The organism is Mucilaginibacter sp., assembly GCF_965277465.1.
GTDB lineage: Bacteria > Bacteroidota > Bacteroidia > Sphingobacteriales > Sphingobacteriaceae > Mucilaginibacter.
The window spans coordinates 1-57,671 of sequence record NZ_CBDICW010000001.1; the positions used below are offsets into that span (position 1 = coordinate 1).

Genomic DNA, 57,671 nt, shown 5'->3' on the forward strand with positions numbered 1-57,671 from the left:
GTAGCTACTCTGCAATACAGCTGGCGCCATAACAGATTCACCAGAGGTTAGTCCAACCCGGTCCTCTCGTACTAAGGTCAGCCCCACTCAAACTTCCTGCGCCCACAACAGATAGGGACCGAACTGTCTCGCGACGTTCTGAACCCAGCTCGCGTGCCACTTTAATGAGCGAACAGCTCAACCCTTGGGACCTTCTCCAGCCCCAGGATGTGACGAGCCGACATCGAGGTGCCAAACCTCCCCGTCGATATGAGCTCTTGGGGGAGATCAGCCTGTTATCCCCAGCGTACCTTTTATCCTTTGAGCGATGGCCCTTCCATGCAGAACCACCGGATCACTATATCCGTCTTTCGACCCTGCTCGGCTTGTCTGCCTCACAGTCAAGCAAGCTTATGCTATTGCACTCCACGTACGGTTACCAAGCGTACTGAGCTTACCTTTGAAAGCCTCCGTTACCTTTTTGGAGGCGACCACCCCAGTCAAACTACCCGCCAAACAATGTCCCCCGTTGCCAGGGTTAGACACCAGATACAGAAAGGGTGGTATTTCAACGTTGACTAACTGACTCCTAGCGAAGCCAGATCACAGTCTCCCACCTATCCTACACATCCTGTAGCCGATTTCAATGTTAAGTTGTAGTGAAGGTGCATGGGGTCTTTCCGTCCCGTTGCGGGTAACCGGCGTCTTCACCGATACCACAATTTCACCGAGCTCATGGCTGAGACAGCGCCCAGATCGTTACACCATTCGTGCAGGTCGGAACTTACCCGACAAGGAATTTCGCTACCTTAGGACCGTTATAGTTACGGCCGCCGTTTACCGGGGCTTCGATTCAATGCTTCGAATTGCTCCTAACATCCCCTCTTAACCTTCCGGCACCGGGCAGGTGTCAGGCCATATACGTCATCTTTCGATTTTGCATAGCCATGTGTTTTTGTTAAACAGTCGCCTGGGCCTTTTCACTGCGGCTTCATTGCTGAAGCGCCCCTTCTCCCGAAGTTACAGGGCCATTTTGCCGAGTTCCTTAGCCATGATTCACTCGAGCACCTTAGGATTCTCTCCTCGACTACCTGTGTCGGTTTACGGTACGGGTTTTTATAACCTGAAGCTTAGCGGGTTTTCTTGGAAGTCTGATTACCTGAACTATCACATCCCCCGAAGGTTCTGTGTACTATCAGCTTTCAGCAGGAATGGCGTACTTTACTACCTTCCCTATACCTACGGCCTTTAACGAACTATTCCGTCAGTTCGCGTCAGTGTCACTACTCCGTCACCGCATCGCAGTTATAAAAAGTACTGGAATATTAACCAGTTGTCCATCGGCTACGCCCTTCGGCTTCACCTTAGGCCCCGACTAACCCTGATCCGATTAGCGTTGATCAGGAAACCTTAGTCTTTCGGTGGGCGGGTTTCTCTCCCGCCTTATCGTTACTTATGCCTACATTTGCTTTTCTATTTCCTCCACAGTCATTTACATTCCTGCTTCACCGGTCGATAGAATGCTCCCCTACCAGATGCATTGCTGCAAATCCATAGCTTCGGTATACCACTTGATGCCCGTTTATTATCCATGCCCGATCGCTCGACTAGTGAGCTGTTACGCACTCTTTAAATGAATGGCTGCTTCCAAGCCAACATCCTAGCTGTCTGTGCAATCGGACCTCGTTAGTTCAACTTAGTGGTAATTTGGGGACCTTAGCTGATGGTCTGGGTTCTTTCCCTCTCGGCCCTGGACCTTAGCACCCAGAGCCTCACTCCAGCGTATATTAATAAGCATTCGGAGTTTATCTGGATTTGGTAGGATTTGACTCCCCCGCACCCAATTAGTAGCTCTACCTCTTATTAACTCAACCGCCAGGCTGTTCCTAAAAACATTTCGGGGAGTACGAGCTATTTCCCAGTTTGATTAGCCTTTCACCCCTACCCACAAATCATCCGGAAACTTTTCAACGTTTATCGGTTCGGTCCTCCAGTACCTGTTACGGCACCTTCAACCTGTCCATGGGTAGATCACAAGGTTTCGCGTCTACCTCCCCTGACTATACGCCCTATTCAGACTCGCTTTCGCTTCGGATCCGTGTCTTAAACACTTAACCTTGCCAGGAAAGAGTAACTCGTAGGCTCATTATGCAAAAGGCACGCCGTCACAGAACTTGTCTGCTCCGACCGCTTGTAAGTACACGGTTTCAGGTTCTATTTCACTCCCCTGTTCGGGGTTCTTTTCACCTTTCCCTCACGGTACTGGTTCACTATCGGTCTCTCAGGAGTATTTAGCCTTACCGGATGGTGCCGGCAAATTCCCACAAGGCGTCTCCGACCTCGCGGTACTCAGGATACCACTATCCTATTATCAATTACCCGTACGCAGCTCTCATGCTCTATGGCCGGGTTTCCCACCCCGTTCCGGTTTTCTTTAATATTCATGTTGTGGTCCTATAACCCCCATTATGCCGTAACATAATGGGTTTGGGCTTCTTCCCTTTCGCTCGCCACTACTCAGGAAATCACTGTTGTTTTCTCTTCCTCTGCTTACTTAGATGTTTCAGTTCAGCAGGTTTGCGCATTTATGCAACTATTCTTCAAATAGTTAGGTTTCCCCATTCGGAAATCTCCGGATTAATTTATATTTGCTAATCCCCGGAGCTTATCGCAGCTTATCACGTCCTTCATCGCCTCTGAGAGCCAAGGCATCCCCCGTGTACCCTTTCTTACTTTCTTCTACTATATCGCCTTTTGCTCGATATGTATGCTTTTTGATTCTTGTTGCGTTCTCCAGCTTACATGCGCATCAGTCCAGTTCTCCAATCATCTTGCGACGATTGTCCCACTTTCCCTCTTTACCGTAATCCTTCAAAGCCTCAACAGTCCTCTATACTGTTGTCTTCTCTTTTTATTACTTCTTCCAATATGTCAAAGAACGTTACCCCGATAACATTACGTCATCTTGCTCTATATCCTATCCCTTTCAGGAAACGGAGGGTGTGTGGAGAATAACGGATTCGAACCGTTGACCCCCTGCGTGCAAGGCAGGTGCTCTAGCCAGCTGAGCTAATCCCCCTTAAGATGTTTACGTCTTCCGTATCCGGTCATCCGTCAATCGCTGACGCTTACCTTCACTTCCAACTTACCTTAGTAGTCCCGAGCAGATTTGAACTGCTGACCCCTACATTATCAGTGTAGTGCTCTAACCAGGCTGAGCTACAGGACTGTTGATTTTTAGGATTTCAGACCTGCGATTTTTGATTTTCCTGTTTCCGCTTAAATCGTCATTCGTAAATCGTAAACCGTAATCTCTTACAATCTCGCCTCCCAGATGTCAGTCACTATTGATGGCTTCATCTTTTGGGTTTTTCTTTTTGTTTTTAATATAAGAAATAATCATGCAGGTAACAGCTTTGCTGTTATGTGTTTGAGAGTTGTTGGATACTGCTCCAGAAAGGAGGTATTCCAGCCACACCTTCCGGTACGGCTACCTTGTTACGACTTAGCCCCAGTTACCGACTTTACCCTAGGACGCTCCTTGCGGTGACGCACTTCAGGCACTTCCAGCTTCCATGGCTTGACGGGCGGTGTGTACAAGGCCCGGGAACGTATTCACCGCAGCATTGCTGATCTGCGATTACTAGCGAATCCAACTTCACGGGGTCGAGTTGCAGACCCCGATCCGAACTGTGATCAGCTTTTTGAGATTGGCATCCTGTTGCCAGGTAGCGGCCCTCTGTACTGACCATTGTAGCACGTGTGTAGCCCCGGACGTAAGGGCCATGATGACTTGACGTCGTCCCCTCCTTCCTCTCTATTTGCATAGGCAGTCTGTTTAGAGTCCCCACCTTAACGTGCTGGCAACTAAACATAGGGGTTGCGCTCGTTGCGGGACTTAACCCAACACCTCACGGCACGAGCTGACGACAGCCATGCAGCACCTAGTTTCGTGTCCCGAAGGACTTGAGCGTCTCTGCTCAATTCACTAACTTTCAAGCCCGGGTAAGGTTCCTCGCGTATCATCGAATTAAACCACATGCTCCTCCGCTTGTGCGGGCCCCCGTCAATTCCTTTGAGTTTCACCCTTGCGGGCGTACTCCCCAGGTGGAATACTTAACGCTTTCGCTTTGACGCTGACTGTATATCGCCAACATCGAGTATTCATCGTTTAGGGCGTGGACTACCAGGGTATCTAATCCTGTTTGATCCCCACGCTTTCGTGCCTCAGCGTCAATCATACTTTAGTAAGCTGCCTTCGCAATTGGTGTTCTGTGACATATCTATGCATTTCACCGCTACTTGTCACATTCCGCCTACCTCAAGTACATTCAAGCCAGTCAGTATCAAAGGCACTGCGATAGTTGAGCTACCGTCTTTCACCCCTGACTTAACTGGCCGCCTACGCACCCTTTAAACCCAATAAATCCGGATAACGCTTGGATCCTCCGTATTACCGCGGCTGCTGGCACGGAGTTAGCCGATCCTTATTCTTACCGTACATTCAGCTTGATTCACGAATCAAGGTTTATTCCGGTACAAAAGCAGTTTACAACCCGTAGGGCCGTCTTCCTGCACGCGGCATGGCTGGTTCAGGCTTCCGCCCATTGACCAATATTCCTTACTGCTGCCTCCCGTAGGAGTCTGGTCCGTGTCTCAGTACCAGTGTGGGGGGTCATCCTCTCAGATCCCCTAAACATCGTAGCCTTGGTAAGCCATTACCTTACCAACTAGCTAATGTTCCGCATGCCCATCCTTATCCTATAAATATTTGATCACAAAACAATGCTATCCCGTGATATTATGCGGGCTTAATCTCTCTTTCGAGAGGCTATCCCCCTGATAAGGGTAGGTTACATACGTGTTACGCACCCGTGCGCCACTCTCATCGGAAGCAAGCTCCCGAATCCCGTCCGACTTGCATGTATTAGGCCTGCCGCTAGCGTTCATCCTGAGCCAGGATCAAACTCTCCATTGTAAAATGTCTAGTTTATTCTCTGACCCTATTATTAATTAATAGAATCTGTATTATATATCTTTATACAGTATCCTCTCTCTTTTGTTAACCGCATCCCTTTGTTTCTCTTTACTACTTTTACATCCGTCGGTCCGGCTTGCGCTTTTCCTTCTTTTGCCCTGGTAGCTCCGAATCCCTCAGGACCGTTACTCTACATGATTTTCTATTCCTTATAAGAACTTTTCGTCTCGCCATCTCGGGTCGACTTTTATATGCTTTCGTATCGTTGCCGGTACTTAACTTTTCATTTTGATGATCCGGAAATCGCTTCCTTCTCTTTTTGTTTTGCCCCGTTGTTTTGGGACTGCAAAGGTAGAAACCTTTTTGTATTTTGCAAACTTTATTTTTTAATTTTTATTTGCCTTTTTCTACCCACTTCTTGAACTCTGCTCTTCCCTTTTTACCGGGTCGCAAAGATGTGACTTTTTTTCCATTTCAGCAAATGTTTCTTAATCCATTTACCTAATCTCTTTTCATCACACAACCTTCAAATAACTACCCCTTCTTTTCCGAAGCGGGATGCAAATGTACAGCCTTTTTTTGTCTGTACAAAAAAAAATCACATTAATTAAAACAATTACCCTAACTGCCTGTAAGCTACCCGCTATTTTTACTCGTTTTGTTTAGCTGCTATACCTTTATAATGGCAATCATGTAATTTGTATCTTTGAAAGGTATATGAACGAACTCCATTTCCCCCCGAATTTTCTTGAATCCTTAGCCGGCGAACCCGGTTTTGAAGCCGAAAATTTTATAAATGCGCACCAAAACATCGCATCGCCCACATCGATCCGCTTAAATCCGTTTAAAACACCGGTATTAAAAACGGATGGGCAAGTGCCCTGGTGCGCACAGGGTTATTATCTGGACATACGCCCTTCCTTTACATTCGACCCGCTTTTTCATGCCGGGTGCTATTATGTACAGGAAGCATCGTCCATGTTTATTGATCATATCCTTAAAACCATCAGGCAAAATAAGGATGAACCTATAAAGGTACTGGACCTGTGCGCTGCACCGGGTGGTAAAAGCACGCTCATTAATTCGGCCATTGGCAACGATGACCTGCTGATATCGAACGAGATCATTAAAACCCGCGTACCCGTATTATGCGATAACCTTAACCGCTGGGGCAGCACCAATATAGTAGTTAGTAATAATGACCCGCGTGACTTTAGCCGGCTGGAAGGTTTTTTTGATACTATATTAGTAGATGCGCCTTGTTCTGGATCGGGAATGTTCAGGAAAGATGCGGCGGCTATGAATGAGTGGAGCGATAACAATGTGAACCTTTGCCACCAGAGGCAGGAACGGATACTGGCCGATATTTATCCGGCTCTAAAAGAAGATGGACACCTTATATATAGTACGTGTTCGTATTCGCACCAGGAAAACGAGGATATACTGGATTGGCTATGCCACGAATTTGATATGGAAAGCATAAGGATACCTATTGATAAGGACTGGGAAATTGTTGAAACACAATCGCCGGAGCAAAAGGCATGGGGATATCGTTTTTATCCAGGTATGGTTAAGGGCGAGGGTTTATTTGCAGCCTGCCTTAAAAAGAAGGACCAAACGCCGGAGCTTCCATCTTTCAGAACAAAAGGACACCAAAAATTAGCGCTGCAGGAAATAGAACTGATCAAACAGTATATTATTAATGCTGACGAACATTACTTTTTTAAGGTGAATGATGACTGGCTAGCTATAAACCGCGGGCATAAAGAAAGCATTGATACCTTGCAACGGCATTTGTATATCAAAAAATCGGGCGTACGTGTGGGTAAGCTGATGGGGAACGACCTGATACCCGACCATGAATTAGCATTGAGCAGCCTTATTAATAAGGAGATGTTTTTACAAACACCGCTTAACCGCGACCAGGCTATACAATACCTGCGCCGTGACAATATGGACCTTGCCGTAAATAATAAGGGATGGAGCCTGATGACCTTTGAGGGATTTGCACTGGGCTGGGCAAAGCTGCTGCCCAACAGGATTAATAACTATTTTCCTAAAGAGCTGCGGATACTGAGCACACCGCCCCCTTTACAGGCATAAAAATCGGGGATGGGTACAGGTTTATATTCTCTACTCATCCTATCAACTTAATAAACATCGTCAAAAAACCGAACTAAAAAAATTGCACATTTGCACCGCATATCTGCACACAAGCATGGACCAATACTTTATTATAGATTTCGACAGTACTTTTACACAGGTTGAGGCTTTGGATGAGCTTGCCCGTATATCGCTTAAAAACCATCCCGACCGCGAAGAGATATACAAACAGATTGAAGATTTAACCAATGCTTCGATGGAAGGCCGGTTATCCTTTACCCAAAGTTTAGAGAACCGCGTTAAATTGTTGCAGGCCAACCGCGATCATTTAAAACAGCTGATAACCCATTTAAAGAAAAAGGTATCTACCTCGTTTTCGCGCAATACCATATTTTTTAAGAACCATGCTGATGAGGTATTGATCGTATCGGGCGGTTTCAAGGAGTTTATCATCCCGGTGGTAACCGAGTATCACATAAAAAAGGAAAATATTTACGCCAATACTTTTGTGTTTGATGACGATGGCAACATAATAGGTTATGACCGTGAAAACCCGCTATCGCAGGAGGGCGGTAAGGTTAAGCTTTTAAAGGAGCTTAATTTACCGGGTGATATTTATGGTATAGGCGATGGCTATTCTGATTTCCAGTTAAAGGAATCGGGAATGATCAAAAAGTTTTTTGCCTTTACCGAGAATATTGAGCGAAAATCTGTTGCCGAAAAAGCGGACCATATTACGCCCAGCTTTGATGAGTTTTTATACCTAAACAAACTGCCGCGTGCTATATCATACCCTAAAAACCGCATTAAGTGTTTAGTAGTTGGTGATGTGGAGGATGAAGCCTTGGCGCAAATGCGCAAAGAGGGTTACAACATACGCCACCAGCCAGGTATTGAGGATAAATACCTGGAAGAAGCAGGGATACTTTTTTGTGATGAAATGCACCAGCCTACGCCCGAGCAATTGCAAAATGCAGGCAGGTTAAAGGTGATTGGTATTTTTGGTAAAATAAGCAACCGCAAACTGGCCGAAGCCGCCTGCGAAAACGGGATTATTATTTTTGATGACCCTAAGCATAACCCGCGCAATGATGATTTTATCCCGAAGAGGGTAATGGCATTTATGAATGAGGGAAAAACACATACCAGCTGTAATTTCCCCGATCTGCAACCGCCACGTGTGAGCAATGCGCACAGGTTAATTCACATCCACAAAAACGTGCCGGGTATATTGGCTAAAATTAACGATGTGTTTGCGCGCCATAACATTAATATAGTAGGTGAATTTTTGGTGACTAACGCACAGATAGGTTATGTTATAACCGATGTTAACACCGGCTATGGCACCGAAGTACTAAACGAACTGAAGGCTATTGAACATACTATAAAATTCAGGCTGCTATATTAAAGGAGCCGGAAAGATTCAACAACGAAAAAGGTCCGGGAGATTATTCCAGACCTTTTTGTGTAGTCAAGTTTTATAAAGTGTTCTCTAATCCGATTTTACCTGGCTTTGGCTTCTTTAAAAGGCACAACCAGTACCGGTATTTCTGAGTGACGCACCACATCTTCGGCAATGCTGCCCATAAATAACCTGTCGAAACCGCTACGGCTATGGGTACCTAAAACTATCAGATCGGCAGCAAACTCACTGCTGCAATTTATAATACCATCGGCGGTTGAGCCATATTCGGTAAAATGGGTTACCTGCAAACCTTCGCCATATTTTTTAATGGTAGCATCTACCATATTACCCGATATATCTTTTTGAATATCCAGTATCTCCATCTCTTCAAAAGCATTGCTTTGAAGCGCCGACCCCATTAAAGGATCAATGCCCGGTGTTGCTTGTGATATTACTACAGGCTCAACAATATTTACCAAACCAACCGCAGCATTAAATTTGCGAGCCAGTTCAAAACCATATTCGGCGGCATGTTCAGCATATTTGCTGTCATCAATACCTATTAGTATCCTGTTAATTTCCATAATTAAATGTGCTAATACTTAAAGATAACAAACAATACCTGATATGTTTTGCCTAACCCGTGTTTTGAGTGCAATTAAAAGGCTAAGTATGGCTATCCTTACACTTAATACTTTCTTTATTACCTTTGGCCATGCATTTCTCTCCCGAAATTGAAGAGCGCCTGGCGCAGTTACAGGAAAAATATGAAGCGATGGGCCAGGATATGGTATCCTACCTGGATGGTTTACTTTATGCTGATTTTTTAACCTATTGGGATTATATTCACCTGGATACGCTGTTAAGTTTGCAAAGCCCTAAAACGCCGTTCCCTGATGAAGAGATCTTTATTATTTATCATCAGATAACCGAGCTGTATTTTAAATTAGCACTGCACGAGTGTAAACAGATAGCCGCAGCACAGCCTTTAACTGTTGATTTTTTTACGGCGCGGTTAAAACGCATAAACCGTTATTTTGAAGCGCTTACCCAATCGTTTGAGATTATGGTTGACGGGATGGAGAAAGAGCAATTCCTGAAATTCAGGATGTCATTACTGCCAGCCAGCGGTTTTCAATCGGGCCAGTACCGGATGATAGAGATCTATGCCAGCGATTTTATAAACCTGGTTGCAAAAGATAAACGCGACGAGCTACGAAATGCTACCATAGAGGAGCAGTTTGAATACCTGTACTGGAAATTTGGCGCTACCGAATTATCAACCGGTAAAAAAACACTAACGCTTAAACAGTTCGAAAAAAAATACGCCAAAACCTTTATTGACCTTGGCAAGGCAACTACCAGCCATAACTTTAATGCACTATACCACCAGTTTAAAAATGATGGGGCGGCAACACCTGCGCTTGAAACAGAACTACGCCAGCTGGATATTAATGTAAATGTGAACTGGCCATTGTCGCATTATAAATCGGCAGTGCGATACCTTAACCGTGAACCTGAGGAAATTAAGGCCACCGGCGGTACCAACTGGCAGAAATACCTGCCTCCGAGATTTCAAAAACGCATCTTTTACCCGTCATTATGGAGTGCCGATGAGGTAGAGAACTGGGGGAAAGGCTGGGTTGATAGTGTACTTAAAGATAATTAACAGCCGCCCTCGCCTATTATTTTTTGTGTGAAGATGATTTTATCGCCTGCTTTAAGGGTGATTATTCCTTTCATTATAAAATACTCGCTGTCCAGTTGCTTTTCCAAGAGCTTCTTTACGGTCAGCATATATTTTCCGGAGGTATAAATTGTCTCATTTTTTGTGATTGATTTTTGCTGCGCCTTAAAACGTACCGGTTGGTTATTGATATAAATCAGGGCCGTAACATAATCCGTTCTGCAAATAAGCTGCTGCTTGCTCTTGTCGGCATTTGATAAATAATAATCATCGCCGCAACCTGTTAAATCATCAGGTACGTTTTTAAACACGTTGATCTTTACTGATGACTGTGGCTTTGCCTGTTTATTGCCAGATACGGGCAGCAGGAATAAAAGCAGGGCTAAAAGTATTTGCATAATTGATATTCATTGTTCTATCCAAATATCATTCAAAAATCCTAACTTGCCATTTTCTATATTAAATATTAAGGCCATGACTGAAACGCTGGACATTAAAATCACAAAAACCAATCATTCCCGTTTGCAAGAAACGGATTTTGACAATTTACCCTTCGGAAAAACATTTGCCGACCACATGCTAGTGGCAGATTATGAAGATGGCGAATGGAAGAACTTTCAAATTATTCCTTACGGCGAAATTGGGTTAAGTCCGGCAATTTCTGCGCTGCATTATGGCCAGTCGTTTTTTGAAGGAATAAAAGCTTATAAACATGCCGATGGTAATGTTTCTATCTTCCGCCCGGATAAAAATGCGGCACGTTTTAATAAATCGGCCGATCGTTTATGCATGCCCGAACTGCCTGAAGAGATTTTTGTTCAAAGTATTGCCGCATTGGTAGATATTGACCGCGACTGGATCCCATCAAAAGCTAACCATGCCTTATATATAAGGCCATTTATGTTTGCTACTGATCCTTATTTGGGGGTTACCCCATCTAAAACCTACAAATACATGGTTTTAACAGGCCCGGTTGGCCCTTATTTTTCAAAAGCGCTGCGTGTTAAAATTGAAACGCACTTTACCCGCGCTGCTGAAGGTGGTATGGGTTATGCAAAAGCTGCCGGAAATTACGGTGCCGGTATGTTACCCGCAAAAAGAGCCGCTGAAGAAGGTTTTGACCAATTGATATGGACCGATGGTAAAGACCATTTGTATGTTGAAGAAATGGGTGCTGCCAATGCCATGTTTATGCTTGATGGTAAACTGATAACTCCTTTAACCCGCGATACTATTTTGGATGGCGTTACCCGCAATACCGTTTTAACCCTTGCCCGCGAGTGGGGAATCCCGGTTGAGGAACGCAATGTTTCTGTTGCCGAAATTATTGAAGGTGCCAAAACAGGTAAACTTACGGATGCTTTTGGCGCCGGTACTGCTGCAACTATTGCGCCGGTAGGCTCTATCAGCTATAATGGTGAGGAGTACTTTTTAAGCGATCCAAAAACACGTGAGTTTTCGCAAAAGGTATTGAAAGAGCTGGATGCCATAAAATATGGTAATGCAGTTGATACCCACGGCTGGAACTATATGGTATAAAACACCAAAAAATCTGATAAAAAGAAAGAGCGCCTTTATATAAGGGCGCTCTTTCTTTTTATGGTGGATATCGGTTAATTAAAATTTACATTCGGCCGAAGGTGTCAGGCCCTCCTTATCTTTGGTAAATGTTGCTTTCCCATCCTTTATGGCTACTATCCATATAGAATCATAATCCTCATCGGGCCAAACCAGGCCGGTATCGGTAATACCTAAAGAACGTACAATGGGTGCAATACCGTTATGTTCCCAAACCACCAGTACGGTACCTTGTTTACTACGCAGTTCATCGGCCATTAGTAAGGAATCTTTTTCGGCGTGGCTGGTATTGATGCTCAGGTTGTACTTTGCTACCAGGGGCACAACAGTTTGGTACATCCGCGAATGCTTGGTAACATACCCCTGGCCCAAAGCCGGTACATAAGTATAAGCCGGAATGCCAAACCTGGCAACCAGCACAGCAGGCAATAACAACGAGCGGTTAATACCCTGGCAGCTCAAATTATCGCCTTTAGCCGGCTTTTCACCATGTCTTATAAAGACGATGCGCACATTAGTTGCTGTTGTAACCTGGCAATTACCATTAAAAGCCACTAAAAGTGTTAACAGGCAAAACAATACAATTTTATAGGGGGAGTTAATCATAATGAAACTTGTTTGTATAATAAAGAAAGGGATAGTTTACAAAACTATCCCTTCTGTTTAAAGTTTTAATTTATTAGTGCTGGTTGCCTTTTCCATTTATCTGGAAACAACCTAAATCAACTCCCGGAGGGGTTATTTCAGTTGCTCCGTATTTTGGATCAACAGGTACTACTACAAGCGGCTGTACACTGGTAGTACCCCGGCCCACTAAAGGGGAGTTTAATTGCAGGTGAAAATCAAAATTACCAATTGCATTAATATCACTCAGCTTATGGCCTACAACCGGCAATGGATAGTTTATAAACATTGGGTTAAGTTTTTGAACCACTGATGAACCATCATAAACATCGCCTAATTTATAGCCGGCAGGTAAATAAGTTGGTGCAGGTAAATCGGTTGATTGTGGTATAGTTATATATCCCTGCGGATAAAACTGGTTAGCTACAGAAAGTGAATCGGCGTATTGATAATTATTACCGTATGACATGTTTGCAATATCGGCAGTTGGGTTGCTTAATACCCTGTTACCAAATTTACAGTTAATGTTCACGTTGTTATAAAACATACCGCGGGCACCTTCTTCATAATTAATATTAGCACCACGGCCCGGCTGAATTTGGCGGTAACCACCATTAACAAAGGTATTGTTATACATAACAATGTTTGTTTGCGGTGCGCCAACCGGCTGTCCTTTATTTGATGCCTTTTGTCCGTTTGTGGCAGTACCTATATAAAAATTATAAGCCATTGTACCTACCGTACCACCTTTTACGTTAACGCAATCGCCACCGTTAGGGCCGGCTTTTTCAAACGTGTTGCGCATAATATCAATTTTACCGTCAGATATACGCATGGCATCATCGGTAGCACCGTATAGCCATGAATCTTCCATAATAAATACGCCCTGGTAATTCTGGAAAAGAACCGCAAATGAGGTTGCAGCCTTTTGGCTAACATTAGGACCAAATGTAGGCCCGTAAGCCGCACCAGCAAAATCAATATGCGTCCACTTTATGACCATTAATGCACAGTTAGTTCCGCCGATAATTCCTTTCCATTGCCCCGAATAAGCAGGATCAGAAATAGCTGGTGCGCCCGGCTGATCTGTTTTGGTAATACCTTTTACAGTAAAAAAGTTGGGAGCAGCCTTTGTACCCAGGCTAAGGAACGTACCTTCAACTTCAATACCGGCCTGGTTGGTGGCATAAACCGTTACACCGGGTTCTACTATCAGGGTATCGCCTTTATTAATGGTAACATCGCAACCTAAGGTATAGGTTTTACCACTAAGCATGGTGCCTTTAATTGAACCGCACAAAGGTGCAGCATCACTTATTGGATGTGCCGGTGGTGATACATAATTATAAATATTGTGTTGTTCGCCTTCCCATTTTTTGCAACCTGCAAACAAAATGACCGTGGCAACTACTATTACTGAGAATATATTTTTCATTTTATTATTTTTAAACTTAACCGTTATTAAAACTTATACCTTAATCCGCCTAAGAAAGAAACCTTGTAAATGTCTTTTTCAACTTGTATCTGGCTGGCTGTTTCCTGATCAGGAAGCGCTCTTACCTGCCCGGCATTTGAATGTTTAAGGAACAGGCTGTTTGAGGCATTAGTTAAATTATTGATCTTACCGTAAAGAGATAGCTTTTTAACCAGCGTTTTTTCGAACGAGAAATCTAACTGGCTATATGGGTGCTGCCAAATATCCAGGTTATAGAAGTTTGATACCTGGGCAATTCTTTCGCCTGTATAAACATAAGCAAGCTGCATGTTAAGCCCTAACTTGGTGCTTTTAAACAATAAGGATAAGTTACCAATGTTTTGTGCCTGGCCTTGTAACGGCCTGGTTTGATTAACAGAATCTTTTACGCTGGTATTGTTCACCACTTCTTTTATCAGTTTTGATGTGGTAATGGCAGAGTGCGTATACGTATAGTTACCTGAGATACCGATCACCCCGAAAAACTTGGTGAATTGTGCCTCGGCACCATAGTTGGTAGCCTTGTTACGGTTTTGCGGCTGAATGAACTGTGCGCTTGGGCCACCTTCTTTAAAGAACTGAACCGACTCGCCATTTACAGATACATACTCAATAGGATCTTTTATGTCTTTATAAAAAGCACCTAACAAAATCTGATCTGCACCACCCGGATACAGCTCATACCTGAAATCGTAATTATTAGCTTTGATGTGTTTTAAGTATGGGTTACCTACTTCATCAAAATATTCGCCCGGTAAAGTGATCGGAACAATCTCATTAAATGCCGGCCTGCTGATAGATTTAAAATAAGATAGTCTTAAATTTTGATTGCTGGTTAGCGTGTATTTTAAGTTGGCGCTTGGCAAAACATCGGTATAATTAATATTACCGCTGCGGCCCGAGCTTGTTAATGGCTGTACGGTTAGATAGTTTTGAGCGGTATTTTCAACCCTAACACCACCTAATACCTGTAAGTTTTGGCCTAACATAAATTTAGCCTGTAAATACTCGGCTGTAATGTTTTCATAAACGGTATAATCATTTGCAGACACAGTGGTATTATTACCCGAACCATTTGCCGGAACTGTAAAATCGTACGTGGCCGAATTGATATTATGAAAAGGCTCTGGCGAACCTGCCGGCGGATCTAAAGTATAATCAGCGTAATAGTTATTCCGCGTTTTATGACGGTATAATCCTCCAATTGAAAACTCAACATCTTCTGAAGCAATTTTAGGCGTATAAGTAAAGTTATAATAACCCGCTAAATCCTTATCAGAATTATGTTGCCATATTCTTGACATTGATTTGGTTGTTGAATCAACACTGGTAACATTACCACTTGTACCTAAATGCACGTTCTCAACAAAACCATATTCAGCCATATCAGGAACCGCACTTTTTGCAATGGAGTAAACACCGCTCCAGTTAAATTTAAACTTGTCGGTAATTTGGTGATCGCCCTGTAATGTTCCGTTGTAAACGCTTTGGTAAGTCCAGCGGCTTCTGTTTGATATATCTACCTCTTTTGATACTGCACTGGTATTTGTGATCAGTACGGTATCGGCAGTATAACGGGTTTGTAATTCGTTTTGGTGGATGTAAAGGTTATAGAATGATATTTTATTCTTTTTGTTAAATACGTAATCAATTTTATTGTGCAAGCCCACCCTGTTGGTTTGTGTAGAATAATAACGGGTGTAAACATCTGATAATATAGGCGTATTAGGTGCCGGTGTAGGGCTTGGCTCAGCATTCTGGATCAGGAAATCGGAGTTTGAACCACGATAAAAATTTTGATAACTGGCCGATACAATAACACCTAACTTATGATCTAAAAAACGATCGCCTACGGTTATACCAAAGGTTTGGTTTACCGGGTTATTTTTAGGCGTATAATTAAGATGATTTACCGGAAAATCACTTGCAGTAGCTACATAATCATTACCATGCAGTTCGGCCGGTGATTTTTTGTTGATGGTTGAATGCTCAAATGAGCTGAACGGCCTGTTATCTGAAAATAAAAACGAATAACCTGCTGCTGCGTCAACGTTTAATATAAACCTGTCAGGAGCGGTTTTCATTACCAAATTCATGGTACCGCCAATGGCATCACCTTCCATACTTGGTGTTAAAGCCTTGATCACTTCAAGTCTTTCCAGCATTTCTGATGGGAAAATATCAAGCGGCACAAAACGGTACTGATTATCAGGACTTGGGATTTTTATACCGTTAACCAATACGTTATTATAACGCTGATCCATACCGCGGATAACGGCATAACGGCCCTCGCCGCTTGTTGAACGCTGTATAGTTACACCGCTTACACGCTGCATAGCATTACCAACGGTAACATCAGGCAATAACTGAATGGTATTTTGTGAGAGTACGTTTTCAACCGATGGTGCGTTTTTCTCAATTCCGCGTGCATTACGGTCGCTGGTTTTATTGCCTGCCCCGGTAACTACTACTTCATTTATCTGCGTGCTGCCATAATTAAGGTAGATGTTTTTTACTTCAACATCATTATCGCTTTTTTCAATTACTTCGTAAACCGGTGATGCGGCATAGCTTATAAATGCTGCCGTAACCTGGTATGTGCCTGCATGCAGGTTTTTGAACGCATAAGAACCATCAAGCTTAGCAGATGTGAACTGCTTAAATGCTCCCTGCTCAATTTTAACTGTAGCACCTGCTAACGGTTCACCAGTTTTTGAATCAAAGATCTTACCCTTTATAACCTGGGCATCGGCGGCTGCCGAAATAAAAAGAAAAAGGCAAATTATGGAAGTCCACTTTAAATATGGACTATTGAAAGCATAAAAAATAAGCCGGATAAGCTGGGTAAGGGGTTTCTTCATTTCTGACGGATTGTTAATTTCCGCAAAGAAACCTTATTAATTCTGTAGTAAAACTGAATTTACCGGGGTGGAAAAATTACTTAACGCAATGGTTTTTTTAAATTAACATTAAGGCCCATGTTGTTAATATTAACTTTACAATAAGGCCAGCTTGCCCTTTGTTTGCTACTCAACACTAACAGTTAAACCTTCCTGCTGAAGTATTTTCCGGTAAACTTCTACCTCGGTAAATGAGCCTTCCAATACGGCGCACTTCCCTTCGTTATGTACCTTGAACGCTATCTTTTCGGCCTGTGCTTCTGAGTAATCCAAGTATTTCATCATACAAAATATTACATGATCAAATGTATTATGGTCATCATTCCATAATATAAGGCGGTGTAATTCTTTAAGCCCTACCAATAATTCCTCAAGGGTAAAGGTTTCTTCCTGTATTTCAGTTGGCATACGTAACTACAAAATTACTCAAAAACAATAATAAACTAACTAATTTTATGTTCTATCAACGGTAAAAAAATAGGCTGTATTATAATAGCGCCTTTAAACCCCTTTTTTATATTCTTTTATGAAACTCCATATCCCCTGCCTTTCCCTTGCAACTGCCATTGTATTGCTTGCCATAAATAATAGCAGCGCACAAAAAAGCCCAACATCTGTACCAACATTAATGGCACCGCCGCAAAACATTGTGGTTGATGGTAATATTAAAGAGTGGGGCGATAGCCTGCGCTACTTTAACAGCGAAAAAAAGATCAATTATGCACTGGCCAATGACCAGGAAAATCTATACATGGCTATAAAGATAAATGACCGGTCTGAACAGATCCGTGTGCTGAGAGCTGGTATTACCCTGAGTGTAAACACAAAGGGCAAAAAAAAAGAAACCTTTAGCATAACCTTCCCGCTAAGTACCAACGGCACCAACCCGCCTATTAACGCGCACAAGGATAAAGATGACAATGGCGAAGTTACCCAGCAAGACCGCGACGAACTGATGCAGGCCATTATTACCATGTTAAGAGGAATAAAGGTAGTTGGCTTTAAGGATATTGAGGACGAAATGATCACCACCTCAAACACTTATGGCATTAAAACAGCGCTTAATTATAATGAAGCTGGCGACCTGGTTTGCGAAGCAGCCATCCCGCTTAAATATTTCCATGCCGAGGATACAAAAACCGAATGGGCCTTTAACTTTAAAATTAACGGCATAAGCAAACCAGCGGGAGCACCGGGTGGTGGAGAAGGCGGCGAGGGCGGTCGTGGTGGCAGAGGCGGCGGCGGTGGATTTGGAGGAAGTGGCGGCGGTGGCGGTGGCGGTGGCCGCGGAGGACGCGGTGGCAGAGGCGGCGGCGGTGGTAACCATGGCGGTGATAGCAGTGGCGGCGGCAGCGAACTATCAAAATCTGAAGATTTTTGGGAACGTTTTTATTTAGCTAAATAAAATGAAGGTCTATTTAAAGGGCGCTGTTTAGAGGCAATAGCTTATAAACAGCGGTATTTATTATATTATAAATCATATTTGTTTCTGAGCTGCATACTGATCTTTGAGGCTTCGTCAATAATTTTTTGCGGATAGTCCAGTCCTTTTAAAACTGCGATGCCATTTTTGTTGCGGAGCAATCCGTCCTTAATTTTATAATCAAATGTAAGGCGGTTATCTCCTGCTATTTCCTCGAACGAGAATACTTTATAGTCGCTGCCTAAAAGCTCGGCCAATTCAAGATCGTGGGTTGATACCAGTACAAAACACCTGTTCTCGATAAAATGAGAGAGCACTGCTTTTGAGGCAGCAATACGCTCAATGGTATTTGTGCCCCTAAATATCTCATCAATAATCACCAGGCTGTTACGCGGCTGGCCTTCCTCACAATCCCGGATAATATTCCGTACCGATAAAGCCTCAGCCTGGAAATAGCTTTTATGCCCACCCAGGTCGTCAGTCATATTTATACTGGTAAATATATTTAGCGGTGGCGCCTGGTAAACGATAGCAAAGCTGGTGTTAATGGTTTGCGCTAATAAGGCATTGATAGCAATGGCCCTAATAAATGTTGTTTTCCCCGACATGTTCGACCCGGTGATCAACACACCCTGGCTGTTATCAATGGTGATAGAATTGGCCACACAATTTTCAATAAGCGGATGATACAGCTCTTTAATAACAATGCTTTCATTGGCCTTTGTAAACTCGGGCCTGCAATAATGGATTAGTCCTTCCCTTACCGATTGGATAGATATTGCTATATCTACCTCGCCAACGGCCTCAAAAAGCAATTTAATTTCGGCCGTATACTGATTAACTTTGTTGATAGACCGGGTAAAGTTCACTGCTTCCAGTAAAAAAATGATCTTTATCCACTCGCTGAACAAAAAAACAATATCGGTTGGGTCTGCCGCTACCGTATTCTGAACGCTGATAAAGCTTAAAGACTTTTTCAGATCGGCCACTTTAAGCAGGTTTTGTTTCATTTGTACGCTTTCGTCAAGCACGCCATTATCAAACAACCATTTGCTTATTTTTATCAATAAAAGCAGTTGCGGCAGCGAGCGCGTATAACTCACCATTTTTGATTTATTGCTGTAATGAACACCCAAATTGATAATCACCATTACAAAAAGCAGCATTAAATACCCTGCATTGGGGGCAATAACCAAACCCACAATAAGCCCTATAATTACCGGAGCGGCAATATTTATATAAAACTTAACTAAGGGTGCAAATAGCGATTGATGATTTTGCGTGAACAGCCTTGGCAGCGAATAAGCATCGCCGTCATTCAACTCCGATAGTTTAAGCTGAACAAGTTCCCGCTGCTGCTGGTCAGTGTCTAGTTTTTCTATTCTTTTTTCGAGAGAGGTAAAATAATCAGCGGAAATTTCGGGGGAGTGAAGCTGTTTAAACAAGCACTGCTGCCCGGGTTTGGAACTGGTACGATCAAGGTAACTGAATACATCATCCAAATCTAAATCAGCAGCTGAGGCGGCAAGCTTACCACCTGTAGTCGTTAAGTAGGCGGCGATCAGGTTAAAATTCAGGTGCTCATCCTTGCGTTTTGCCCATTGCTCCTTTATTTCAGCAATCCGCTTTTTGGTTAGGGATTGTTTCTTAAAATAATTTGAAGCAACAATAATGATGATAAGCAGGAACAGGGCAAACAACCAATAAATCATGCTTAAAATTAAGATTTTTAATTAATTGTGGAGGGGTATGATGTAGAAACACACAACCTTCCGTTCTCTCTAAAGTGTGTAACTATATATGAGTTAGGACAAGATTATTTTATTTGAATGGTATCAAATACCTTTCTGACAGAACTATCAATAAAGAATGCGGTGGTATGTTCGGTACGATGAACATGGTAATTTAATATCACTATAGACCCTTTGCTGCGATCTTTCGCTTTTGAAATAATATCATTGGTTTTTTTTGTAAAATCATCCCAGTGAATCGTTGATACCTTATTCAAATCAGTGTTTTGTTGAAATGCTCTTCGCTTTAAAGGCGTCGCATAATCTTTTAAAGTGATATAACCCATTCCTATCTTTATCCCTACGGTATCAGGTCGGTATAAGCTATCTAAATAATCTTCCGCTTTAAATTGCGGTGTTATACCTGGGGGCATATACTCATGACAGCCAAATATTAATAAAACATTAATAAGCCAATAGTATTTCCTTTTCATTGCAGTAAGGTTTACCCGAAGTTACACTATTAGGCTGGGATAGCTTCTTAAAATAAATATCTCGTTGGGACGGCTTTTGTTTTTTCTTCCCCTCCCTGGAGGGGCGCGTGAGGATCGTGTTTCGGCAGGGGTGGGTCATTCTGCGCTATGCATTGGAATAGCACAGCTTTAATCAGTTTGAATATTAATGATACAAAAGTTTGAACAAAATCACTTTTTAAGCTTTCTTCTTAATCGATAAATTATAAAAATCAAGGCAGATATAACAAGTATAATTTCCCACCATTCTGCATGAAAGTAGAAAGACCAATTCTCATCTATAACGCTATTATTATGCATTGGATTAAAATTTTTGTCCTTCGGCTTAAAAATAAACTCCAACCATACAGCTTAGCGATATAAGGTTAGAGTTTATTTATCCATATGCTCTTAATTATCTTCCATTACCCTTACTTTTAAGAAGCTGGGGTTTTCTTTGGAGGTGTATACCTTTTGGGTTGCCTTTTTAAAGTCGGTATCCTTGGCTTTCATAATATCTTCAAATACCTGCGGGTTGCGGTCAATCAGCGGGAACCAGGTGCTTTGTACCTGGATCATTATTTTATGCCCCTTTTTAAAGGTATGCAGTATATCCTGTAATTCCCAGTTTACCGGGGTAACTTTGCCGGGTACAAACGGCTCCGGCTTATCAATTGCATTTCGGTATTTACCACGCATAGGCTCGCTGCGTACCATTTGCTCATATCCTGCCATCTTTACATCCTTCCCTGTAAATTTTCCGTTTGCTGCGGTATCCGGATATACGTCCAAAACCTTCACAATAAAATCAGCATCGGTACCGGTGGTTGACACCTTCAGGTTTGCCCAAATATTGCCGGCTATGGTTATGTCCTTATCCAGTACATCGGTAGTATAGCTCAACACATCTTTACGGCCGGCTAAAAAGCGTTGATCGGCGGTCATGTACTCTCTGTCCATGTCCATGCTTTTATGGTTAACAAAAGGCACTGGGTTTTCCGGGTCTGATACATATTCGTCATACGTGTTTCTTCCGGCAGCAGGGGCGGTGAATGATAATTTACCACCCGGCAGCAGGTAAAGGTTCTTTTCTTCGGCGTCTTTTGGCGGCCATGTTTTGTATTGCTTCCACTTGTTTACACCTGTTTCAAAAGTATTAATTGGTGCTATGCTTAAGCCGGTACCTTTCAGGTAATGACTAAAAAACTTAAACTCAATCTCGTCGCGATAATACGGACCGGTTGGCCCTCCGAAATCCACATCGCCTAAATGATCGCCCGCGCCGCGTGCCCAACCGCCATGTACCCAGGGGCCCATAGTAAAGTAAACCGGGGTAGCCGGGTTATTTTTAACCAAAGTTTTATAGGTGTTGATGGCCCCATACAAATCTTCGGCATCGTACCATCCACCCGTAACCAATACGGCGGTTTTAATATCGTGCAGGTGGGTTAATACATTACGGTCTTTCCAGTGCTGATCGTAATTGGGATGATCCATCATTTCGTTCCACAGGCGGATGGTATCTTTATAATACTTATCGTTAGTGTTTTTCATGGAACCCATCTTTAAAAAGAAATCATATCCATCCTCTGTACCGGGATTAAAACGACCGCCCCTGCGTTGGGTAGGCTTATCATCCTGGCGATTAGTAAAACCCGGATAAAAACCAAAGTTGGCTACCAAAAAGAAGGCGCCGTTGTGCCATCCGTCATCGCGCCATAAATCAGCAATGGGAGCCTGTGGCGATGCAGCCACCAAAGCCGGGTGACGGCTCAGCAATGAGGTAGTGGTGTAAAAACCCGGATAGGAAATTCCCCATACCCCAACTTTACCATTGTTATGGGCTACATTTTTAAGCAGCCAATCAATAGTATCATAAGTATCGGTACCTTCATCAACATCGTTATTGGTTTTATGTACCTCCTTTTCAGGTGTCATTTCTTCATATATACCCTCGCTCATCCAGCGGCCGCGTACATCCTGGTAAACAAAAATATAACCATCGTGCAAAAAGGCCGGCGATGGGCCAAGGCTGCCTTTATATTTATCAGGGCCGTATGGCGCTACGCTGTAGCAGGTACGATCCATCATAAAAGGATATTTTTTGGTAGAATCCTTAGGCACATAAACCGAGGTAAACAGTTTTTTACCGTCGCGCATCGGAATCTGGTATTCGTATTTGGTGTAGTTTTCTTTTACATAAGCTGCATCAGGGTTATTGCCCTGCCCCGGCTGTGCAAAAGTTATTGCAGCCGAAAGTGTAAAGCAGACCGCTAAAAGGAGAATTTTTTTCATTTAAAACGTTTTAGTTTTTAAAAGTAAGCAATAAAACAAAAAAGACAACCCAAATGGGTTGTCTTCATAAAATCGTTACGAAAGGTTTTATTAGTCGTTAATTGCTTTAACGCCCGGTAATTCTTTGCCTTCCATGTATTCAAGCAAGGCACCGCCACCTGTTGATACGTAGCTCACCTCGTCGGTAAGGTTAAACTTAGCTACAGCCGCTGCTGAATCGCCGCCACCAATTAATGAGAATGCACCATTTTCGGTTGCCTTAACTACTGCCTCTGCAACGGCTTTTGTACCTACTAAAAATGATTCCATTTCAAAAACACCCATTGGGCCGTTCCACAAAATGGTTTTTGATTCTTCAATAACTTTGCTGAAGATCTTTACCGTTTCAGGGCCAATATCAAGTCCCATCCAGTTTTCCGGAATTTCGCCGGTTTTAGCAACACCTGTTTTTGCATCGTTAGCAAAAGCATCGGCAATTACGTTATCAACTGGTAAATAAAGGTTCACCCCTTTTTCTTTAGCTTTTTGTTTCAGGCTGATTGCAAGGTCCAGTTTATCCGCTTCAACCAGTGAAGTACCTATGTTACCACCATCTGCTTTTGCAAAAGTATAAGCCATACCACCACCAATGATCAGGTTATCAACTTTATCCAATAGTTTTTCGATAAGCTGTATTTTGTCAGATACTTTAGAGCCACCCATAATAGCCGTGAACGGCTTAGCGGCACCGTTAAGGATCTTCTCGGCATTGGCTAATTCGCCGGCCATCAAGTAGCCAAAGTATTTGGCATTAGGGAAAAACTGTGCTATAACCGCTGTTGAAGCATGTGCACGGTGTGCAGTTCCAAAAGCATCATTAACATATATATCGCCTAATTTTGAAAGCTTTTCAGCAAAGGCTACATCACCTTTTTCTTCTTCTTTATAAAAACGAAGATTCTCTAATAAAAGCACTTCTCCTTTACCTAATGCTTTTGATTTCTCAACAGCTTCGGCACCGATACAGTCATCAGCAAATTCAACCTGCTGACCTAACAGATCAGACAAATGCTTAACCACATGTTTTAATGAAAACTCATCTGTTGGGCCGTTTTTTGGCCTGCCTAAATGCGACATCAGGATAACCGCGCCGCCATCCTTTAAAATTTTATTGATGGTTGGCAAAGATGCCGTCATCCGGTTATCGTCAGTAATATTATAATCCTTATCTAAAGGGACGTTGAAATCAACTCTAATAAGTGCTTTCTTTCCCGAAAAGCTAATTTGATCTATTGTTTTCATAGTAATTAGTGCAAAATGATTTTCTGAGCTGCCAAATTGAGCAATTAATTCTAAATTCCGAATGTAAATGTTAAAAAGGTGTTCTATTTAATAAAAAAATCATTGAATTTTAACATACATCACATAGTGAGGCCCAATACCTGGCACCTCAAACTCTGTTGATACAATCTCAAACCCAACATTTTTATAGAATTTAACGGCTACCTTACGTGCATTGCACCACACATAATTTGCTTTTTGCCCGCGCAGGTACACAATGGCAAAATTAACCAGTTGGTTGCCTATACCCAGCCCTCTAAACTTTTCGGTAGTTGCCATACCACGCAGCTGATAACCGGTGCCTGCAAAGTCGCTATAAGTTTGTGGATGAAAAGATACCACACATGCCAGTTCATCATCCTTATAATAACCCAAATGGAACGAACCCGGAATAGTATCCGTAGGGAACCTGCATTCGTCGGGCGTTAATTTGCCCTCGCGTAAAACCTCATTGCGCAAAGGCAATATATCATCGGCTGTAATAAATTTGATCATTTTATGCTCATCATCATTATAAGTGCTTACTAATTTGAGTACATTTTTCCCCATATTAATAATTACTTAAAAGTATTTTACTATTAGTTAGCCTTGTTTTAAGCTGTAAAGTATTATATTTTTCAATCCACCAAAATTAGCATAACTATTGCTTTGTATTTGATACCAGTATAAAGTTTATATTATGAAAGCAGTTATTGGATTAGTTTTAACAGCCCTTATTTTTATGGGTTGCAGTAAAAACGGGGAGGTTACGCCCGCTTCAGGCAATACCCCTGGTGGCACAACATCTACTGGTACTACTACCGGCACTCCAACAGGTACGTCAACTATTCCGCCTGCTGTAATATTAACCCATGATGATTCTATTCACCTCGCTACATTCAATGTAAAACCCCACCTGCTTAAAGCCACTGTGACTGATAATAAACTGGTTATTATTTTTAATGAAAATGTTGACCTTTTATTCAGTGCCGAAGGGTATAAAAAGATCTCGGCCATTCACCTTTCCGAAGATTTTAAAAACACCCTTTTAAAAGATTTTCAGTTTACCACCGTTGCCGAGCAGGGTAACGTAACGCTTAACTGGGTTGATGATAATTTAAACAACGTAATAAAAACAGTTAAAGACACCGTTATTAACAAAGTAAATATGGTGAAAGTTAATGTTCACCGGCCATTTACCTTTTTCAAAAGCTACGACTCAAATGCATCGGCCATTACGCAGCGGGATATTATAATTAATAAAACTGATGATACGGTAGGCTTTAGCTCTTACAGTTATTATAACCTTAAAAACTATCCTAAAACATCGGCAAAAGCTACCCTTACGTATACCAAACAGTAATGATATGGCTGCGGGGTTAGTTTAATTTATTGATCTTCTCTACCAGGTCGGCCAGGCGGCTCGAATAGCCCATTTCGTTATCATACCAGCCAACAACCTTTACCAGCCCCCCTACAATTGAGGTTAACTCTGCATCAAAAATGCAGCTATGTGTATTACCCAAAATATCTGTTGAAACGATGGGGTCTTCGGTGTATTCCAATACGTTTTTCATGGCACCTTCAGCTGCCTGCTTAAATGCGAGGTTAATTGAGGTAACCGTTGGTTGTTTTTTAAGGCTGCAGGTAAAATCGGTTAATGAACCGTTTAAAACCGGTACCCGAATACCTGCCCCTCCTAATCTACCCTCTAAATGCGGAAAAATATTGGTGATGGCCTTTGCAGCTCCCGTAGTTGTAGGAATAATAGATGCCGATGCGGCCCTTGCCCTGCGCAGATCCTTGTGCGGTGCATCGTGCAGGCTTTGATCGCCTGTCATGGAGTGTACAGTTGTTATATAACCATCAATAATACCCCAGTTATCATCCAGTATTTTCACCATTGCAGCCACGTTGTTTGTGGTACATGATGCATTTGATAAGATGGGTGCATGCAGGTCAGCATTTTGGTCATTTACGCCTAATACAATAGTTGGGATACTTTTATCAGTACCCGGGGCCGAAATAATAACCTGTTTTGCTCCGGCTTGTAAATGCTGCGATGCACCTTGCTTTGAGGTAAATTTCCCGGTTGATTCTATCACCAGGTCAATGTCCAGCGCTTTCCAGGGCAGCGTAGAAGGATCGGCCTGTGTCAACACTTTTATTTGGTGGCCATTGATAAACAGACTGTCGCTGTCAAAATCAACAGTTCCCTTAAACCCACGGTGAACAGAATCATATTTAAAAAGATGGGCCAGTGTTTTGGTATCCGTCAGATCATTGATAGCTACAACAGTTATCCCCGGTCTTTCTAAAATATTTCTTAAAAAAATACGACCGATACGCCCAAACCCATTTATTGCAATCCTCATTGTATTAATATAAATATACAGGCGGCAAATTTAACTAAAAATAAAGGAATGGTTATTTAATGGAGCATGCAGACATGTAATGTTGCGCCAGTATGTTTTTACCAAAGTAATTTGAGGGCTTTGTAAATGCAGCATACATTAATTTATGGATGCATTTTACACTACAAAATAGTTAATCAATTAAAAATCACAAAACAGTATAAATTTTTGAGCAAACATTTATATTTGCAGCTTATTAAGCTACACATAAAATGAACTCAACAGAAAACGCAAACGCAGAAGGTCACTACAAATTAATAGTTGTTGCTTTGGTAATAGGCTTATTAGGTGTTTACCTGCGTTTTTTTGATTTTCGTTACGCTACTATTTTAGCTAACATTATATTAATACTTGGTGTTGGTATAGCGTTAAAAGCTGTTTTTGCGATATTGAAATAAAACTTCCCCTGATGTTTTCAGGAAGATTATACGATCCCCGTTTTTACTGATCGAACGTAAAGCTATATACTTTATGATCGCCCTGTAAAAGCGGGGGTTATTTTTTGATCCCACCTTTTCCTTATGCAACCAATTACCAATTACTTCGCCCGGTACTTGGAGTCGTTCAGTATTTTTTGTGCATCCATATTAACCATTAGCTGCTGCAGGGTAACTTCGGGGTGCCTGTTCATGTATTCCCTAACTATTTGCCAGCCTACCCAAATACCAAGCTTGGGTGCCGATTCATTCCTTTCGCCCAAACCGGGTGTAAATGGCGCTACTGAAAGATATTTCTGAATTTTAGGATAGTCGGTTTCATACAACAGGTTTTCATCCAAAAAATAGGCCCATATCTTGGATTTATAATCTTCGCACCATTTTAGCTGGGCTGTGGTATAACCAATTTTGGTGGTATCGCCCACATCAGGCAGTACCTGATCCATAAAGTATAAAATTTTGCCGTTATAAACCATTTTTGAAAGCAGGGTTTTGCTGCTGTCGCTCTCAGGGAACAATTCTTCGCGGGCCAAACCCTCAACTACACGGGGCACAATGTTTTCCCGGTTAAAAAATTGCGATAAGTAATGCGGGTAAGCATTGGTAAGCGCCGGGTAAAACCTGGAGTTACCCCCTAAAAAAAGATCGAGCCCTACGCCAAAATATTTATTGCCGATAACCCTTTGCGCTTCAAAGCCCGAGTAATAGGCATATACCTTAGGCAAATGCATTTTAGGGTAAAAATATTTTATATGCTTAAAGGCATCGGTAAGGTCTTCATCCTCTTTATCCAGATCTTTAAAAACCGAATCGACATCGTGTTTCAGATCATTATAAGCTTGGTTGGCAAAAACCTGACGCAGCAATTTAAAATAAGTGGTATCATTGGTATTAATGCCCGGATCCTGCAATATCAGGGATATAAAATCCTGGTAAAATATGCCATATTTTTTTTTGAGATAAGCCGATTGCGCAGCCATTGGCTTTGTACGCATATCGTCAAATTCCTTATCAAAGCGTTCAATTTTAGCATCAAGCTTTATATTGCTAACATCAACTGTTTTTTTGTGCCCACAGGCGCTAATTATCAGGCTGATGGAAAAAATTAAATAAATTTGCTTTGTTTTGTTTAAAATGATCATTTTTTATCCTTTGAGCAAAATTAATTTTTTATTTGCATTTAAATATGCAATCAGCGGTAATTAACCGTTTGTAGGATACCCGGATCAAAACTATATATAAATGAAGATCGCATTAGCCCAGCTTAATTATCATATCGGAAACTTTGAATCAAATACAGCCAAAATTATTGATCATATTAAAAAGGCGCGCACCAATGGTGCCGACCTGGTAGTATTTTCAGAATTATGCGTTTGCGGCTATCCATCACGCGACTTTTTGGAGTTTGATGAGTTTATTGATCTGTGCGAGGCATCGGCACAAAAAATAGCTGCCGAATGCCACGGTATTGCCTGCATTATTGGCCTGCCCACCCCTAACCACAGGGCCGAGGGTAAGGACCTGAATAACTCTGCCTATTTTATTGAGAATGGAAAAGTTAAGGCCATTGCCAATAAGGCGCTGCTGCCTAACTATGATATTTTTGATGAGTACCGTTATTTTGAGCCATCAACTGAGTTTAGCTGTATTGAATTTAAGGGCAAGCGTATAGCGCTTACAATTTGCGAGGATCTGTGGAACACGATCGAAAATCCGCTGTACATAACCCGGCCGATGGATATATTGATTGAGCAAAAGCCCGATGTGATGATCAATATTGCGGCATCGCCATTTGCATATAATCACGATGTGGAGCGTATTGATATTTTAAGCGACAATGCCAAACGCTATAACCTGCCACTGCTATATGTAAACCATGTAGGCGCGCAAACTGAATTGATATTTGATGGCGGATCGTTAGTATTTGATAATACTGGAAAGCTGATAGATGAGATGCCTTATTTTGAGGAGAGCCTTGCTTACTATGATCTGGACGAAAAATCGGCTGTTACATTTGAGCATCCATCAACTTTAAGGGTTGAAAAACAAAGTGATATTGAACAGATCCATAAGGCCATAATTTTAGGTATTAAGGATTATTTTCATAAATCAGGCTTTAAACAGGCTATTTTGGGTTTATCAGGCGGCATTGATTCTGCCGTTGTATGTGCGCTGGCTGCCGAAGCTTTGGGTGCCGCAAATGTAATGGCGGTATTGCTGCCATCCCGTTTCTCAAGTGATCACTCCATAAAAGATGCAGAAGACCTGGTTAAAAACCTGGGCTGCATGAGTGAAACTATTGCTATCAGTAATATCACCGAAGCCTTTGAATCAACCTTAAGTCCGCAGTTTAAAAACCTGCCGTTCAATATAGCCGAAGAAAACATTCAATCGCGCAGCCGTGCAGTTTTGCTGATGGCCATGTGTAATAAATTTGGCTATATCTTGCTAAACACATCAAACAAAAGTGAGGCAGCAGTGGGTTACGGTACCTTATATGGTGATATGTGTGGTGGAATTTCAGTTATTGGCGATGTATATAAAACACAGGTTTTTGACCTTGCAAGGCATATCAACCGCGATAAGGAGATCATCCCGGTAAACTCTATAGTAAAACCACCATCTGCCGAACTGCGTCCAAATCAAAAGGACACAGATTCATTACCTGAATACGACATTTTAGATAAAATTATAGCTGAATATGTAGAGAACCGCTGTTCATCGGCCGAAATAATTAAAATGGGGTACGATGAAAGCACCGTTAGGAGGGTATTAAGGCTGGTTAACCTGGCCGAGCACAAACGCTACCAAACACCACCAATATTAAGGGTATCGCCAAAGGCATTTGGCATGGGCAGGCGTATGCCAATTGTAGGCAAGTACTTATCATAATCCACCTAAAACAAAAATTAAAAAATATTTATTTAGTAATTAAACCTTTTGCGCACCGTTAGTCTAATGAATATCAATAGGGTAAGTATCATGAAAAGATTAATTTATTTGGCACTGGCAGCTGTTATGCTGTCGGCTTTTTCAGCTTGTACAAGCTATAACTATTACACTGCTGCTATTAACAAAACCAACATGAGCGGCTACCATACATTTGCATGGATGCCACCTGCAGCTAATAGCGATAAAAAAATGCAGAACGGCGTGGCCGATGCAAAAATAAAGGATGCTACTACAACAGCATTAGTTACTAAAGGCTTAAGGTTAAGCCAGCGCAATCCCGATCTGATTGTGAGCTACTCAACACAGGTTGGCCGTGGTACGCGTACAAACTATTACTCACCTGGGTATTATGGCGGTGGTTATGGTTACGGTGGCTGGGGCGGCTTTGGATGGGGTGGCGGTTTCGGTTGGGGCGGTGGCCTTGGTTTTGGATGGGGATACCGGCCATACTACTATTCATACGGTGCTCCCTTTGCTTATTACGGCGGCCCAACTTATGCCGAAAAAGAGCATTACAAAGAAGGCACTTTAATTATTGACCTGATTGACCCGCGTACACGTAGAATTGTTTGGAGAGGATTTGGAGTTGGCGAAGTTCATAGCAACCCACAAAAAACTATTGACGATTTGCCAAAGGTAGTAGCAGGCGTTATCAGCCAGTTAAACCTGATGCCAAAACAATCATAATATTTGAGAGCAGCAAAAAGCTACCGGATAACAAAAAGGTCTGTTGAGTTAATCAACAGACCTTTTTTATTTAAAGTCTTTATGTTTTTATATTATAAAAGCCTTGTTTTTATTTAGGGAGATTAGCCGCCTGCTGTGATTTTTGCTTACGGTGTAAATGTAAGGCAGCAAAAACTAAAGCAACACCTGCTAAAACAATAACCCAGCTATCAAGCGGGCAGGTACTGTATGCGTCGGTACCATCGCATGGCAGATCCTGCGCAAATAGGGTAACCGGACTGCACAATACAAGTATAGCTATCGCTACTTTCAATAATTTACCGTTTAGGGCTGTTTTTTTCATTCTGCACATTTTCTAATCCTTTGGTAGAGAGGTACTGATTATTAAATCTTTACAAATTTAGCATTTCCTAACAAATTCCCGCTATTGCTTTTCATTTCAATAACATAAGCTCCCGGTTGAAGCGAACCCACATCCTGCGACCAGCTATTACTGCTTACCACCTTTTTCATAACCAGTACACCACTGGCATTATAAATATTAGCTTCATAAGTGCTTGCCGTAAGCGGATCCGTTGAGTTAAAGTTAACCGTTATAAGTTGCCGTGCCGGGTTGGGGTAAACACTTAATACCCCAACGCCCGATGGCGCACTTGCATTATACAATACGTTTAACGTATTGGTGTAAGATAAGTTATCATCAATATCATTTTGAAGCAGGCGGTAAGTATTATTACCCGTAGCCGGATTATGATCTATATAAGTATAAACACCATTACCATTACCCTGCACGTTGTAAAGCGCTTTATATTGCGTATTGCTGCCGTCCTGCTTATCGATACCAAAACCAGTATAAGTGCTTTCGTTATTGGTTTTCCAGGTTAGCAATACGCCGTTGCTTACTTTTTGAGCGGTAAATGATATTAACTGGTATTTTGGCAGCGGCACACGCTCAATAGCAAGTTCAAAGCGGTTGGCGCCGTAAGATGTAGTATCGGCAGTGGTTACCCTGAAAGCATAGCTTTTATACCTGCGCAAATCGAGCGAATCTTTAGCAAAATGATCAAGCAGAAAAACGTTATACAACGTGGTATCAATATTTACCATATCCGTAAGCGACAGGTTGTACAAACCATCGGTTGTTCCCTTTACAAATAATTTCACTGTTTTATTTTTGGTAAAATCAGTTAATTTATTGATCGCTGTACGTACACCATCGCTTGTATAGCTTGACAGAAATACCTTTGAGCTTGCGCCGTCAAGATCTAACGCATCGTCAATATCATATTTGTCAGACCATTTACTATTAAAATAAACCCCAACTTCGTCAATACCGTCAGTTTCCTGCGATACCTTTAAATGCAGGCCCTTAAGTGTGTTTGCTGCATTTAAAGCAATGGCATTTTGTGTAACCGCACCCGAAAAATTATTTCCGGCAACCGCCTGTTGGTTATTTGATGCTACCAATAATAATGGCGGTGTTGAAGTGCCGTTAATTAAAGCCGGGTTGTATACCTTCTGGTCTTCCTGAAAAGTCAGGGTTTGGAGCGTACCCGATGTTTGCGCCATAAAGCCCTGCCCGCTTGCAATATACTGCGATGCTATTGATGGCGATGAGGTGCCACCGGTAGCGCTCCATACTACATAAGCCTGGCCCGGATTTTTATCATAAAGCTCATAAAAGTTTGAGCTTATTTTATTTGTACTGGCATTATAGTTATCGGTGTAAAGCTTATTCAGATCAATAGTTGAGGCATAAGGGTTACCGACCATGTTAACTCCCGGAAAGTTTGCGGTAAGCTCACCACTTGTAAATGAAAGCTGTCCGCTCGATCCTCCGGTTGGGGTATACCAAAGGTTTACCGTTACCCCCTGCTGGTTTAGTGTGCCAATATTGGTGATACAGGCATTATCAGGAACAAGCGTGGTAGCACCTGTTGAACGGCCATTGATTGACCCTACAAAGAAAAGCAAATAGCCATTACCTACCGGGATACTTATACCTGTTTTAGTTGTAAGCACACCATTTATGGTACTGGTTGTACTTACCACATTACTTAAAACCGATGTGATACCTATATTTTTCCCGGTAGTAAATGTTGAATTTTTGCTGGCAGTTGTAGGGTTTAATGTTTCGTTATAAATATATAATGTAGGGTTTGCATTAGTTACCGTAAAACCGCCGCCACTTGCCCCACCTGTAAAAGCCCCATAATAAGTTGTTGTACCTGCAATAGCATTAGGGTTTATAACTTTTGCCGTTGTATTAATATTTGTCAGGCTGATATTACCCCCGCCGCTTTTATTTGAGCTGATATTTACCGGTGATGACAAAATACGGTAAGTACGGTAAGTTGTTGAAGGGCTGCCGCCTGTTAAAAAACGCTGAACATTAAACAAACCATTACAAACCGCCTGCTGCGACGAGCCCGTACTGGTATTTAATGAACCTATGGTGGCTGATCCTTTAGCATCAGACTGTAAGGTAAAAACACTCAACGTAGGTGATGTAACCGTATTTGTTATATAGCTTGATAAACCACTGGGCGTAATTACCGATGTTGAACCCAGGTTAAAAGTTCCGCTTACGGACGAGGTGCCATTAACAATATAAGCACCCTGGCCGCTTAGGGTTATGGAACAGGCCGAACCTGATGTACCTGCATTAAAAATACCCGTATTGTTGATATTACAATTTTGGGTGGCCATTAGTATAACCGATGCCGAATCGGCAGTAAATATATTGCTGTTGGTAATGCCCATCCCGTTATTTGAAGTGGGACCAAAATTCATAGTAGTACCACGCAAAACCATATTGGCCGACGAGCCGGAATTGGTTACAGTACCTGATTGCCCTGTAAAGGTAAAGGTTGAACCATGATCTTTAAACGTTCCTGAATTGGTAATGTATGATCCGCTGGTTGTGAGCCCGAATGTACAGCCGGCCTGCGTGGTAAACGTACCTGAGTTTTGAATATTATTACCGTTACCAAAAGGAAAACTACAGGTTGTTGCTTTAAAGGTGGCGGCATTGTTTATAAACGTCCCCGCCCCGGCCATACTAAACGTGGAATTTGTTCCTGTAATTACCCCCGATCCGGTGTTGGCTATGCTGCAGGTATTATTATTAAGTGTAATAGTTGATGAGGTAAGCGTAATTATATTGGTATTGGCAATTACGCCCGCCCCTCCGTTAAGGGTAAACGTAGCACCGCTTGTACCAATAATTGAGCCGCTGTTTGTAATATTGCTTGTAGTAGTAAGAGCACCATTGCTATTATTGATAGCCCCCGTACTGGTTATGGTATTACTGGTGCTGTATGCCGATGAACTGCCCGTAAGGTTAATGATACCGCCATTAGTGGTTGCGCTTGATGTGGTAAACGTAGCATTATTTAAATTAAGCGTACCATTATTAACAAAAGTAGGCGGGTTATTAAAGGTAACAGCCGTACCCGATGGGAAAGTTACCGTAGCTCCTGAACCTATGGCAAAGCCACCCTGGTATGGAAAAGCTAATGAGCTATTAATTAGCGCTGTACCATTACCGCTAAAAGTGAGCAAAGTTGATAAACCATACGGCTGCGACAAACTAACACTGGCAATAGTAAGCACCGGCGCTGGCGAACCCGAAAATGTAATGGTAGCACCCGAAGTACCGTAGTTAGGCGTAGTTAATGAACTTATGGTTTCGCTTGTGGTAAGATTAATAGTTATATTGCTATAAGGTATCTGTGCAATATCTGTTGTTGATGTTTTGCCGGGCCAGCCTGTAAAAGAAAATGTAGAAGTATTATACCAGTTGTTGTTCGTCGTCCAGTCTGTGGTACCGGCAAATCCCGTCCACATATAAGTACTGCCTGCATTAGCACTTTTAACACCCATTAAAAGTATAAACACCACTAAATAAAAAAGTACGCGTTTTTCCAATCTACAATAGTTTAAATACAGGGGTATTTTAAACAGATTTTAACAACTATCTTATTAGCAAGTATTTAATAAAATACCATACCAACTATTAAAAGGAAAAATATGTTCATACTTTTCCAAAGACGTTCAATCTAATTTCAAACCTATTACGTAAAATATGGGTAGATAGTTTTTCGACCAATGAAAATCATACCCCCATAATTTGTAGCCGCAAAAATAGTTTATTTATTTACCTGTTTAAAAACAGCTACTGAATTTTTACAAACTTGGAGTTTCCTAACAAAGTACCGCCACTGTTTTTCATTTCAATTACATAGGCACCGGGCTTAAGTGAGCTAACATCCTGCGACCAGCTATTACTGCTCACCGATTTTTTAAGCACTTCTAAACCGGTTGAATTATAGATTATGGCCTCATAAGCGCTCGAGGTAAGCGGATTTGATGAATTAAAGTTAACCGTAATAATTTGCTTAGCCGGGTTAGGGTAAACGCTTAATGCACCTGAACCTGCCGAAGCATTATACATTACGTTTAAAGTATTGGTATAAAGCAAATCATCGTCAATATCATTCTGCAATAAACGGTAGGTGTTATTTCCGGTAGACGGGCTATGATCAATATAGGAGTAATTGCCATTGCCATCACCCTGCACATTATAGAGTGCAGCATATTGCGTATTGCTTCCGTCCTGTTTCTGAATAGCAAAACCTGTATAATTACCCTCATTGCTGGTTTTCCAGGTAAGTTGTACGCCGCCGTTTACTTTTTGAGCGGTAAATGATAGCAGTTTGTAAGGCGGTAATGGCACTCTTTCTAAAGCCAGCTCAAAGCGGTTTGCACCAAATGAAGTGGTATCCGCATTGTTTATCCTGAAAGCATAAGTTTTATACCTCCGCATATCTAATGAATCCTTTGCAAAATGATCCAGCAAAAAAACATTATAAAGCGTGGTATCAATATTGGCTATATCGGTAAGGGTCATATTGTAAAGGCCATCAGTGCTACCTTTAACATATAGCTTAATCTTTTTGATCTTTGATTTTTTATAATCGGCCAGGTAATTGATCCCTGTACGTACACTGTCGGCAGTATAGCTCGACAGGTAAATCGTAGGCGATACACCATCCAGGTCAAATGCATCGCTTCCATCAAATTTATCACTACCCGTTTTACTAAAATAAATACCGCAGGCATCATAGGTTTCGCCACCATTATCCACTTTTAAATGCAGGCCGGTAAGTACATCGCCACTATTTGATTTCGCCACCAATAATAACGGCGGACTTGATGTTGGCGTTAATGAGTTATTATAAACTTTCTGATCTTCTTTAAAAGTAATAGTTTGGCTTCCTGATGTAGCTTTTACAAAAAAGCCCTGCCCGCTAACAATGTATCTTGCAGACTTGGTTGGATCGGATGTTGCACCGCTGCTGCCATCATATGATACAAAATTTTGATTTGGTGTTTTATCATACAGCTCATAAAAACTTGAGCTTATAGCATTGGTGCTGGAGTTATAATTATCAGAGTATACCTTGTTAAGGTCAATAGTACTGGCATAAGGGTTACCAACCATATTATATCCCGGTGTAACCGCGCTTAAAAACGATAGCGAAGTTGTGCCGGTACTCAAGATCTTCACGGCTACCGTTTGTTGGTTTGGCGTACCCGATGCGGTTATAATTGTATTTTCGGGCACCCGTGTTGATGCCGTTGTAGTTAAATGGTTATCGCCAATAAAATAAAAATAAAACCCATTACCTACCGGGATAGAAACGTTTGCCGTAGTAACACCATTTGAAAGGGTACTTACCGTTGTGGCACCAATTACAGTTACACCCATTGTTTTACCCTTGGTGAATGAGGTATGGCTGGTTGGTAATGCTTCGTTATATAAATAAATTGTAGGATTGCCCGCAGGGTTAGTTACACTGAAACCATTTGATGCAAGCGGGCCGCCTGTTAAGGCAGCATAGGTGTTTAATTCGTTGGTTGGCTGTACGTTCAGGTAATTTAAGGTGATATTACCTGTCCCTGATATACTCGAGTTAATATTTATAGGCGATGAAAATATACGGTAGCTGCGGTATCCTGATCCGCCGGTTATAAAACGCTCTACATAAAAAGGCGACCCATTAAAGCCTAAAGAGCCTGTATTGGTTATTTGCCCGATTGAACCGGAGCCGTATTGATCAGATTGAAATGTGAAATACCCTGCATTGGTAGCAAACGATTGGTTACCGCCACCCAATGTTATAATAGAGGTTGAGCCCACATAGAAAAAACCCGAATTAGTAATACCGCTGCTTGCCTGGTTAAAAGTAACTACACAAGGCGAATTGCTTTTGCCCGCATAAAAAGTACCGGAATTGGTTATAGTACTTGGTGCCCCGGTAGCTATTATGCTTGAACCTCCGCTTGCGGTAAATGTTCCTGAAGTACCATTGGTAATGGCAGTACTATTAGCCGTTAAGTTAATGGTTGAAGCACTTACAGTAAAATTTCCATTTGTAGTTGTATTACTAATGTAACCAGGGCCTCCCGTAAAGTTAAAAGTAGTGCCGGTGGCGTTAAAAGTACCTGTATTTGATAAATAGCTGGCAGTACCTGCCTGGAAATTAAAAACGCTTGCTGTTGATGGCGAGGTTACAGTACAAATACCAGGGTTAGTATTCACAAAGCTGCTTCCGCCGGCATTGGTGGTATAGGTTACCGTTGCTGATGTAACATTAAATGCATTTGTGTTAGTAACAACACAGGTATTATTTGAAACACTAAGGGTTGAACCTGCATTTAAATTTACCGTACCGGTATTATTTAAAAGATCAGAAGTACCCGACAAGGAAAGGGTTGAAGCCGTTGCATTAATAGTACCCGAATTAGGAAAAGTAAGACTGTTACACTGAATATTTAATGCCGATGTAGTAGTAAGGTTAATGATACCCGGGTAGGTAGCATTGCTATAAGCATTACTAAAAGATTGTGTGCTGCCCGTAAAAGCAAGGGTTGATGTGGTTTGCATGGTAATGGTACCATAATTACTAAAATTAAGGTTATTACCCGTAAGCGTATTGGTTGATGATGTACCCGTAATGCTGCCGTAATTAGTAATTACCGGTGCCGCCCCCCCGGCAGTTATGTAACTACTGGTCATAGCAATGGCGCCGTAGTTTGTTAATGTAGCGGGGTTACCCGTTAAGTTTATGGTTGATGCCGTTGCTCCCGAATTAATGGCTGTAATGGTACCTGTATTAAATAAAAGGCCATTAGCATTCATGGTAATTGTGGCCCCGGTTAAGTTTATATTAGCCCCTGCATAACTGGTTATATTACAATTATTTGTTGTAGTTATACTTGATGATGCGGTGGCATTGACCGTGCCGTAGTTATCAAATTCAATGTACGAAGCAAGGGCAATTTGGGCCGTACCGGTAGTTTGCGTAAGCGTTATTATACCTGTTGTATAATTGGTTATGGCCGTAACAGCCGCCGTGACACCCTGGGTATTAATTGAGCTGTTTGTAAAGTTGAGCGTACCATAATTGTATAAATAAGTACTATATGGCGATGAAGAACTAATGGTTAAATTTGATCCAACGGCAAAATTGACCGTATTACCTGCTCCGATAGTTAATTTAGCAGCATTGGTAGACGACGAAACATACAACTGAGAAGAACCACCAGAAATAGTTGTTGTACCGGTACCATACCAGGCTAATGTATTACCCGAGTGTACCTGCACACCACCTGATGTAATGGTATTACCTGCTGCATTGGTGGTAAGTACAGCATTTGCCGTAGTATTAATGTTTAGTTGGCCATTAAGGGTTAATTTGCCGTTTAAAGTTGCAATGCCGTTAAGGTTCATTGCTATTCCGCCCCCACTTGGGCCAGCGGTTATAGGTACTGTTGAAACTGTAGTTAATGTGCCCCCGGTTGATATGCTTATTACGCTTGCCCCGGTAATGGAGCCGGTACCCGTAAAGTTAAGTACCGTAGCTGTTGTAGCAGTACCAACGGTGATAGCATTGGTAACGCCCATTGTGGTAGCCCCGTTAAATTTTATAGTAACCGTTGCTCCGTTGCCAATTACAATGGAGTATACCTGTCCTTGCGGCAAGGCACTGTCAATAGTAATAGTGGCATTATTGTTAATAGCAACAATATCATTGTTTAGCGTATTTGCAGGATACGAAAAGCCGGTACCAACACCGCCAGATATATTCCAGTTTGAGGTGTTTTCCCAACTGCCACTGGCCCCTCCAACCCAGGTACAGGTATAGGTTTGTGCTTTAGCGGTTATAAAGCCAAAACAAATGGAAAAAAAAGTTAATAAAAAGCGTAGATGTCTTTTCAAAGTAATAGGATTTAATCAGTAGTTTTTTTCGACAAGCAATGTTGCTTTAACAACATCCATTAAACAAATACGATATTGACCGTTAATCAGACTCAGTTTGTTAATAATTTATTAAATAACAAACCTTACAGCACTTAATTAATGGTTAACACCGCTCATATTGCCCCTGTCAACAAAAAAATCTGAACTAAAATGCTATTTTTTTCCAACGTAAAAAACTTATTACATCGTAATTTCAACAAATGCAGCATTTTTAACAAAAAAATAATTGTTTCGACACAAAATATTGTGTTTCAGGCATCAAACACTAAATACAATACCAATTTTAATATTCGGAAGCTTAAATCGTCTTATCTTTAAGTTAAATCGGGATTGGCGATTTGTTATAAAAATGCCATATTCATACTATACAACAACCATATAAGGCAAACAGGTGTTACATTAGCATATAACGATATGAATATTCAAAAAATAACATTTGGCAACGGTTGCTTTTGGTGTACCGAAGCCATATTCGAAACAGTGAAAGGGGTTAAAAGCGTAGCCTCGGGTTATATGGGCGGCCTTACAAAAAACCCAACCTATAAAGAAATATGCCAGGGTAATACCGGCCATGCCGAAGTGCTGCATATTGAATTTGATGCCGATGTGCTATCATTTGATGAGCTATTGCTTATATTTTTTAAAACACATAACCCTACAACTTTAAACCGGCAGGGAAATGATGTAGGTACACAATACCGCTCGGCAATATTTTATTATACCGATGAGCAAAAGCAACAAGCCGAAGCACTAATTAAAAAACTAACCGACGAGCATATTTATGATAAGCCAATAGTTACCGAAATTACCCCCGCAAGCGAATTTTACAAGGCCGAAGATTATCACCAGGGTTATTTTAACAACAATCCGGGCAACCCTTATTGTGCAGCCGTTATACAGCCAAAGCTGCATAAATTTGTAAAAGAGTTTACCGAAAAAATAAAACCAGAGTTATTATAAATAATCGCAAGGGATTTTAATTAAAAAAGACCGCTATACTATATACAGCGGTCTTTTTTTGGATAAACTTTCAGGTTACTGGATCTTCACAAACTTGGCGTTTCCTAATAATGCGCCGCTGCTGTTTTTCATTTCAAGCACATAGGCACCCGGTTTAAGTGCCTCCACATCCTGCGACCAGCTATTCCCGTTAACTGATTTTTTCATTACTAATACACCGCCCGCGTTATAAATACTGGCATCATAAACGTTTGAGGTAAGCGGGCTTGATGAGTTAAAATTAACAGTAATGATTTGCTTTGCCGGGTTTGGATAAATAGTTAATACGCCCGATGATCCGGCTGGTACTGAAGAATTATACAGCACATTGAGCGGATTGGTATAGGTGGTATTATTGTCAATATCATTTTGCATTAAGCGGTAGGTATTATTCCCTTTAACCGGGCTATTGTCAACATAAGTATAAGTCCCGTTGCCATCGCTTTGCACATTATACAATGATTTATAGGTTGCATTGCTGCCATCCTGCTTCTCAATACCGAAGCCAGTATAATCGCCTTCATTATTAGTTTTCCAGGTTAGTAATACGCCATTGCTTACCTTTTGCGCCGTGAATGATAAGATATGGTATGGTGGCACAGGCAGCCGCTCAATGGCCAGCTCAAAACGGTTGGCTCCGAATGAATTGGTATCAGCAGTTTTTATATCAAAAGCGTAGCTTTTATACCTGCGCATATCCAGCGAATCCTTTTTATAATGATCGAGCAGGAAAACATTGTATAGGGTGGTATCAATATTTGCTATATCGGTCATGGTTAAATTATATACACCATCAGTAGTAGCTTTTACAAATATTCTTACTTTTTTGTTCTTATTAAAATCAGACAGCTTGTTTATAGCCGTACGGACGCTATCGCTGGTATAAGTTGAAATATAAACTTTTGATGATACCCCATCTAAATCATAAGCATCATCAATATCATACTTATCATTCCATTTATTATCAAAATAAACCCCGCACTCATCATTATATACACCGACCTGCTCAAGTTTTAAATGCAGTCCCTTTAACACAGTTAACGGTTTTGAAGCGATCAGTAACGATGGCGGCGATGAGCTTGAAGTCAGCAATGCCGTGTTGTAAATTTTTTGATCTTCCTGAAATACAAGCGCCTGCCCGGTTGCCGTAACCCTGGCAATAAAGCCCTGTCCGCTTGCCACATATTGCGAGTAAACACTGCCAGAGTTTCCGCCGGTAGCACTGTACACTACATAAGCCTGGTTCGGATTTTTATCATTGAGCTCATAAAAGTTTGGGCTTAAACTTGGCGATGCCGCCTTATTATCGTTGTAAAGTTTTTGCAGATCGATGGTTGATGCATAAGGGTTACCAACCGTATTATAACCAGGATAATTGGTTGCGAGCACCGCACTTGAATACGACAGTTTATTACTTACCCCGCCACCCGGTGTATACCATAAATTAACCGTTACGTTTTGCTGGTTTAAATAACCTACGTTGGTAATAACCGCATCATCAGGAGCGATAGCCGTTGTTCCGGTAGTTCTTACAGCCGGATTGCTGGACCCAATAAAGAACAACAGATAGCCGTTACCTACCGGCACATTTACCGATCCTGTAGTTGTAACACCATTTATAGTACTCGTTATTCCCACCGTACTACCCGAAATAGAAGTTACACCCACATTTTTTCCGGATACGAACGAAAGGTTTTTAGTGCTAACGCTTGGGTTTAAGGTTTCATTATAAAGATAGATAGTAGGGTTTGCATTATAAACACTAAAGCCACCGCCTACGCCTCCTGTACCGGCTGTAAACGCACCGTAATATTTTGTAGCGCCGGCTGTGTAGTTTGATTTTAAAGTACTGAAATCAATATAGTTTGCTGATCCTGATGTTGCCGAAGTAAGGTTTACCGGCGATGATAGCAATCTATACCCACGGTATGCTGATGAACTGCTTCCAGTTATAAAACGCTGCACATTTACAATACCCGATATAGTATAAGGTGATACCTGCGATACCGATGCAGTTAAATTTGCTGAGCTCATTAACGTAAATGTGGTAGTTGAAGCAATTGAAAGATTTCCTTTAGTTAAAGTTAACTTATCAAACAGCTCAACCGGGCCGCCGCTAAAGCTTATTGTTGCGCCTGATGCATAAGTATTATTTATGGTCATATCGCCTGTTTCAAATGTATTGGCAACACCATTACCGGTGTAGGTTTGTGTAGCTGATGTGCCATTCCAATTGATGGCCGAAGCTGCGCTGCCACCATACAGAATGCCAGTTCCGCCGGTAGTTGCACTGTTATATATATTACAGCCAACATTTAAAGTAAACCCGTTTAAGTTTAATGATGCGCCACTGGCAATATTTAAACCATATAAGCTTGCATTGGCGCTTAATGATGGGTAATTGCCTACTGAAGCTGGTATGTTTAAAGTAGATGTACCGGTGGTTAAAGCAGGCAGCTGGTTTAAAGTACCGGATGTGGTATTGTTCCAGTTACCGGCAACAGCCATATCTGTACTTGCAGCACCCGACCATGTGTAAACCAATGCACCGTTAAGCCCGGTAGCATTAGCTTGATAAGCAGTTACTGCACCACTATAATTGGTAAAAGTTAAAGGGTTGGTTTGGTTATAGTATTCGGCCTTTATCCAGTCTGATGATTTAACTACGTTTGAAATACGGGCTTCATCCAAAATACCCTGCAGGTAATTACTTGCTGAAAAATCTGATCCGAGGTAAATATTTTGCCCTGTTGTACCCGATGCTACTGCACCTGTTGAGGAGAAGTTTAATTTACCATCTAAATATGAATAAAATGTACTGTTTGAGCTGTTATAAACCCCCTGTACATAGTGCCAGGTATTTAAGCTTACTGCCGTTTGGGTATTGGAGGTGCTCCTATCCAAACTTGCCGGACTTCCACCATTTGGCCGGGTTTCAACTTCCGGATAAACCGTAGTAGCAGAGCTTCCGTACAAACCTAACTTATAACCAGCCGTAGTATAGTTAACAGCCTCGTTGGTAATGATTTTATGGTCGTAACCACCCGACGTAGCCGAAAGATTAAAGGCAGTTGGTTTTACCCAGGCAGATAATGTAAAAGAGCTGGTAACATTATTTGATGTACCTACACTTATAATTTTGCTGCTTGTTCCGTCAAACTGATAGGCCCCGGTTATTTGCCCGGCAGCAACAGTTGTATTGGTTTGTGCTGCGCTCCGGCCATTGCTGGTGGCATCTATAACGGTTGCACTTGCAGATCCTTCGTTAAAGTGATAAACCGCCTGGTAATCGCTGGACCATGTGGACTGCGTAAATGTGGTACCATGAGCCGGCGTTAATGAGCCAAAATAAAGAGTGAGGTTTGTATTTGTTGATGTGATTGAAGGCACCTGAACCCAAACAAGTAATGTACCGCCAACCGGATCATAGTTTTCAACCTGGTAGTTTAGCTCAGTACTACCACCCACAACGGTAAAGGCAAAATCATAATTAGTGCCTGCAGTGCTGCCGCTGTAATTACCTAAAGGGTATTGTACCTTATCGGCACATGCACTTCCTATTTTTAAATTATTATCCTGTATGTACACCAATGCCGGGAAATTGGTAAGTGTAGTAGTTATACCCCCGTTGCTGATTGATGAGGTATTTAAAACAAGTGGTTTGCTAAATGCATAAGTGCCAAAAACTCCTGTTACCGTAACTGTTTGTGTTGACACAGCAGCACATCCGGATGAGTTAGTTACTGTTAAGGTGATCGTTTTTGTTCCGGCTGTTGACCAGCTTACACCGAAAGGCCCGGCACCAGTTCCGGTTGATGGCGTACCACCGTTAAAATCCCAGCTGTAAGTTAACGCAGCATTGTAGGTACTTGTTAAAGTAACCGTTGCCGTATTACCTGTGTAAACTGTTGAAGTAGCGGTAAAAGTTCCGGCTGTTGGTAATGCAGTGACTGTAGCAGCAATTGATGTGCGCGCACTTGTTACACCACTAACCGTATAAGAAACATAATAAGTAGCCGTTGATGGTGGCGAATAGGTGGTTGATGTGCTGCTTTGCAAGGCCGTACCGCCTGTTGCAACGTTATACCAATTATAGGTTCCTCCGGTTGGCGAACCACCCGCAGCAGTAAGCAAAGCCGAACCAACACAATTTGAACCATTGCTTGAAACGGTGGGCGCCGCAGGGTTAACGGTTATGTTTTCAACAAAGGCAGAGCTTCCTCCGGTATTATATCCTGTAATGGTATAGTTAGTTGAGGCTGTTGGAACCGTAGGCGTACCTGTAATTTGGCCTGTTGAGGTACTAAAACTTAAGCCGGCGGGTAGTGTTGCGCTAATAGAATAACTTGTTGCAAGCGATCTTTTAATTGTATTAGATCCATAATCTGCAATGTACATATTACCTGAAGAATCATAATCAACCTGACGGGGAGCGTTAAGGCCTGTAAGTATTGTAGTAATTGTTCCGCCCGCGCTTATTCTTTTTACAACATTATTACCATAATCAGCCACAGTGACATTACCAAAAGCATCTACCGATAAGCCACGAGGACCATTAAAACCTGAATAAGTGGTTCTGGTTCCTGTTCCGGCAGCAACTTTTATCACAGTAGTTGAAGTATTTTGCGAAACAAAGAGATTTCCTGATGCATCAATTGCTATACCGTAAGGGCTTGTAAAACCAGTTGCATAAACGGTTGTTGTAGTTGCGCCGGCTGCAATTTTAAGAATATTATTACCACCACTATTAGCTATATATACGTTATTTGAGGCATCAATGGCTATTCCATAAGGTGCATTAAAACCTGTTATAGTTGCGGTTACCACACCTGTTGATGCATTTATTCGGTAAACATTATTATTAAAATCCGATACATATAAATTACCCAAACCATCAGCAGTAACACCATCCGGAGAGTTTAATGTTGTATTTATTGTACCTCCGGTTGCCGATGTACTGTATTTATAAAGGTCACCACCGGTGCTGCCATCAACAGCAAAAATATTATTAGATCCATCAATATAAATTCCGTAAGCCTGATTTAGAGCGACAAATGTTGTAGGTGCGGCATAATTGGCTGGCGATACAGCGCCGCCGCTATTACCCGGAGATAGCGTAGTTATAGGTGTACCCGCAGTAAATACTGACGATGCTGGTGTGTAGGTTATAACCGGGGCAGTTTGTGCAAGCGATATTTTAACATTTACAATAAAAAATAATAATATAAAATGTAGACGGAGTATTCGTTTATTCAAAATATCAAATTTATCGCGGTGGAACAATCAATAGCTTTGCCAAAATATTCATTTGTAAATTCCGCCATCCTTAATACTTATTAACATTGTTAATAAATAGCCAGGTAAAATACCCTGTTTAAAGCTTGCGAGCCCACAAAAATAAATGGCACAAAAAATCCATTCCTTTTACGATAATTTTGTTTTAAGGTTTATTAAATCCCACCGAATTAGTAAAATATTAAACAATACGCTGATTATCAACCTCCAAATATTCCTGTAGATTGTACAACTAAAGCTTTTAACTTGATTTAAAGCATTTTACCTATTCATGTTACAACACGCATGCCTATTTAAAAGCCAGACAATATGCAGTGTTAATAAAATTAAAATCCATAGAAAAACCTATGCCTTAAAAGGCTTTCGTTCTCCACTTACTCTATATTATCTCCTAAAATTCAAACTATTGATATTTTATAAATTTGGTATTCCCCATCGAATCGCCATTGGTATTTTTAACTTCAATAACATAGGCCCCTGGCTTAAAAGCACCCACGTTTTCTGACCATTTACTACTGCTTACCGATTTTTGCAAAACAAGCAGGCCCATTGAATTATAAATATTTTCCATAAACGCTCCTGATCCTGTGGGAGCAGCAGCATTTAAATTTACAGTGATGATCTCGTGAGCAGGGTTTGGATAAACGCTCATTACGCCACCACTGGCTAAGCCACCGTACTGTACCGTTAATAGGGCCGAATAGCTAATTAAACCGTCAATATTATTTTGCTTAAGCCGGTAAATATTTGCCCCTGCTACCGGGTTATGGTCGGTATATGAATACGTTCCACTGCCATTACTCTGTATTGTATATAGGGGTAAATATTGTAGGCTGCCATCCTGCTTTTCAATGGTAAATCCGGTAAAGTTACCTTCGTTATATGTTTTCCAGGTAAGTAACACACCATCACTCACTTTTTTACCTGTAAATAAAGCCAACTCATATGGCGGCAAGGGCTTGCGTTCAATAGCCAACTCCAGGCGATAACCGCCATAAGTTGCCGTATCAGCCCTTATAACAGTAAAAACGTATGTTTTATAACGGGTTACATCTAACGAATCCTTATTTAAGTGATCTATTATAAACACGCTATACATGGAAGTATCAATATTTTGTATATCCTCTAACTGCAGGTTAAAATTGCCATCAATACTGCCTTTTACATAAATTCTTGCACGCTTGCCCTTCGTAAAATCGCCCATTTTATTGATTGCGGTGCGCACTCCGTCAGCAGTATAGGTAGACAAATAAACCTTTGGCGATGCCCCGTCAAGATCATAAGCATCATTCAGATCAAAATTATCAGACCAATCACTTCTGAAATAAACACCGCATTCATCATAAGTAACACTATCCTGCAACAGTTTTAAATGCAGGCCGGCAAGTAATGTTTCATCACGTGGCGGGGCCATCAAAGCTTGCGGCTGGGTTGCAACTGCGCTGCTATTCAATGCTGCATTTTTATTGTTTGATGCGACTAATAACAATGGCGGGCTCGAAACCGGGGTAAGCGAATTATTATAAACCTTTTGATCTTCTTTAAAAGTAAGTGTTTGATTGGTTGCCGATACTACACTCATAAACCCTTGCCCGCTTGCAATATATCTTGAGGCTTTGGAAGCCGATGTTCCGCCGGTAGCACTGTAAACCATATAAGCCTGCCCGGGGTTTTCATTATATAACTCGTAAAAGTTAGAACTAAGGCTTGGAGACGCCACGGTATTATCTGCATAGAGTTGATTCAGATCAATAGTAGAAGCATAGGGGTTACCTATCATATTAGTACCCGGAAAAAAGGATGCTACCTGGCCTGCAGTATAAGATAGCTTTACTGCATTTACAGTACCGCCTGCCGGGGCATACCATAAATTAACATTGATATTTCCCTGGTTAATATAACCCACATTGGTAATGGTGGCGTTATCGGGTTTTAATGAGGTAGAGCCCGTAGTACGACCGTTGGTTGAACCTATATAATCAATTAAATAACCGTTACCAACCGGGATATTGTACGCTGTGCCATCAATCAGGGTGATAGTAGTACCAACTATTGATTTAACACCCACATTTTTACCTAAAAGGAAGGAGCTGTTGTTTGAAGCATTGGTTTCTTTATAAAAATAAATGGTAGGGTTTGGGTTAACCACGCTGAAACCCGCTCCGGAACCGCCAGTAAATGCCCCCTTATAACTTGTACCCGCCACTGTATAACTTGAATTTAGGGTATTGATGCCAATATAATTTGCCCCCGATGGGCTTGGCGTGGCCGAAGTAATATTAACGGGTGTAGACATGAGGCGGTAACCACGGTAGGTTAACGAGTTATTGCCCGTCATATAACGTTGCACGTTGTATTTGCCTGTAAACCCGGTAGAGGCAGCATTTATTTGTCCTAATGTGGCCGAACCATTAGCATCAGACATTAAGGTAAATGTACCCGCTGTTGAATTATCTACATTGGAGGTAGTACCCGTTAAATTAATTACAGATGTTGACCCTAAAACAAAAACATTGGTATTAAATACCCCGGTGCTTGTACCTGATAAATTTAATGTACACGCAGATCCTGAGGAGCCTGCATAAAAAGTACCCGGGTTTGTGATAGAACTGTTTGCACCGCTTAAATTAAAAGCCGATGATGATGCCGCGCTAATGGTACCGGTATTATAGATCTGACTATAAACACCACTTAAATTAACTACCGCTGATGAGCTTAACGTTAATGTACCTGAGTTACTAAGATACGGACCTGTTGCACTATTTATAGCTGCTATAAGGCCTGTATTTGCCGTGTAGTTTTGAAGATTAATTGTTGAACCACTAACTACGTAGTTACTGCCGGTTAAAAAAAGTGCAGCGCCCGAGTATACCGTAACACCATTTAAATTAACAGTACCCGAACCAGCCATGGTAAATGATGTTGGCGTAAGCGTTGCAAGGTTACCAACACCAATGCACTTGATACTGTTAAAGCATTACCACCATTATTAAGCGTAATGGTACCTAATAATGAAAGCACCCCATTAATGGTTATAGATTTTACGGTTATGGGGACAGACATGGTAACCGTATATCCTAATGCTATTTCGTTAAATATAACATCATCACCGGTTGAAGGGTAGTTAGCGGGGGCACCAAATAGCGGGCCCCAATTAGCCTTGGTTGTCCATTGGCCATCAAGCCCTAATCCGCTCCAGGTATAAGAAGTACAATAAGATTTTTGTGAAAAACAGACTAATATCAAAATGCTAAAAACACATTTTAAAACCCAGGATCTGCAATTAATTTTTAACTCTGCCATAACCAATACTTAAAACTCAAATACTGTAATGAGCGCCCCGTGTTAAAATAATCGCCTAATTACCCCAAGGCAATTTTTTAACTATTATGATATTGTTACGCTAAGAGAATTAAAATGGTTTGTAAAAAGAAGGTGTAAAATCACCCATTTTGATGTAGAAAAACACCTGCTATTTAGGTGGAAAACACCTGTTTATAGCCAAAAAAAACACTAATACAGTAAAATAAGGCATGCATCTGTTTTTAAATAAAAAACTAACAAAGTTTCGCTCAGGTTAAATCAGTACATGTTTTAAAATAATTATTTAGCGCAAAAAATAATTTTGCTGCGGAAAAGGAGATGTAAAAAAATGCCTTTACAATTGTTGTTAAACGATAAAAAATAAAGTGCGTTTTTTCATCAGTAAAAAAAAGGCAATAAAAAACCCGTAAACCGGCAACTTTTAAAAAAATTGTCAATTTACGGGTAGGTATATTAATAAAAGAAACAGGCCTAATAAGCGTTCCTTTTGTATCTAATTATATGTGTATTGCCCTGTTTCCGGTAGCTGCAAGGCAGGCTTCGCGCATGGCTTCAGTGTAGGTTGGGTGTGCATGGCTCATGCGTGATATATCCTCGGCCGATGCGCGATACTCCATAGCAACTACGGCTTCGGCTATCATATCAGCGGCACGCGGGCCAATCATGTGTACGCCTAATATCTCGTCGGTAGTGGCATCAGCCAGCACTTTTACAAAACCATCTAAATCACCGCTGGCACGTGCACGGCCGCTGGCTTTAAATGGGAACGATCCTGTTTTGTATTTAACACCGGCTGCTTTTAGTTGCTCTTCTGTTTGGCCAACAGCGGCAACTTCGGGCCAGGTATAAACTACACCCGGTATCAGGTTATAATCAATATGTGGTTTTTGTCCGGCAATAATTTCGGCTACTAAAGTACCCTCATCTTCAGCCTTGTGGGCAAGCATAGCACCTTTAATTACATCGCCAATAGCATAAATTCCTTTTACACTGGTTTCCAGATGTTCATCAACTGTAATTTTACGGCCGCGTTCTTCAACCGTGATGCCTATCTTTTCCAAACCTAAACCATCGGTATAAGCAATACGACCCACTGCAACTAAACAGTAATCACCTTTAAGCTCTTTCTTTTCGCCTTTAGGGTCATCAAAAGTTACGGTAACCTCGTTACCTTTTACAGTAGCGCCAGTTACTTTATGACCCAGGTAAAACTCCATGCCTAATTTTTGCAGTACCTTTTGCAGCTCTTTACCCAAGCTTTTATCCATAGTTGGGATAATGGAATCCATAAACTCAATTACGGATACCTTTGCACCTAAACGTGCATAAACCGAGCCCAGCTCCAAACCAATAACCCCGCCGCCTATTAACACCAAATGCTTAGGTATTTCTTTAAGCGTTAATGCTTCGGTTGAGGTGATGATGCGTTTTTTATCAACAGTTAAAAATGGCAATGCCGATGGTTTTGAACCCGTAGCAATGATTACATTTTTACCGGTAATTTCCACTTCGGTAGCATCGGCTTTTTTTATGGTGATGGTGTTTTTGTCTTTAAAAGACCCTACACCTGTATAAACATCAATTTTGTTTTTTTTCATCAGGTAGGCAATACCACTGGTATTAGCAGTAACTACCTCTTCCTTACGCTTTATCATCTGCCCAAAATCAATACCTAAATTATCAAGCTTTATACCATGGGTGGTAAAGGTATGAGCGGCATTGTGGTAATGCTCCGACGAATCAAGGAGGGCCTTTGAAGGGATACAACCTACATTAAGGCAGGTACCACCTAAAGTATTATATTTTTCAATGATAGCAGTTTTTAAACCCAACTGGGCACTACGTATAGCGGCAACGTAACCTCCGGGGCCCGAACCGATAACGATAACATCATATTGCATAGACTTTTGTTTTATGGAGCGCAAAGTTAATCAATATCAGATGGCTAAGAAATACTTAAGCAATTAATATGGCTAAAGTTGACTTTTAGTTGATGCTAAGGCCTGCCCCCTTACACCCCGCTTATTAAGCGAGAATGACAGGCAATACAGTCACCTGCTTTAATACATGAGTTTTGCTTGCTCTTGGAACACCGCTCCCGCGAGCTTCCAACTCGTGGTAAAACATGCATTAACCCCGCTCCCGCGAGCTTCCAGCTCGTGGTAAACATGCATTAAGCTTTCAGCTTAAACAAAAAAGCCCCGGCTAATGCCAGGGCTCTTAAAATACCTATGTAGTAAAAAGCTTAAGCTTCGGCTAAATGCTCACCGGTAACTACTTCCTTAATCTTGGCTTCTAATTCTTCCATTAGTTCAGGGTTATCCAGTATCAGTTGTTTAACTGCGTCACGGCCCTGACCCAAGCGGGTTTCGCCATAGCTAAACCACGAACCTGCTTTTTTAATAATGTTATGCTCAACACCTAAGTCGATAATTTCACCGGCCTTTGAAATGCCCTGGCCAAACATAATATCAAATTCAGCTATGCGGAAAGGCGGTGCTACTTTGTTTTTTACAATTTTAACCTTAACACGGTTACCTGATACTTCGTCGCTATCTTTAATTTGAGAGATCCGGCGTACATCCAAACGTACCGAGGCATAAAACTTAAGGGCGTTACCACCTGTGGTAGTTTCAGGGTTACCAAACATTACGCCAATCTTTTCGCGCAGCTGGTTGATAAATATACAGCAGCATCCTGTTTTGCTGATGGTACCGGTTAGCTTACGCAAAGCCTGCGACATTAAACGTGCCTGCAAACCCATTTTTGAGTCGCCCATTTCACCTTCAATTTCTGCTTTGGGTACTAAAGCGGCAACAGAGTCAATAACCAAGATATCGATAGCACCCGAGCGGATCAGGTTATCGGCAATTTCAAGTGCCTGCTCACCATTATCCGGCTGTGAGATCAAAAGATTCTCCACATCAACCCCTAATTTTTTTGCGTAGAAACGGTCAAAGGCATGCTCAGCATCAATAAAGGCAGCAATACCACCTGCCTTTTGCGATTCGGCAATTGCATGGATAGCTAATGTTGTTTTACCAGATGATTCGGGGCCGTATATTTCAATAACCCTGCCTTTTGGTAAACCGCCAACACCCAAAGCAATATCCAGGCCCAATGAGCCGGTTGATATAACTTCAGTAGCTTCAATAGCGGTATCACCCAATTTCATGATGGTACCTTTTCCGTATGATTTTTCCAGCTTATCTAACGTTAGCTGTAATGCCTTTAATTTATCTGCGCTACTCATTTTTTAATTATTATATACAAATGTAAAAAGTATTATTATAAAATACTAATTTTTTTAGCAATTTATTTTATTGTTTTTAGCGTTCCTGAAATACGCTGAACAGGCCTTTACGCACTATTCTTCGAAGGGGCTCAGGATGACACCCCTGGTTTAATTTAGTTACGGAATTAAAGTAAACTTAATCAACTACGTTATACCAATCAAATATCTTTATCCACACTTCTTTTGGCCAGTTCCTTGCTTATTTTGTTAAGGGTAGCTTTTCTTTTTTGATCCTTTACTTTTTTCAGTTTCAGAGCCTCGGCTTTAAGCAGGGCTGTTTCGGTATGTGTTTGCTCGTAATATTTGCAAAACCAGCTGATGGGGCATTGCTCGCATTTAGGGCTGCGGGCCAGGCAAATGTAACGGCCGTGCAGTATCAGCCAGTGGTGTGCAGTTCCTAATGTTTCCTGCGGTAAAAACTCGGTAAGCTGCTTTTCAACAGCCAGGGGTGTTGTGGCTTTAGTGGTTAAGCCGATGCGGTTTGATACCCTGAAAACGTGGGTATCAACAGCTATGGCCGGCGCATCAAATACTACCGATGCAATTACATTAGCTGTTTTGCGACCAACACCTGGCATTTTTTGCAGGTCGTCAATCCCGGCGGGTACTTCGCCATTAAAAACCTCTACCAGCATTTTTGCCATGCCTACCAAATGCTTGGCTTTATTATTAGGATAGCTTACACTGCGGATATAATTAAAAACCTCATCGGCGTTTGATGCCGCCAATGCTTGCGGTGTAGGGAAACGCTCAAACAAGGCCGGTGTTACCTGGTTAATGCGCTTATCAGTGCATTGTGCCGAAAGTATAACAGCCACCAATAACTGAAACGGGTTACTGTAATGCAGCTCTGTTTCTGCATCGGGCTGGTTTTTTGAAAAATATTCAACAAAGTTTTTATAGCGATCCTTTTTAGTCATTGGTCATTAGTCATTATGGTTATTTATTCAGGAACATTTTGGCTGCCTGCTACCAATAACCCGGTTGCAATAATCCTCAATAAATAACAATTCACCAAAACCGGCAAGTATTTATTATTGATTGGAAAGCTAATGACTTATTGACAAATGACTTAATAAACCAGCCCTAAAATGGAAAGGTTCACAAACCGCAGATTGTTTAAAAATTAAACAGTCAGGATCTGTGAACCAGTGCTTTTTACTTACTGCTACTACCTTAAACTCTTTGAGTAATCAAGAATTTGGTGGATAGTTTGAACTTTAGGATTCTTTTTCAAAAGATCCAGATCAGCACGAAGGGAATGATAAAACATTAGTTCGTCGCCTTCCAGATTCTCCTGCAATTCCTCGTTCACCTTAGCCTTGTTGGTAAGTAAATTTAAAGTTGTTGTAAAGGTTTCATCCATAAGCTTTATAAAATTTCTGTTGTTTACAGATACTAAACGAAAGCTTAAATATAATATTTTATTAAGATGAAAATTAAATGAAATTTTTTTGTGACAATTAATAAGCCGCTGATTATTGATGCTGATTAAGCGAGCGATTGACCTTTGTTAAACAAATTGATTGAGAAATCACCACAACTCAATCAACGCGTATAACCAATCAACCACTCACTCATCAACTAATTTTTAAGGCTCAGCTCCTTGCTCTGCATCATTTTACGCAGATTGTTAAGGGCATAGCGCATACGGCCAAGCGCAGTATTGATGCTTACATCGGTAATGTCAGCAATTTCTTTAAAGCTCATATCACCAAAATGGCGCATTATTAAAACCTCTTTTTGCTCGGCCGGTAATAAATGAATCAATGATTTCAGGTCCTTGTAGGTTTGCTCGCGCACCATGCGGTCTTCTGTGCTCTCATCGTAATTTCCTAAAACTTCAAAAATATCAAAGTCGTCGCCATTGCTTATCATTGGCGCACGTTTTTCGCGGCGAAAGTGGTCAATAACTAAATTATGTGCAATACGGGTTACCCAGGGTAAAAACTTACCTTCCTCGTTATATTTACCAGCTTTTAAAGTGTTAATTACTTTTATAAAGGTATCCTGAAAAATATCCTCGGCCAGATATTCGTCTTTTACCAGTAGATAAATAGAAGTGTAAATTTTTGATTGATAGCGGCGAATCAATTCAACCAGTCCGGCTTCATCACCTGCAATGTATAAATGGATCAGATCCTGGTCACTCTTCAATTGAAAATCCATAGAAAAACTACTTAACTTAATTAATTAAAATATTATTATAAAAGTAGAGTTCTATCTATAGCGTTCTTTTTTAGGGATTAAGAAATTGTTATCCCAAATAAAACAAATTATCGGTAAAAAAACAAATATTATTTTTCGTTAAAAATAAGCAGCGTCATTTTATATTGTTTTTGCCCGTTTAAATACAATTACGTAAATGGTAGTGAGCAAATTGTCAGTCCATTGCAAACTATTTGGCAAATGGTTAAATAACTCAATACTAATCGCAAACCGATTTGGATACTGCTAAATATTTTAGGATTTTTGCATTTTGAACAACAGGCCGCAGCCTGCCGCACGCCAACCATTATTAAATTGGGAAACGGGCAGCAGGTTATGAGCTATGGACTATCAAACTATGATCAAAGAAGCAGATAAAGATCCTCAACGTCATATTATTATAAAAGGGGCCCGTGTACACAACCTGAAAAACCTGGATGTGGCCATTCCTAAAAATAAGCTGGTAGTAGTAACGGGCATGTCGGGCTCGGGTAAGTCATCCCTTGCCTTTGATACCCTGTACGCCGAAGGGCAGCGCCGCTATGTGGAAAGCCTTTCATCATACGCGCGCCAGTTTTTGGGCCGTATGAACAAGCCCGACGTTGATTATATAAAAGGTATTGCACCAGCTATTGCTATTGAGCAAAAGGTAATTACCTCAAACCCGCGTTCAACCGTAGGTACATCAACCGAGATCTATGATTACCTGAAACTGCTTTTTTCGCGTGTGGGTAAAACCATTTCGCCTATCTCAAGCGGCATCGTAAAAAAAGATTCGGTTACGGATGTGATCAATTTTATCATGACCCTGCCAGCCGAAACGCAGGTTACTATATTATGTCCCCTTTATCCGCACAATAACCGCAGCTTAAAAGAAGAGCTGGCCGTATTGATGCAAAAGGGCTTTGTACGCGTGGAGTTTAAAGGCAAGCTATCAAAAATTGAAGACCTGCTGGAGGACATGAGCATTGTTGACGATGGCTCATGGCTGATCGACGAGGTTGACGGCAAAGCCGATGGTGTAAAAACCAAAGCTAAAAGCAAAAAGAAAAAAGCTGATGCCGAAGAAGAACCAGCCGCCCCTGTTCTTAACGCTCAATTGCCTATCCCGGCAGTAAGGATAGTGATTGACAGGATCTCGAAAAATGAAGAGGATGAAACCGTTAGCCGCCTTGGCGACTCGGTACAAACTGCATTTTTTGAAGGCAAGGGCGATTGCTACGTACGCTTTACAGAGCCTGACGCTGATAAAGAAACCGAACGCTTTTTTTGCGACAGGTTTGAATTGGACGGTATCCGTTTTGAAGAACCTACGGCTAACTTTTTCAGCTTTAACAACCCTTATGGGGCTTGTAAACGCTGCGAGGGTTACGGTAAAGTAATTGGTATTGACGAGGACCTGGTTATCCCCGATAAAAGCAAAAGTGTATATGAAGGTGCCATTGCCCCATGGCGCGGCGAAAAGATGCGTGAGTGGAACGATAAATTAGTAAAAACTGCCTTAAAGTTTGATTTCCCTATCCACCGCCAATACAACCAGCTTACCGAAGAACAGCAAAGACTGATATGGACAGGTAACAGCCATTTCCGCGGATTGAATGAGTTCTTTAAGGAAATGGAAGAGCAAACCTATAAGATCCAGTACCGGGTTTTGCTATCGCGATACCGGGGTAAAACCACCTGCCCCGAGTGTAAGGGCAGCCGTTTAAGGCAGGATGCATCATATGTGAAGATCAGCGGAAAATCCATAACCGATGTGGTTTTAATGGCTTTGGATAAGGCCCTGGAGTTTTTCCAGAGCATTGAACTGAACGAAACTGACACCAAGGTAGGCAAGCGCCTGCTGATGGAAATAAATAACCGCCTGCTGTTTTTAAATGATGTTGGCTTAAGCTATTTAACGCTTAACCGTTTATCAAACACGCTTTCGGGCGGTGAATCGCAGCGCATTAACCTGGCAACCTCATTGGGCAGTAGCCTTGTAGGTTCTATTTATGTATTGGATGAACCAAGCATTGGCTTGCACCCGCGTGATACTGAACGCCTGATAAGTGTTTTAAGATCACTGCGCGATGTTGGCAATACCGTATTGGTTGTTGAGCACGAAGAAGAAATAATGAAGGCCGCCGATCATATTATTGATATTGGCCCCGAGGCTGGCACACACGGCGGTAACCTGATGTTTACCGGTACTTACGAAGAAATAATTAAGGATGATAATAGCCTTACCGGCCGCTATTTAAGCGGGAAGGAACAGATTGCTATCCCAACAAGCCGCCGCCCATGGAATGATTTTATTGAAATTAAGGGTGCGCGCGAAAATAACCTGCAACATGTAAATGCCAAATTTCCGTTAGGGGTTTTAACCGTGGTTACGGGTGTATCCGGCTCGGGTAAAACAAGTTTGGTAAAACGTATACTGGCCCCTGCCCTGCAAAAAACGCTGGGTAATTATAATGGGGAACAAACCGGATCGTACGATAGTATTGAGGGTGATTATCAAAAAATTGAACAGGTAGAGATGGTTGATCAAAACCCTATCGGCCGTTCGTCGCGCTCCAACCCGGTTACTTATGTAAAAGCCTGGGACGAGATCCGTAACTTGTTTGCCGCACTGCCGGTATCAAAGGCGGCGGGTTTAAAACCATCGGCATTTTCATTTAACGTTGAGGGTGGCCGTTGTGATGTTTGCCAGGGCGAAGGCGAGGTAAAGATTGAAATGCAGTTTATGGCTGATATTTTTCTGACCTGCGAAACCTGCGGCGGCAAGCGTTTTAAACAGCATATTTTAGATGTTACTTACCAGGATAAAAATGTATCTGACGTTTTAGGGATGACCATTGAGGAAGCTTTGGAATTTTTTGTTAAGGAACCAAAGATCATCGCCAAAATAAAACCACTGATGGATGTTGGTTTGGGTTACGTACAGTTAGGGCAATCGTCAAACACGCTGTCGGGTGGCGAGGCTCAGCGTATTAAGCTGGCATCATTCCTGGTTAAGGGTAATAATACCCATAAAACCCTGTTTATATTTGATGAACCTACAACAGGTCTTCACTTTGCAGATATTAAGAAGCTGCTGAAATCATTTGATGCGTTGTTAGACCACGGCAATACCATTTTGGTTATTGAACACAATATGGATGTGATAAAATGTGCCGACTGGGTAATTGACATTGGCCCCGAAGGTGGCGACCGTGGCGGTAAAGTAGTATTTGAAGGCACCCCCGAAAACCTGATCAAAGAAAAGGATAGTTATACGGGTAAGTTTTTGAAGGAAAGGTTTTAAGGGATAAAAAAATTTAGAATTTAATAAACAAGGCCGCTTCATATTAATGAAGCGGCCTTGTTGTGTATAAGTTTTTTTATGTGGTAAGATAAGCTCTTACTCTGAGAAACGATGAAGTAATTCCTAATCTACACTGCAAGCCGCCCTGTAAAGTCGGGGATTGCTTCGTTCCTCGCAAGGACGGTAGTAGAAAACAAACACTTTCCGCACGTCCTTGCGAGGAGGAACGACGAAGCAATCACTAATATGAAGTGCGAACATGAAAGTTAAACACTGCAAGCCTCCCTGTAAGTCGTGAGATTGCTTCGTACCTTTGTACATTTCAGAGACACAAAGTATTGTGACTCTACATATCAAATCATTTTGTAGAGACACAACACTTTGTGTCTTTTAACCATATCAAATACGTTTGGATATTCCCTTAATAAATATACCTTACAAACGCTTCCATGGCT

General features: G+C 41.6%; 36 protein-coding genes, 2 tRNA genes and 2 rRNA genes (1 of these 40 running past the window's edge). 11 read left to right on the top strand and 29 right to left on the bottom strand.

What is annotated here, in order from left to right; translation table 11 throughout:
• The 4 genes from ACQY4U_RS00005 to ACQY4U_RS00020 all read right to left on the bottom strand — a co-directional run.
• Nucleotides 1-2,718 (bottom strand): 23S ribosomal RNA (locus tag ACQY4U_RS00005); the annotation flags it as partial.
• A 266-nt stretch (nt 2,719-2,984) separates the two neighbouring features.
• A tRNA-Ala gene (locus tag ACQY4U_RS00010) sits at nt 2,985-3,058 on the bottom strand.
• A 75-nt stretch (nt 3,059-3,133) separates the two neighbouring features.
• A tRNA-Ile gene (locus tag ACQY4U_RS00015) sits at nt 3,134-3,208 on the bottom strand.
• Nucleotides 3,209-3,435: 227 nt separating this feature from the next.
• Nucleotides 3,436-4,957, bottom strand: a 16S ribosomal RNA gene (locus tag ACQY4U_RS00020).
• A 717-nt stretch (nt 4,958-5,674) separates the two neighbouring features.
• Here ACQY4U_RS00020 and ACQY4U_RS00025 point away from each other — a divergent pair.
• Complete coding sequence (locus tag ACQY4U_RS00025; protein ID WP_428327302.1) at nt 5,675-7,060, top strand: methyltransferase RsmF C-terminal domain-like protein; 1,386 nt, start codon at nt 5,675-5,677, stop codon at nt 7,058-7,060.
• A 115-nt stretch (nt 7,061-7,175) separates the two neighbouring features.
• On the top strand, nt 7,176-8,468 hold the full coding sequence (locus ACQY4U_RS00030) for an HAD-IB family phosphatase (protein ID WP_428327303.1): 1,293 nt from the start codon (nt 7,176-7,178) through the stop codon (nt 8,466-8,468).
• A gap of 95 nt (nt 8,469-8,563) precedes the next feature.
• Here the strand turns inward: ACQY4U_RS00030 and ACQY4U_RS00035 are convergent, their stop codons facing one another.
• On the bottom strand, nt 8,564-9,049 hold the full coding sequence (locus ACQY4U_RS00035; RefSeq protein WP_428327304.1) for a universal stress protein: 486 nt from the start codon (nt 9,047-9,049) through the stop codon (nt 8,564-8,566).
• 131 nt (nt 9,050-9,180) lie between these two features.
• Between ACQY4U_RS00035 and ACQY4U_RS00040 the strand changes: the two genes are divergently transcribed.
• Complete coding sequence (locus ACQY4U_RS00040) at nt 9,181-10,134, top strand: tryptophan 2,3-dioxygenase family protein (protein WP_428327305.1); 954 nt, start codon at nt 9,181-9,183, stop codon at nt 10,132-10,134.
• Here the strand turns inward: ACQY4U_RS00040 and ACQY4U_RS00045 are convergent.
• On the bottom strand, nt 10,131-10,550 hold the full coding sequence (locus ACQY4U_RS00045) for a hypothetical protein (protein WP_428327306.1): 420 nt from the start codon (nt 10,548-10,550) through the stop codon (nt 10,131-10,133). The two genes, ACQY4U_RS00040 and ACQY4U_RS00045, sit on opposite strands and share 4 nt — an antisense overlap.
• A gap of 76 nt (nt 10,551-10,626) precedes the next feature.
• On the opposite strand from ACQY4U_RS00045, the gene ACQY4U_RS00050 reads away from it, so the two are divergent.
• On the top strand, nt 10,627-11,691 hold the full coding sequence (locus ACQY4U_RS00050; protein ID WP_428327307.1) for a branched-chain amino acid aminotransferase: 1,065 nt from the start codon (nt 10,627-10,629) through the stop codon (nt 11,689-11,691).
• A 78-nt stretch (nt 11,692-11,769) separates the two neighbouring features.
• On the opposite strand, the gene ACQY4U_RS00055 is transcribed toward ACQY4U_RS00050, so the two are convergent.
• The 4 genes from ACQY4U_RS00055 to ACQY4U_RS00070 all read right to left on the bottom strand — a co-directional run bounded on the left by ACQY4U_RS00055 (nt 11,770) and on the right by ACQY4U_RS00070 (nt 17,136).
• Nucleotides 11,770-12,336: a histidine phosphatase family protein gene (locus ACQY4U_RS00055; RefSeq protein WP_428327308.1), complete on the bottom strand. Its 567-nt coding sequence runs from the start codon at nt 12,334-12,336 to the stop codon at nt 11,770-11,772.
• 73 nt (nt 12,337-12,409) lie between these two features.
• Nucleotides 12,410-13,789, bottom strand: a complete 1,380-nt coding sequence (locus tag ACQY4U_RS00060; RefSeq protein ID WP_428327309.1) for a hypothetical protein — start codon at nt 13,787-13,789, stop codon at nt 12,410-12,412.
• A gap of 26 nt (nt 13,790-13,815) precedes the next feature.
• Complete coding sequence (locus ACQY4U_RS00065) at nt 13,816-16,689, bottom strand: TonB-dependent receptor domain-containing protein (protein ID WP_428327310.1); 2,874 nt, start codon at nt 16,687-16,689, stop codon at nt 13,816-13,818.
• 165 nt (nt 16,690-16,854) lie between these two features.
• Nucleotides 16,855-17,136, bottom strand: a complete 282-nt coding sequence (locus ACQY4U_RS00070; protein WP_428327311.1) for an ATP-dependent Clp protease adaptor ClpS — start codon at nt 17,134-17,136, stop codon at nt 16,855-16,857.
• Nucleotides 17,137-17,254: 118 nt separating this feature from the next.
• Here ACQY4U_RS00070 and ACQY4U_RS00075 point away from each other — a divergent pair, with 118 nt between their 5' ends.
• Nucleotides 17,255-18,133 (top strand): hypothetical protein, encoded by an 879-nt coding sequence (locus ACQY4U_RS00075; protein WP_428327312.1) that lies wholly within the window; start codon nt 17,255-17,257, stop codon nt 18,131-18,133.
• A gap of 65 nt (nt 18,134-18,198) precedes the next feature.
• On the opposite strand, the gene ACQY4U_RS00080 is transcribed toward ACQY4U_RS00075, so the two are convergent.
• From ACQY4U_RS00080 to ACQY4U_RS00100, 5 genes are all read right to left on the bottom strand, one after another.
• Complete coding sequence (locus ACQY4U_RS00080) at nt 18,199-19,863, bottom strand: MutS-related protein (RefSeq protein ID WP_428327313.1); 1,665 nt, start codon at nt 19,861-19,863, stop codon at nt 18,199-18,201.
• A gap of 104 nt (nt 19,864-19,967) precedes the next feature.
• Nucleotides 19,968-20,375: a hypothetical protein gene (locus tag ACQY4U_RS00085; RefSeq protein ID WP_428327314.1), complete on the bottom strand. Its 408-nt coding sequence runs from the start codon at nt 20,373-20,375 to the stop codon at nt 19,968-19,970.
• A 429-nt stretch (nt 20,376-20,804) separates the two neighbouring features.
• A complete protein-coding gene (locus ACQY4U_RS00090; RefSeq protein ID WP_428327315.1) occupies nt 20,805-22,688 on the bottom strand; it encodes a CocE/NonD family hydrolase in 1,884 nt (627 codons plus the stop codon).
• A gap of 90 nt (nt 22,689-22,778) precedes the next feature.
• Complete coding sequence (locus ACQY4U_RS00095; RefSeq protein WP_428327316.1) at nt 22,779-23,969, bottom strand: phosphoglycerate kinase; 1,191 nt, start codon at nt 23,967-23,969, stop codon at nt 22,779-22,781.
• Nucleotides 23,970-24,068: 99 nt separating this feature from the next.
• The gene (locus ACQY4U_RS00100) at nt 24,069-24,557 is read right to left on the bottom strand and encodes a GNAT family N-acetyltransferase (protein WP_428327317.1); all 489 of its coding nucleotides are present in this window, start codon (nt 24,555-24,557) and stop codon (nt 24,069-24,071) included.
• Between the two features lie 130 nt (nt 24,558-24,687).
• Here ACQY4U_RS00100 and ACQY4U_RS00105 point away from each other — a divergent pair, with 130 nt between their 5' ends.
• Nucleotides 24,688-25,350 carry a hypothetical protein gene (locus tag ACQY4U_RS00105; RefSeq protein WP_428327318.1) on the top strand — a complete coding sequence of 221 codons (663 nt, stop codon included), beginning with the start codon at nt 24,688-24,690 and terminating at the stop codon, nt 25,348-25,350.
• 16 nt (nt 25,351-25,366) lie between these two features.
• Here the strand turns inward: ACQY4U_RS00105 and gap are convergent, their stop codons facing one another.
• Entirely contained in the window at nt 25,367-26,362 is a 996-nt protein-coding gene (gene gap, locus ACQY4U_RS00110) for a type I glyceraldehyde-3-phosphate dehydrogenase (protein WP_428327319.1), read from the bottom strand.
• A 251-nt stretch (nt 26,363-26,613) separates the two neighbouring features.
• Between gap and ACQY4U_RS00115 the strand changes: the two genes are divergently transcribed.
• Nucleotides 26,614-26,799: a hypothetical protein gene (locus tag ACQY4U_RS00115; protein ID WP_428327320.1), complete on the top strand. Its 186-nt coding sequence runs from the start codon at nt 26,614-26,616 to the stop codon at nt 26,797-26,799.
• A gap of 140 nt (nt 26,800-26,939) precedes the next feature.
• Here ACQY4U_RS00115 and gldB read toward each other — a convergent pair whose 3' ends face one another.
• Entirely contained in the window at nt 26,940-27,980 is a 1,041-nt protein-coding gene (gene gldB, locus ACQY4U_RS00120; protein WP_428327321.1) for a gliding motility lipoprotein GldB, read from the bottom strand.
• Between the two features lie 100 nt (nt 27,981-28,080).
• Between gldB and ACQY4U_RS00125 the strand changes: the two genes are divergently transcribed.
• Both ACQY4U_RS00125 and ACQY4U_RS00130 read left to right on the top strand, forming a co-directional pair.
• A complete protein-coding gene (locus ACQY4U_RS00125) occupies nt 28,081-29,730 on the top strand; it encodes an NAD+ synthase (RefSeq protein WP_428327322.1) in 1,650 nt (549 codons plus the stop codon).
• Nucleotides 29,731-29,820: 90 nt separating this feature from the next.
• Complete coding sequence (locus tag ACQY4U_RS00130) at nt 29,821-30,477, top strand: DUF4136 domain-containing protein (RefSeq protein WP_428327323.1); 657 nt, start codon at nt 29,821-29,823, stop codon at nt 30,475-30,477.
• A gap of 109 nt (nt 30,478-30,586) precedes the next feature.
• Here the strand turns inward: ACQY4U_RS00130 and ACQY4U_RS00135 are convergent, their stop codons facing one another.
• The 3 genes from ACQY4U_RS00135 to ACQY4U_RS00145 form a co-directional block, all read right to left on the bottom strand.
• Nucleotides 30,587-30,820: a hypothetical protein gene (locus tag ACQY4U_RS00135; protein WP_428327324.1), complete on the bottom strand. Its 234-nt coding sequence runs from the start codon at nt 30,818-30,820 to the stop codon at nt 30,587-30,589.
• Between the two features lie 41 nt (nt 30,821-30,861).
• Nucleotides 30,862-34,407 (bottom strand): T9SS type A sorting domain-containing protein, encoded by a 3,546-nt coding sequence (locus ACQY4U_RS00140; RefSeq protein ID WP_428327325.1) that lies wholly within the window; start codon nt 34,405-34,407, stop codon nt 30,862-30,864.
• 247 nt (nt 34,408-34,654) lie between these two features.
• Nucleotides 34,655-38,764: a T9SS type A sorting domain-containing protein gene (locus tag ACQY4U_RS00145; protein WP_428327326.1), complete on the bottom strand. Its 4,110-nt coding sequence runs from the start codon at nt 38,762-38,764 to the stop codon at nt 34,655-34,657.
• 456 nt (nt 38,765-39,220) lie between these two features.
• Between ACQY4U_RS00145 and msrA the strand changes: the two genes are divergently transcribed.
• Nucleotides 39,221-39,766: a peptide-methionine (S)-S-oxide reductase MsrA gene (gene msrA / locus ACQY4U_RS00150; protein WP_428327327.1), complete on the top strand. Its 546-nt coding sequence runs from the start codon at nt 39,221-39,223 to the stop codon at nt 39,764-39,766.
• A gap of 75 nt (nt 39,767-39,841) precedes the next feature.
• Here the strand turns inward: msrA and ACQY4U_RS00155 are convergent, their stop codons facing one another.
• From ACQY4U_RS00155 to ACQY4U_RS00190, 8 genes are all read right to left on the bottom strand, one after another.
• Nucleotides 39,842-45,061: a DUF2341 domain-containing protein gene (locus ACQY4U_RS00155; protein WP_428327328.1), complete on the bottom strand. Its 5,220-nt coding sequence runs from the start codon at nt 45,059-45,061 to the stop codon at nt 39,842-39,844.
• A gap of 442 nt (nt 45,062-45,503) precedes the next feature.
• Nucleotides 45,504-48,011, bottom strand: a complete 2,508-nt coding sequence (locus ACQY4U_RS00160) for a T9SS type A sorting domain-containing protein (RefSeq protein WP_428327329.1) — start codon at nt 48,009-48,011, stop codon at nt 45,504-45,506.
• On the bottom strand, nt 47,984-48,346 hold the full coding sequence (locus tag ACQY4U_RS00165; protein ID WP_428327330.1) for a hypothetical protein: 363 nt from the start codon (nt 48,344-48,346) through the stop codon (nt 47,984-47,986). The genes ACQY4U_RS00160 and ACQY4U_RS00165 overlap by 28 nt, the downstream gene beginning before the upstream one ends.
• Before the next feature lie 575 nt (nt 48,347-48,921).
• Nucleotides 48,922-50,325 carry a dihydrolipoyl dehydrogenase gene (gene lpdA / locus ACQY4U_RS00170; RefSeq protein WP_428327331.1) on the bottom strand — a complete coding sequence of 468 codons (1,404 nt, stop codon included), beginning with the start codon at nt 50,323-50,325 and terminating at the stop codon, nt 48,922-48,924.
• Between the two features lie 344 nt (nt 50,326-50,669).
• A complete protein-coding gene (gene recA, locus ACQY4U_RS00175) occupies nt 50,670-51,677 on the bottom strand; it encodes a recombinase RecA (RefSeq protein ID WP_428327332.1) in 1,008 nt (335 codons plus the stop codon).
• A gap of 200 nt (nt 51,678-51,877) precedes the next feature.
• The gene (gene nth / locus ACQY4U_RS00180) at nt 51,878-52,639 is read right to left on the bottom strand and encodes an endonuclease III (RefSeq protein WP_428327333.1); all 762 of its coding nucleotides are present in this window, start codon (nt 52,637-52,639) and stop codon (nt 51,878-51,880) included.
• A 251-nt stretch (nt 52,640-52,890) separates the two neighbouring features.
• Entirely contained in the window at nt 52,891-53,085 is a 195-nt protein-coding gene (locus tag ACQY4U_RS00185) for a hypothetical protein (protein WP_428327334.1), read from the bottom strand.
• A gap of 218 nt (nt 53,086-53,303) precedes the next feature.
• Nucleotides 53,304-53,888, bottom strand: a complete 585-nt coding sequence (locus tag ACQY4U_RS00190; RefSeq protein ID WP_428327335.1) for an RNA polymerase sigma factor — start codon at nt 53,886-53,888, stop codon at nt 53,304-53,306.
• A gap of 397 nt (nt 53,889-54,285) precedes the next feature.
• Between ACQY4U_RS00190 and uvrA the strand changes: the two genes are divergently transcribed.
• The gene (uvrA, locus tag ACQY4U_RS00195) at nt 54,286-57,216 is read left to right on the top strand and encodes an excinuclease ABC subunit UvrA (RefSeq protein ID WP_428329709.1); all 2,931 of its coding nucleotides are present in this window, start codon (nt 54,286-54,288) and stop codon (nt 57,214-57,216) included.
• 421 nt (nt 57,217-57,637) lie between these two features.
• Here the strand turns inward: uvrA and nagB are convergent, their stop codons facing one another.
• On the bottom strand, nt 57,638-57,671 hold the 3' end of the coding sequence (gene nagB / locus ACQY4U_RS00200; protein WP_428327336.1) for a glucosamine-6-phosphate deaminase. The gene runs 1,886 nt beyond the window's last position; 34 of the gene's 1,920 nt are visible here — the last part of the coding sequence; its start codon lies beyond the right edge, outside the window; its stop codon occupies nt 57,638-57,640.

Bases quoted from the DNA above. Each gene is read 5' to 3' on its own strand.
- ACQY4U_RS00115 (WP_428327320.1), top strand. From the start codon at position 26,614: ATGAACTCAACAGAAAACGCAAACGCAGAAGGTCACTACAAATTAATA.
- lpdA (WP_428327331.1), bottom strand. From the start codon at position 50,325: ATGCAATATGATGTTATCGTTATCGGTTCGGGCCCCGGAGGTTACGTT.
- ACQY4U_RS00125 (WP_428327322.1), top strand. From the start codon at position 28,081: ATGAAGATCGCATTAGCCCAGCTTAATTATCATATCGGAAACTTTGAA.
- gap (WP_428327319.1), bottom strand. From the start codon at position 26,362: ATGAGGATTGCAATAAATGGGTTTGGGCGTATCGGTCGTATTTTTTTA.
- ACQY4U_RS00135 (WP_428327324.1), bottom strand. From the start codon at position 30,820: ATGAAAAAAACAGCCCTAAACGGTAAATTATTGAAAGTAGCGATAGCT.
- uvrA (WP_428329709.1), top strand. From the start codon at position 54,286: ATGATCAAAGAAGCAGATAAAGATCCTCAACGTCATATTATTATAAAA.
- ACQY4U_RS00085 (WP_428327314.1), bottom strand. From the start codon at position 20,375: ATGAAAAGGAAATACTATTGGCTTATTAATGTTTTATTAATATTTGGC.
- ACQY4U_RS00065 (WP_428327310.1), bottom strand. From the start codon at position 16,689: ATGAAGAAACCCCTTACCCAGCTTATCCGGCTTATTTTTTATGCTTTC.
- ACQY4U_RS00030 (WP_428327303.1), top strand. From the start codon at position 7,176: ATGGACCAATACTTTATTATAGATTTCGACAGTACTTTTACACAGGTT.
- ACQY4U_RS00105 (WP_428327318.1), top strand. From the start codon at position 24,688: ATGAAAGCAGTTATTGGATTAGTTTTAACAGCCCTTATTTTTATGGGT.
- ACQY4U_RS00040 (WP_428327305.1), top strand. From the start codon at position 9,181: ATGCATTTCTCTCCCGAAATTGAAGAGCGCCTGGCGCAGTTACAGGAA.
- ACQY4U_RS00090 (WP_428327315.1), bottom strand. From the start codon at position 22,688: ATGAAAAAAATTCTCCTTTTAGCGGTCTGCTTTACACTTTCGGCTGCA.
- ACQY4U_RS00060 (WP_428327309.1), bottom strand. From the start codon at position 13,789: ATGAAAAATATATTCTCAGTAATAGTAGTTGCCACGGTCATTTTGTTT.
- recA (WP_428327332.1), bottom strand. From the start codon at position 51,677: ATGAGTAGCGCAGATAAATTAAAGGCATTACAGCTAACGTTAGATAAG.
- ACQY4U_RS00070 (WP_428327311.1), bottom strand. From the start codon at position 17,136: ATGCCAACTGAAATACAGGAAGAAACCTTTACCCTTGAGGAATTATTG.
- ACQY4U_RS00050 (WP_428327307.1), top strand. From the start codon at position 10,627: ATGACTGAAACGCTGGACATTAAAATCACAAAAACCAATCATTCCCGT.
- ACQY4U_RS00035 (WP_428327304.1), bottom strand. From the start codon at position 9,049: ATGGAAATTAACAGGATACTAATAGGTATTGATGACAGCAAATATGCT.
- ACQY4U_RS00185 (WP_428327334.1), bottom strand. From the start codon at position 53,085: ATGGATGAAACCTTTACAACAACTTTAAATTTACTTACCAACAAGGCT.
- ACQY4U_RS00075 (WP_428327312.1), top strand. From the start codon at position 17,255: ATGAAACTCCATATCCCCTGCCTTTCCCTTGCAACTGCCATTGTATTG.
- ACQY4U_RS00025 (WP_428327302.1), top strand. From the start codon at position 5,675: ATGAACGAACTCCATTTCCCCCCGAATTTTCTTGAATCCTTAGCCGGC.
- gldB (WP_428327321.1), bottom strand. From the start codon at position 27,980: ATGATCATTTTAAACAAAACAAAGCAAATTTATTTAATTTTTTCCATC.
- ACQY4U_RS00095 (WP_428327316.1), bottom strand. From the start codon at position 23,969: ATGAAAACAATAGATCAAATTAGCTTTTCGGGAAAGAAAGCACTTATT.
- ACQY4U_RS00190 (WP_428327335.1), bottom strand. From the start codon at position 53,888: ATGGATTTTCAATTGAAGAGTGACCAGGATCTGATCCATTTATACATT.
- ACQY4U_RS00160 (WP_428327329.1), bottom strand. From the start codon at position 48,011: ATGGCTGGTTCGGGTACTGTTAATTTAAATGGTGTTACGGTATACTCG.
- ACQY4U_RS00130 (WP_428327323.1), top strand. From the start codon at position 29,821: ATGAAAAGATTAATTTATTTGGCACTGGCAGCTGTTATGCTGTCGGCT.
- ACQY4U_RS00045 (WP_428327306.1), bottom strand. From the start codon at position 10,550: ATGCAAATACTTTTAGCCCTGCTTTTATTCCTGCTGCCCGTATCTGGC.
- msrA (WP_428327327.1), top strand. From the start codon at position 39,221: ATGAATATTCAAAAAATAACATTTGGCAACGGTTGCTTTTGGTGTACC.
- ACQY4U_RS00100 (WP_428327317.1), bottom strand. From the start codon at position 24,557: ATGGGGAAAAATGTACTCAAATTAGTAAGCACTTATAATGATGATGAG.
- nth (WP_428327333.1), bottom strand. From the start codon at position 52,639: ATGACTAAAAAGGATCGCTATAAAAACTTTGTTGAATATTTTTCAAAA.
- ACQY4U_RS00080 (WP_428327313.1), bottom strand. From the start codon at position 19,863: ATGATTTATTGGTTGTTTGCCCTGTTCCTGCTTATCATCATTATTGTT.
- ACQY4U_RS00055 (WP_428327308.1), bottom strand. From the start codon at position 12,336: ATGATTAACTCCCCCTATAAAATTGTATTGTTTTGCCTGTTAACACTT.